Raw genomic sequence first — 49747 nt, forward strand, 5'->3', positions numbered from 1 at the left:
CCTCGTGCTGGTGCAGCATCTTCACCCCCGCCGCCCCGCTACGCGCGAGGCTCTCGGCGAACGCCCCGCGCGCCACCACATCCCCGTTCAGGTCCGCCACGCCCCACAACGAGGCGTAGCCCTGGATGAGGAGTGGCGAGTGATCAGTGGCGAGTGACGAGCCCGCCCGGGACGCCGCCGACGTCATGTCTTGAATGGTCATGCCCGTCCCTCTCTCCGAACCCCTCGCCACTCGCCACTGATCACTCGCCACTCACCTTCGCCTCGATCCGCTCCAGCGTCGCCCGCGTCGCCACAGCCTGCTCCTCCAGCCGCGCCAACCGCTCGGCCACCAGCCGCTGTTCCGCCACCCGGCTCTCCAGCGTCTCGATCCGCGCCGCCGCGCCCCCGGCCCAGATCAGCGCCGCCGCCGTCTGCACCGCCACCGCCACGATCACCGCCCAGGGGATTTTTCGTTCGCTCATCTCGTCCTCCAGACGAGGTTCTGGGTGCTAGGGACCAGGTTCTAGGGAACGAAGCCGCCCCCCTCCCTGGCCCCTAACCCCTAGACCCTCGAACCTACCCCAGCCATCTCCCGCCGCTCCGCCTCGCTCAGAAAGCTGGCCGCCTCCAGACGCGCCCACAGGGCGTCGCGCTCCGGCTGCAGCGCGGGCACATGGTCCAGATCCGCCTCGATGCGGCAGTCCGCGAACCGGGGGGCCAGCCAGGCCGTCATGGCCCCCGCCGTCTTGGTCACCAGCGGAACCACCGTCCCGCGCCAGAACGCCGCGTTGGCCTCGCGATAGTTGGAATAGGTGGCGTCCCCGGGGATCCCCAGCAGCTGCGGCGGCACGCCGAACGCCAGGGCGATCTCCCGCGCCGCCGCATGTTTCCCGGCGATGAAGTCCATGTCCGCCGGCGTCCAGGCCATGGGCTTCCACTCCAGCCCGCCTTCCAGCAGCAGCGGCCGCCCGGCGTTCATCGCACCCTGGTGCCGGTCGCCCAGCTCCGCCCTCAGCGTCTCGAACTGTTCGCTGGTCAGCCGCTCGCCGTCCTTCGCGCCGTAGACCAGCGCGCCCGACGGCCGCGCCCCGTTGTCCAGCAGCGCCTTGTTCCAGGCGCCCGAGGCGTTGTGCACGTCGATGGCGGAGGCCGCCGCCTCCAGCGGCGAAAACCCGTACCAGTCGTCCACCGGATTATGCAGCTTCAGGTGCAGCACCGGCGAGAACCCGTCCGCCGCCCGGCCCAGCCGCACGGTCCGCCCCGCCACGGTGTAGTCATAGGCCGCCGGCCATCCGCTCGGCCCCGGAACCACTTTCACCCGGTCCGGGCGCAGGCCGTACACCTCCTCCAGCCCCTCGCCCGCCGCCTCCAGATAGGCGTTGCCGGCCGTCTGCAGGTTCGCATAAAGCGCCTCGAACAACTCGGCCCGCCCCTGCTCCGGATTGGGCCGCGCCAGCACGCGCGCCAGCGGGTGATCCGCCCCCGCCCGCTCGCCGCCCTGAAACACCGCCAGCGGCACCGACGCCGCCGCCTCGGCGATCATCCGCACGCAGCGATAGGCCACCGGGTTCTTGCCGAACCCCTCTCGCGTCAGGCTCTCATAGTCCCGCGGCGTCCACACCGCCCGTCCCTGCTGCGTCCAGGCGATCACCCGCCCCACCGCCGAGTCCTTCACCTCCGGCGCCCGCCGTTTCAGAAATTCAAACATCATTCTCCTTTCGCCTTTCCCCTTGTGGGATAGGCCTGAGTCGCAGCGGACTGCGCAGCAGGCCGCTCCTGGCGACCAGGGTGAGGGGGCTTTGCTCACTTGGTCCAACTTAGATTTCCAGTTGGCCAACCCCCATCCCGTGCTATTCTCCCGGCATGACCACGCAGGTGAACATCGCCGAGGCCAAGGCTCGCCTTTCCGAGCTGGTCGCCCGCGCAGAGGCTGGCGAGGACATCGTCTTGGCCCGCGCCGGAAAGCCGGCTATCCGGCTCGTGCCCACGGGCGTCTCCGAACGGCCCCGGCATTTCCGCATCGGCGCCTTCGCCCACCACGGGCCGGTTTCCGAAGAGTTCCTGGACCTGTTCCTCGAGCCCGATCCGGAATTCGACCCGGACAAGGACATCTTCCCGAGTGAATAGGGTTCTGATCGACACCCACGTCCTGGTATGGAGCCTGTTCGAGCGTCGCCTTTCGGCCGCCGCGCATGCCTTGATTGATGAGGCGGAACAGTCCCTGGTCAGCGCCGTCAGCATCTATGAGATCGATGCCAAGCGCCGGGTCGGCGGACAGCGTCGGGCCACCGCCGCCGACCTGCATTTCCTGCCCACAGATCTGACGTCCGTTCTGCCTGGTCTGGGCTATACGCTGACCGACATCACGCCGCGGCAGGCGTGGATTGCCGCCAACCTCCCCATCGCCCACGGCGACCCGTGGGACCGCATCCTGCTGGCCCAGGCCCGCGACCTCGACGTCCCGCTCATCAGCGCCGACGCCGTGCTGCGTCGCCACGCCGGGGACGTCCCGGTCATCTGGTGATCGCTACAGCGCCCTGATCCTCGGCCCTTCGCCGCGCTTGGCCAGCATCAGATCCGTCACCGCCCACACCAGCGCATCGGCCCGGTCCGGCGAGCGCTTCGGCCCCTCTTCGGACCCCAGCGCCATCAGCTCCTCCTCCAGCTCGGTGAAGGCGCCGCAGTGGATCACCCGGCCCTGTTCGTAGAGCATGGCCACCGGCTCGGCCCGCGCCCGCTTGGCCCGGCTGGCGTGGACCAGATCCACCCGCACCGGACACCCGGCCTGCCTCAGCACGGCCGACACCATCTCCCCGCCCTGGTTGCCCTCGGCCAGCACCCGGTCGGCCCTGAAGGCCCGCGCCGTCTCCGCCACCCGCGCCGCCCAGCCGCCGGGGGTCAGCCCCCGCACCGACCGGTCCGCCAGCACCCAGGCCCGCCCGTCCAGCCGTCCGGCCGCCACGATCCCGCAGGCGTCCCCGCCCGCACTGATCGGCGGATCCACCGCCACCACCACCCGTTCGAACCGCTCCGGGATCTCGCCCGTGAACGCCACGCGCGCCCGGCTCAGGTCCCCGGCCCGGAACAGGGCGCCGTCGCCCTCCGTCACCAGGCCTTCCAGCTCCTGCGCCGCCAGCCGCGTGCCGCCATAGAGCGACGTCAGATGCTCCAGAAATCCGGGCGACAGATTGGCCGCATTGTCCGCCGTGGCCATGCGCGTCACCGTCGTGCCGGGCGCCGTCATCAAGCGCCTCAGGGCCGGGATCGGCCGGGGCGTCGTGGTCACCGTCAGGCGTGGCCGCCGCCCCAGCCTCAGCCCGAACCGAAGGGTGTCGAGCACCCTCTGCGGCTCGCGCCAGGCGCACAGCTCATCGGCCCAGGCTGCATGAAACTGCGGCCCGCGCAGGCTCTCGGGGTCCTCCGCCGACAGGGCGTAGGCGATCGCGCCGCCCTGCCAGACCAGCCGCCGCCGCGCCCCCTCCCACCGGGGCCGGTCGTCGGGTGGCGCCAGCTGCATCACCCCCGACGGCCCCTCGATCATCACCTCGCGCACATCGTGCAGGCTGGGTCCGATCAGGGCGATGCGCTTGCCTTCCCAGGCCCGGTCCAGCACCCATCCGGCCCCGGCGAAGGTCTTGCCCGACCCCCGCCCGCCCAGCATCAGCCACAGGGCCTGCGCCTCGTGCGGGCCCTTCTGGTCCTCACGTGCCCGCAACAGCCAGGACTGCTCCAGGGCGCTCGTCACCTCCGCTCCCAGGGCGTCCCGCTCCGCCGCAGTGAGGCCCTGGAGCCATCGCAGCGAAGCGAGCGTTAATGGCGGCCTGACGCCGTTCGAGATCGTGGTCATTCGCCCGGAACTCGTCCCCCTCCTGTTTAAGGCCCGCGCGAACGGCGCGGCTCACGGCCTGATCGTCCCCGGCGCTCGCGGCCCGCCTCACGGCCTGAACGGCCCGCGCCATGGACGCCTTGGCCACGGCCAGCATCCGCGCCGCCACGATCAGGTCCTTCAGCCTGCGGACGTAGGGGGGCCGCTCTTCGTCGGTTTTCGGCTTCTGGCTTTTCAGCAGCCGGACCTGTTCGGCCAGCATCGCTTCCAGTTCGTCCAGGCACCACGCCGTCACATCGCCCGTCCCGCTCTCTTCGGTTTTTCCCGTCATGCCCCAAGAGTACGGGACCAGCGTCCACGGTCGGAAAAACGGACGAAATTAACCGCCCGACCCTTGTGCGCCTTGGCATTGGCTCCGAAAAATGCGGGATCAAACTGCGGTTTCCGCCCGCATCTGCTCCTCCCCCGCTCGCGGGGAGGGGGACCATCCGAAGGATGGTGGAGGGGGCGGAACCGCGCGATAACGGCGCCATGCGAGCGCCGGTCCTCACCCTAAAACGCGCGCGAGACCTTCGTCGGTCCATGACCCCGCCCGAGACGGCGCTGTGGGCCTCTCTGCGTTCGCGCCAGCCGGGCCGCCCGGCCTTTCGGCGCCAACACCCGGTCGGCCCCTACATCCTGGACTTCTATTGCGCGAAGGCGCGCCTGGCGGTGGAGGTGGACGGCTTCGTCCACGAGACCAGCGGTCGGCCCGAGCACGACATCCGCCGGACCGCCTGGCTCGCATCACAGGAAATCGACGTCATGCGGATTCCGGCCGCCGAGGTTTTCAGCAACCGGGACGAGGTCATCGCCCGCATCTGGGATCAGGTCTGGCTAAGGCTCCGCGCCGTCGGCCTCTAGACAATATCCTCCCCCGCAAAGCGGGGGAGGGGGACCGCCGTCAGGCGGTGGAGGGGGCAAGCTTCAAGCACGCTGGATGGAGTCACCCCCTCCACCACTTCGTGGTCCCCCTCCCCCGTGAAGAACGGGGGAGGATACAAGGCGCAACGAAAGGCCCCTACCCCACCGCCAGGCGGGCCTCGTCGGCGTTCAGCCAGTCCGACAGGGTCCGGGCCATCTGGTTCACATCGATGGGCTTGGCGAGGTGGCCGTTCATCCCGGCTTCCAGACAGGTCTGCACCTGTTCGCGACCCACATTGGCGGTCAGGGCGATGATCGGAATCCGCCCGATCCCGCCGCCCAGCCCGCGAATGGCCCGCGTGGCGTCCAGCCCGTCCATGACCGGCATGTGCACGTCCATCAGCACCAGGTCATAGGCGTCCTGGCGCACCGCCTCCACGGCCTCGGCGCCGTTCTCCACCGTGTCCACCGTCAGCCCCATGCCGCCCAGCAGCACGCTGACCAGCTCCCGGTTCGCCGGGGCGTCGTCAGCCATCAGGATGCGCGCCGCGCCGATGGCGCGCACCGCCTCGCCCTCGGCCTGATCCTCCGCCCCGTCCGCCATGGGCAGCGGAACCTGGAACCAGAAGGTCGAACCCTCGCCCGGCGTCCCGAAGGCGCTGATCTCGCCGCCCATCATCTCCACCAGCTGGCGCGAGATGGCCAGGCCCAGCCCGGTCCCGCCGAAGGTCCGCGTGGTCGAGGCGTCCGCCTGGGTGAAGCGGTCGAACAGCTGCTCCACCTGGGCGTCGGACACCCCCACGCCGGTGTCCTTCACCGACAGCGACAGCCACACCCGCCCGTCCGTCCCCGGCTCGCAGGATGCGGTCACCGTCACCCCGCCCTCGGTCGTGAATTTCACGGCGTTGGACAACAAATTCAGCAGAACCTGCCGCAACCGCCCCGAATCCCCGATCAGGCCCGGGGGCAGGTCCGGGTCGGTCTCCAGCTTCAGGTACAGGCCCTTGGCCCGGCACTGGCCCTCCATCAGCTCCACGCCCGCCTGGGCCAGGGCCAGCGGGTCGAACCTGTGCGGGTCCAGCTCCACCGCCCCCGCCTCCAGCTTGGAGTAGTCCAGAATGTCGTTGATGACCGCCAGCAGGGCCTCGCTGCCCGCCGCGATCCGCTCCACATAGCGCCGCTCCTCGTCGCCCAGCGACCGGCTCTGGCCCAGCAGTCCGGCGAAGCCGACCACGCTGGTCAGGGGCGTCCTCAGTTCGTGGCTCATGTTGGCCAGGAACTCGCTCTTGGCCTTGGCCGCCGCCTCGGCCCGATCCTTCGCCGCCGTCAGCTCGGCCTCCAGCACCTTGCGCGGGCCGATCTCGCGGATCACCGCGATCAGTTCGCCTTCCGGGTCGTCCTCCGCCACCTTGCGGAAGCTGCCCTCCACCCACACCGGCTCACCGCCCTTGGGCTGCACCCGGTACTCCAGAGTCGCGCTCTTGCCGGTCCGGTGCACCTCGGCCAGCACGCGCAACAGCCTGGGCCGGTCCGCCTCGACCAGGAAGTCCTGGGCCTTGCGCCCGATCATCTCCTCGCGGCTCAGGCCCAGGATCTGCTCGCCGGCCGGCGACAGATAGGGGCACGTCCCGTCCGGCCGCACCCGGCAGATCACGTCCGCCATGTTCTCGGCCAGGAGACGATAGCGGCTGCCCTGCCGACGACTCTTCTCCAGCGTCTGGACCAGTTCGTCCTCCAGGGCCTTGCGGTCGTCGATGGTGCGGATGCAGCACACCACCTCATGCTCGCCCCGGCTGTTCTGCACCCGCTGCATGTTGTTCTCGGCCCAGCGGATCTCGCCGTTCCGGTGCTGGGCCCGGTACTGCACCCGGCGCGGCTCGCCGGTCTTCAGCACCTCGGCCAGGGCGTTCAGGAAGATCGGCCGGTCTTCCTCCAGCAGGAAGTCCTGGGCCTTCTTCCCGGCCATCTCCATCGGTGACCAGCCGATCACCCGCTCCACCGCCGGCGAGATGTAGTTGCTGCTGCCGTCCGCCTTCACCCGGGTGATGACGTCGCTGATGTTGTCGGCCAGCAGGCGGTAACGGTTCTCGTTCCTGCGGGCCCGGTTCAGGGCCTCCTCCCGGTCGGTGATGTCCTGATAGACGCCGAACAGGGCGGTCACCCGCCCCTGTGCGTCCGACTGGGTCACCGCCTGCGACTGCACCAGGCGCACCTCCCCGTCCGGCCGCACGATCCTCAGCTTGAAGGCGTAGGGCTCGCCTGTCTCCAGACTGCCGCGAACCTTGGCCTCCGCCTCGGCCCGGTCATCGGGGTGATAGAGGGCCAGGGCGTTCGCCACGGTCAGCTCGAAGCTGTCCGGGTCCACCCCGTGCACGTGATAGACCTGCTCCGACCATTTCAGTTCGCCGGTCAGCGCATCCACGCGCCAGTGGCCGACCCCTGACACGGCCTCGGCCATGTCCAGCATCTCCAGGCTCTCGCGCGCCGACAGGGCTTCCTCGCGCTTCTCCAGCATGTCGGCGGCCAGCTGCGCCATGCTCCTCAGCGCCTTCAGCTTCGCCTCATCCGGCCGGGGCCTCGGCTTGTCGTCCAGCACGCACAGCGCGCCAACGTTGCGCCCGTCCCGCGTGGTGATGACCGCACCGGCGTAGAACCGCACACAGCCATCGCCGGCCACATGGGGGCTGTTCTCGAACCGGGGATCCAGGCTGGCGTCCTCGACCACCAGCACGCCGCCCTGCCCCAGCTCCACCGCATGGGGCGTAAAGGCGGTCTCGCGGTCCACCTCCGCCACGTCGATGCCCAGACGCGACCGGAACCGCAGACGATGCCCGTCGGTGATCGACACCAGCGCGGCGGGCGCCTCGAACAGGGTCGCCGCCAGACTGGTCAGCCGGTCGAACGGCGACGCCTCGCCGGTCTCCGCCTGTTTGGTGTGCGAGTCTCCGTCCGACAAACACCGTCCTCCCTGGCGCGGGAGATTGGCGCCATAAGACAAAGGCTTTCTTAGCGAGCGCGGTTTTTTCTACCGGGCAGGCCCCGCTCCGCCATCCATTCGGGCGCCTCGAAGTCCAGGGCGTCCTCGGGCTCGTTCAGGGTCATTTCGTTGATGGTCTGGCCCCGGATCGACACCCCGGCCCGGTGCACGCTCTCCGGATCGCCCGAGATCAGCGGATGCCAGTCCGCCAGCCCCCGCCCCTCATGCAGCCGGCGATAGGCGCACGACTTCGGGATCCAATTCAGACCCCCGATATTGGCGGGGCTCAACTTCACACAGTCCGGCACCTGGGCCTGCCGCCCGGCGTAGTCCGAACAGGCGCAGGCCGTGGAATCGAACAGCTTGCAGTGCACCCGCGTGGGGATCACCTCGCCGGTGTCCTCATCCTCGAACCGCACCAGACAGCACAGCCCGCACCCGTCGCACAGGCTCTCCCACTCGGCGGCGGTCATCTCCTGCAGCGACTTGGTCTCCCAGAACGCGCTCACGTCCGCGCCCCCCGGGCGCCTACACGCCCGACCGTCCTGCAACCCACCGAAAACGAAACCAATTCCATCGCGCCCCCCCATATCCGTAATCACCGCCGATGTCGCGGGGGGATGGACGAGCGGGGAAAGAAGGGCGGACCCGCCTCCGGCGCGGATCAGGCCGCCAGCACAGAGGCGTCGGCCCCGTCCTGCATGGCCCGGTTCGCCGACACCTGGAACCGCCGGATCAGCCGATGCAGCTCGGCGGCGTCGCGCAGCAGATTGTGGCTGGCGGCCGTGGACTGCTCCACCATGGCGGCGTTCTGCTGGGTCGTCTGGTCCATCTGATTGACGGCCACATTGACCTCGGCCAGGGCGCTGGACTGCTCCTGCGCGGAGGCCACGATCTCAGCCACCATCTCGTGCAGCGCGCCGACCTGCCCGACGATGGTGACGAGCGACTGTCCCGTCTGGTCGACGAGGCCCACGCCCTCACGCACCTGGCTCGATGAGGTCGAGATCAGGGCGTTGATCTCCTTGGCGGCCGTGGCGGATCGCTGGGCCAGCGCCCGGACCTCGGTGGCCACCACCGCGAAGCCCCGGCCGGACTCGCCTGCGCGCGCCGCCTCGACACCCGCGTTGAGGGCCAGCAGATTGGTCTGGAAGGCGATTTCGTCGATCACCCCGATGATCTGGCTGATCTCGTCGGATGATTTCTGGATCTCGCCCATGGCGGCCACGGCCCGTTCGACCAGTTGGCCGCTGGCCTCCGCATCGCGCTGGGCCGCGCCGGCCCGGGCGCCCACGTCCTGCGCCCGTTGGGACGTGCGCGAGACGGTGGCCGTGATCTGGTCGAGGGCGGCGGCGGTTTGCTCCAGGGCGGCGGCCTGCTGCTCGGTGCGCCGGGACAGGTCGTCTGCGGCCGCCGAGATCTGGGTCGCGCCCTCGTGGATGGTGTCGGCGTTGGCGTCGATGTGGGTCACCGCCTCGTCCAGGTCCTGGATCGCGGCGTTGTAGTCGCTCTGCAGCACGCGATAGGCCTCCGGGAAGGCGCTTGTGATGCGGTAGCTCAGGTCGCCCTGCTTCAGGGCGGACAATCCCGCCGCCGTCGCCTGAACCACCTCGAGCTGCTCGGCCTGGACCTGGGCCTCACGGTCGGCGGTCTCGGCGCGCAGGTCATCGGCGGCGGTCCGGCTCGCCGCTGCGGAGGCCAGCGCCTCGTTGGCGCGGTCGGCGGCGGCGGTGGCCTCGGCGGTCCGTTCCGAGGTCACCCGGAACATGGTGACGACGCTGGCGGCCACCCACGCGAGGACGCCGGCCTCCACCAGCAGGATGACGGCGTGGAAGATGACCCGCTCCAGACTGGCCGAGCCGGGAAACACCAGGCTGGGCAGCAGGAAGCTCAGGGTCAGATGGTGGATCGCCACGGCGGCGGTCCCGGCGGCGATGGCGCGCCAGTCGCAATAGATGATCGTGACCGCCAGGGCCGCGAAATAGGCCATGTGCATGTCGATCTGGTACTCGTGCCCCTTCAGGGCGGACACCATAAGCGACACCTGACCCACCAGCAGGATGACCGACAGGATGCGCCCGGCCTGGTTCACGCCCAGCAGCCAGAACACCGCCGTATGGGCGGCGGCCAGGCCGACCATGCTCATCACGGCGGCCGAAAGGACGAACTCGCCCCCTAGCAGGCTTGCCGCCGCACTGATGGCCGTCAGGACCCAGCTCAGGCCCAGAAGGATGAGTCCGCCCCCGTGCCGCTGGGCGGCGAGGTCTTTCGGTTGCCAGATCATGATGTCCAGTTTCCAGGTGTGAGGCATCCGGCGACGGCCGGATCAACAATCAGCCAGGCCCCCGCCGCTTTCAGCTCGTCCATCAGGTGCGGGCCGCCGTAGACCACTCTCACGAGTTCGGAGCTGTCCTGCGGGCTCACGACGCCGATGGCCGAGACCACGGCGTCCGACCGCGCGGCCGTCCACCAGGGCGGGAACACGACGGCGACGATGTGGGGGTCTCGGGGCTGGGCCGCGACGCCAGCGGCCGGCGCCAGGGAGATCAGGATGGCGGCGCCCACCAGCAGGGTCGCCGCAAAGGGGCGGCGACGTTGTGCTGAAACAGTAATTCTCGACGCGACGCCCATTCTCGCACTTGGCCTTCAGGCCTTTAAAATTCTCATAATCCCCAAGGGGAGTCAGCCATCCACAGAATGTGGAACATAGGGCGAACATTCGCTCGACCAGGACGGATCGGCGTCGTACCAAGGGCTCGGGTCGGCGGCTTCCAGACGGAGACCGCCGTGAGCGAAACCATCACCATCATCCGCCGCATGGCCGAGGCCGCGAACGGCGACCTGGGCGCCGACTTCCGCGCCGGCCTGTCCGTGGGCCTCGCCGAGGCCGAACGCCAGCACCCGGGGTTTCTGGACGGGTTGCGGCGGACGGAGGGCGAGCGACCGCTGGCGAGCATCGCCCGACGCGCGGCGCTGCTGCGAAGGGAGGGCTAGGGGCAGGGAAAACGGCGCTTCATACGGCCCGTCACTGCCCCCTCAGCCCCTCGCCCCCGGAATTGCACCAATTGCACCAATTGCACCGTGCACTTCCCCGACGTCCGCCCTTGCCCCCGGCCCCCGTTCCGCTAAGCCTGTCCCCGTAACCCGGGGGCCGTTTCATGATCCGTCTGCTGTCTGTCGTCGCGCTGGTCTGCGGCCTGTTTCTGGCGCCTGCCGCCCAGGCCCAGGCACAGGCGCAGGACCTGTTTCCGGGGGCCAATCTGGACACGGCCATCCCCGCCCCCGAAGGCGTCATCGGCCATCCGGTGGGCGAGCGGCTGACGCCGGTGGCCGACATTCATCGCTATCTGGAGACCCTGGCCGAAGCGGCGCCGGACCGCATGGTCACCGGCGAGTACGGCCGCACCTGGCAGGGGCGGCGGCTGATCTGGGCGGCCATCTCCTCGCCCGAGAACATCGCCCGGCTGGACCAGATCCGCGCCGCCTCCCGCGCCCTGGCCGACCCGCGCACGACCGATGCGGCCACGGCCCAGCGGCTGATCGCCGAGACCCCCGCCATCGTCTGGCTGGCCTATTCGGTGCACGGCAACGAGGTCGGCCCCGCGGAGGCCTCCATGGCCGTGGCCCGCCACCTGCTGGCCGCCCGGGGCGATCCCCGCATCCAGCGCATGCTGCAGGATACCGTGGTGGTCCTGATCCCCACGCAGAACCCCGACGGCCGCGACCGCTTCATCAACGGCTACCGCGCCGGCCAGGGGCTGGAGTCCGATCCCGACGTCCAGTCGGTGCAGGGCCGCGAGCCCTGGCCCAGCGGGCGCTTCAACCACTATCTGTTCGACCTGAACCGCGACTGGTTCGCCCAGACCCAGCCCGAAACCCGGGGCCATGCCGCCCTGCAGATGCAGTGGAAGCCCCAGGTGGTGGCCGACATCCACGAGATGGGCACCGACCAGACCTATTTCTTCCCGCCCGAGGCGGACCCCTTCAACCCCCTGTTCACCCCCAGCCAGCTGGCCATGCGCGAGGTCATCGGCCGGGCCCACGGCCAGGTCTTCGATCAGGCGGGCATCGCCTATTTCACCCGCGAGTATTTCGACGCCTTCTACCCCGGCTACGGCGACAACTGGCCCGGCTATTCCGGCGCCATCGCCATGACCTACGAGCAGGGCTCGGCCCGGGGCGACGTGCGCCGCCGCTCGGACGGCAGCCTGCTGACCCTGTTCGAGACGGTGCGCAGCCAGTTCCTGATCTCGCTGTCCACCATCGACGCCGCCGCCGTGAACCGGCAGCGGCTGATATCCGACTTCCACGCCTATCACGCCTCGGCCATCGACGAGGGGCGCCGCCTGGGGGCCATCCTGCTGCCGCGCACCGGCTTCGACCCCGCCGCCGCCGACCGCCTGGCCCGGTCCCTGGCCTCGCAGGGCGTCGAGGTGGGCGTGGCCGGAGCGGGCTTCTCCGCCTGCGGCTCCCACGCCGCCGGGACCTATGTGATCGACCTGGCCCAGCCCGCCGGGCGACTGGCCCGGGTGCTGCTGGACCCCTCGGTCAGCCTGCCCGCCGACTTCACCGCCGAGCAGGAGCGCCGCCGCGCCCAGGGGCTGGACCACCAGCTCTATGACATCGCCGCCTGGGCCCTGCCGCTGGCCTACAACACCCCGGCGATCCAGTGCCGCAGCCGCCCCGGCGTGGCCGTCACGCCCCTGTCCGGCGACGCGCCCCTGACCGGCGGCGTCATCGACGGCCGGAGCGCTGCCGCCTGGATCGTGCGTCCCGGCCTGTCGGGCATGCGCTTCCTGACCGCCGCCCTGCGGGACGGCCTGAACGTGCGCGCGCTGGAAGCCGGCTTCACCCTGGACGGCCGCGACTGGCCCGCCGGCTCGCTGGTCCTGACCCGGGGCGCCAACCCGGATGACGCCCCCGCCCGAATCGCCCGCATCGCCACGGACACCGGCGCCGTCGTCGAGGGTGTCGCCGACACCTGGGTCACCGCGGGCCCCAGCCTCGGCTCGGACCGCGCCTCGGTGGCCCGCGCCCCGCGCATCGCCATGGCCTGGGAGACGCCCACCGGCCCCACCTCGGCGGGCGGCCTGCGCTGGATGATCGAGCGCGAATACGGCTATCCGGTCACCATCATCCGCACCGCCCAGATAGCGGGTTCGGACCTCAGCCAGTACGACGTCATCATCCTGCCCGACGGCGGCGGCTACGCCGCTGCGCTGGGCGAGCGGGGCGTGGCCGGTCTGCGCGACTGGGCCCGTCAGGGCGGGGTTCTGATCGGCGTCGGCGGCGGCATGGGCTTCATGTCCGAGCCCGGCTCACAGATGCTGGCCACCCGGCTGGAGAGCCGGGTCGCCGACGAGGACGCCGAGGCCCCCGCTCCCGCCGACGAGGCCACCGTGCCCGGCGTGATCCTGACCAGCCCGGACCAGCTGCGAAACGTCGTCCGCCCGGCCGAGGGCAGCCCGGACTCCATCCCCGGCATCCTGCTGCGCGCCACGACCGACCCTGACCACTGGCTGGCGGCCGGGGTGGCGCCGGAGCTGAACATCCTGGCCTCGGGCTCGGAGATCTACGCCCCCCTGCGGCTGGATCAGGGGGCCAATGTGGTGCGCTTCGCCGGTCCCGACGACCTGCTCGCGGCAGGCTACATCTGGGACGAGAACCGCGCCCAGCTGGCCTACAAGCCCGCCGTGGTGGCCCAGTCTCTGGGCTCAGGCCAGCTGATCGGCTTCGCCCACGACCCCTCGGCGCGGGGCTTCATGCGCGGGCTGGACGTGCTGTTCCTCAACGCCGTGTTCCGGGGGCCGTCGCACACCCGGTGATGCCTGGGCTCAATGGCTGACGGTCTTCGAGAAGACGTTGATGACGATGACGCCGCCGATGATCATGGCCAGGCCGAGGATGGCCGGGGCGTCCAGCCGCTGCTTGAACACCACCCAGCCGATCATGGCGATCAGCACCACGCCCATGCCGCTCCAGATGGCGTAGGCGAGGCCAACGGGGATCTCCCGAAGCGCCACCGACAGCAGATAGAAGGCGGTCAGATAGCAGCCCGCCATGCCGACGGTCGGCACGGGCCGGGTGAACTGCTGGGAGGCCTGCAGCAGGCTGGTGCCCACCACCTCCAGCAGGATCGCGGCCCCCAGCGCCAGCCAGGTGATCGGGCTCACTTCGCCGGGCCGGTCAGAAGCGCGCCGATGGCCCGGCGCTGGTCCGGGGTCACGTCGAACAGGCCGAACAGGTCCGACATCCACAACCCATTGGCCAGAAGCCGCAGCATCAGGGCGTCGTCCCGCCCCGCCGGATCGACCGGGTCATCCTCGGCCAGTACGTCCGTGCCCGCCCGCCACCGCCGCGCCAGCGCCGGGTCGATGGCGCAGGCCACCAGCGCCGCGCGGCCCAGCACCAGATCCTGCTCGTCGCCCGGATTGTCCACGCTGACCCGCATGGCGGCCCGGGCGTTGCGGTTATAGGCCTCCGGATCCTTCGCAGCCTCGGCCCGCACCTCCTCCACGTGCTGGCGGGCCAGCTCGTCGATCATGCCTTCCAGCAGCGCGGCCTTGGTGGGGAAGTGATGCAGCAGGGCGCCCTTGCTGACCGGCAGGCGCTCGACCACCGCGTCCAGGGTCAGGGCCAGCGACCCGCCCTCGGCGGCCACGGCGATGGCGGTGTCCAGGATCAGCTGGCGGGTCTGTTCGGCGGTGCGGCGGGGGACGGGGATCATGGACGTCCATACCGACTGGACGGTTGGACCTCAAGCCGCCGAGACGGTGGCCATGGCCGCCCCGGATGACGTATAGGGCGCGCCTCCCCATCTGACGGAACATCATGGCCGCCAAGAACGCCTCAAGACCGCCCCTCATCGCGCTCAAGGACATCCGCCTGCAGGACGGACCCCGCCCCCTGTTCGAGGGGGTCGATCTGGCCATCGAGCCGCGCATGCGCGGCTGTCTGGTGGGCCGCAACGGCGCCGGCAAGTCCACCCTGATGCGGCTGGTCATGGGCATGATCGAGCCGGACTCCGGTGACCGCACGGTCCAGACCGGCACCCGCTTCGCCTATGTGCCGCAGGAGCCGGTGATCACCGGCGAGACCCTTCTGGACTACGCCGTCTCCGGCGGGGCCGAGCCCTGGACCGCCGAAAGCTGGCTCGAGACCTTCGGCCTGTCGCCCGCCAAGGCCGCCACCGGCCTGTCGGGCGGCGAGATCCGCCGCGCCGCCCTGGCCAAGGCCTTCGCCGAGGAGCCCGACGTCCTGCTGCTGGACGAGCCCACCAACCACCTGGACATCCTGGCCATCGAGCGGCTGGAGCAGGAGCTGGCCGCGTCCCGCATGGCCGTGCTGACCGTCAGCCACGACCGCGCCTTTCTGAACAAGGTCACCAACACCTGCTACTGGCTGGAGGGGCGCCAGGTGCGCACCCTGAACCGGGGCTTCGAGCATTTCGACGCCTGGGCGGATCAGGTCACGGCCGAGGAGGCCGAATCCCTGCGCCGCCTGTCCAAGGCCATCGAGGCCGAGACCCACGCCTTCTACCGCTCCATCACCGGCCGCCGCACCCGCAACGAGGGCCGCGCCCGCCAGCTGCGCGCCATGCGCGCCGACCGCTCCGAGCGTCTGCGCGACCAGCCCCGCGAACTGTCCCTGGACGTGGATTCCGGCGGCCAGTCCGGCAAGCGGGTGGCCGAACTGCGCGGGGTGACCAAGGCGTTCGGCGATCGGGTCATCCTGCCGCCCTTCACCACCCGCATCCTGCGCGGCGACCGCATCGCCATCGTCGGGCCCAACGGCGCCGGCAAGACCACCCTGGTCAAGCTGATGCTGGGCGAGCTGGAGCCCGACTCCGGGTCGGTCAAGCTGGGCGTGGGTCTGGAGCCGGTCTATCTGGATCAGGCCCGGGCCGAGCTGACCGGCGACATGACCCTGCGCGACGCCCTGACGCCGGGCGGCGGCGACTCCATCATGGTGCGCGGCACGCCCAAGCATGTGGCCGCCTACGCCAAGGACTTCCTGTTCACCGACGGCCAGCTGCGCCAGCCGGTCTCGACCCTGTCCGGCGGCGAGCGCAACCGGCTGCTGCTGGCCCGCGCCCTGGCCCAGCCCGCCAATCTGCTGATCCTCGATGAGCCCACCAACGACCTGGATATGGACACGCTCGACCGGCTCGAGGAGCTGCTGGCGGACTATGACGGGACCCTGATCCTCGTCAGCCACGACCGGGATTTCGTCGACCGCCTGGCCACCTCCACCATCGCCCTGAACGGCCGGGGCGGGGTTGTGGAGACCCCCGGCGGCTGGACAGATTTCGTGCGCCAGAACCCGGGGTTCCTGAGCGAAGACAAGGCGTCCACCGCCGCGCCCGCCGCTCCTGCGAAGCCGGCGGCCGCCAAACCGGCCCCCGCCGCGCCCACCCGCAAGCTGTCCTACAAGGACGCCCGTCGGCTGGAGGAGATCGAGCGGCTGATGGCCGAGGCGCCCGCCGCCATCGCCGCGAAAGAGGCGAAACTGGCCGACCCGGACCTCTACGCCCGCGACCCCGCCGCCTTCCAGCGCCTGACCGACGAACTGCAGGCCCTGCGCGACCAGATCGACGCCGCCGAGACCGAATGGCTGGAGCTGGAGGAGAAGAAGGCCGCGCTCGCGGGGTGAACCAGGCCTTCCTCCCCCGCCTGCGGGGGAGGGGGACCATCCGAAGGATGGTGGAGGGGGCGACCCGGACGCCGGCGCTTGAATTTGCCCCCCTCCACCGCTTGCGGTCCCCCTCCCCCGTTCGCTGCGCTCCGGGGCAGGAGATGGCCCACGAAAAAGGCCGCCGGGGTTTCCCCCGACGGCCAGCACGTCCGTCCGGCCCGATCCCCGCGGGGTCGGCGGCGGGTCGCGAGGACCAGCCGGACGGAGTGTCTCTTGAGGCCCCGGCGCGGGACGAGGCTGGCTGATCGTGGTGATCAACCGGACCTCATCCCCCGCGCCAGAACCGGATCGCTGCGCGGTCCGGTGCGCGGGGTCCCCTTCTCCCATCGAGAGAAGGGATCAGTCGTCCTGGCCTTCCTCGGGCTCAGGGGCGCCCAGCATCTCCTCGGCGATCTGGCCCGAATGGGCGCGGACGGCCTTTTCGATGGAGGCGGCGATGTCGGGGTTCTGCTTCAGGAACTCGCGCACGTTCTCGCGGCCCTGACCGATGCGCTGGCTGTCATAGCTGAACCATGAGCCGGACTTCTCGATCACCTCGGCCTTGACGCCCAGATCGATGATCTCGCCGATCTTGGAGATGCCCTCGCCGTACATGATGTCGAAGATCACCTCGCGGAACGGCGGGGCCACCTTGTTCTTGACCACCTTCACGCGGGTGGTGTTGCCCACCACCTCGTCGCGGTTCTTGATGGCGCCGGTGCGGCGGATATCCAGACGCACCGAGGCGTAGAACTTCAGGGCGTTGCCGCCGGTGGTGGTTTCGGGCGAGCCGTACATCACCCCGATCTTGTGCCGGATCTGGTTGATGAAGATGACGATGCAGTTGGTGCGCGAGATGGAGGCGGTCAGCTTGCGCAGCGCCTGGCTCATGAGGCGCGCCTGAAGGCCCGGCAGGCTGTCGCCCATCTCGCCCTCGATCTCGGCGCGCGGCGTCAGGGCGGCGACGGAGTCCACCACCACGATGTCCACGGCGCCCGAACGCACCAGGGTGTCGGTGATCTCCAGCGCCTGCTCGCCGTTGTCCGGCTGGCTGACCAGCAGGTCGTCCAGGTTGACGCCCAGCTTCTGGGCGTAGCTGGGGTCCAGGGCGTGCTCGGCGTCCACGAAGGCCGCGGTGCCGCCCGCCTTCTGGATCTCGGCCACGGTGTGCAGGGCCAGGGTCGTCTTGCCCGAGGATTCCGGGCCGAAGATCTCGATCACCCGTCCATAGGGCAGGCCGCCGATGCCCAGGGCCATGTCCAGGCCCAGCGAGCCGGTCGAGACGCTGGCGATCTCCGCCACAACCCCGCCCTTGCCGAGCTTCATCACCGAGCCCTTGCCGAACGCCCGGTCAATCTGAGCCAGCGCCGCTTCCAGCGCCTTGGCCTTGTCGCCGTCTTCCTTGCCCACGAGTTTCAATGCCGCCTGCGCCATTACTTTCGGTCCTTTTGCCACGATTCCCCGTCTGTCGTTCCGGAAGAGGCCCGCTACCGACCCGCCCCTGCGACTGACGCCATATGTGCATGGTTTGTTCTCGTTCGCAATATGTTCTTTTTTGCAGGTACGTCCGATTTTGACAGAGATGGAGCAGGCCGTTCAAACCGCCTGGGTTTGTCTCGCCTCGTCGTATCCGGCCAGGGCTTCACCCATGGCCTCGAACAGGCCCGCGAAGGTGATGGGCTTGGCCAGGTGGCCGTCGGCGCCCGCCTCGCGCCCGGCCTGGACATGCTCGTCCAGGGCGTTGGCGGTCAGCATCAGGATCGGCGTGCGCGGGCGGGCGCGCTCGATCTCCAGGGTGCGGATTTCGCGGGTGGCGGTCAGGCCGTCCATGACCGGCATCTGCATGTCCATCAGCACCAGGTCCCAGTCGGCCTCGCCATAGGCCCGCACCGCCTCGGCGCCGTCCGCCACCGCCGTCAGGTCCATGGCCGTCTGGGACAGCATCACCTCGATCACCTTGCGGTTGGCGGGATGGTCGTCGGCCAGCAGCACCCTCAGCGGCATGGCCGTCAGGTCGGCGCGGTCCACCGGGGCGGCGGCCGGGACCGTTTCAGCCTCGGCGGCCGGCAGGGGAATCGCGAACCAGAAGGTGGAGCCTGCGCCCGGCGTGCTGTCGCAGTCCAGTGTCCCGCCCATCAGCCGGGCCAGATCGCGGGAGATGGCCAGGCCCAGGCCGGTGCCGCCGAAGCGACGGGTGATGGAGCCGTCAGCCTGCTGGAAGCGGCCGAAGATGCGCGCCTTCTGTTCCGCGTCGAAGCCGATGCCGGTGTCCCTGACCGAGAACCGCACACAGTCGCCTTCGCCGGGCTCCACCGTCAGGGTGATCTGGCCCTGGCTGGTGAACTTCAGGGCGTTGGAGACCAGATTGGCCAGGATCTGGCGCACCCGCACCGCGTCGCCGTTCACCACCCGGTCCACGGCTGGATCGATGTGGGCGGTCAGCAGCACGTCCTTCTCCTCGGCGCGCAGCCCCCACAGGGTGGTGATGTCGTGCACCGCCTCGCCCAGATGGAACGGCGCCCGCTCCACGGTGATCTGGCCGGACTCGATCTTGGCGCTGTCCAGGATGTCGGACAGCAGGCGCTCCAGGGTCTTGCCGGAGGAGCGGATGACCTCGGCCATTTCGTGCTCGCGCGGGGTCAGGTCCGCCCGCGCCAGGGCGTCGGCCATGGCCACGACCCCGTTCAGCGGCGTCCTGATCTCGTGGCTCATATTGGCCAGGAAGGCGGACTTGGCGTCGTTGGCCTGGTGGGCCCTGAGGCGGGACTCGCGCAAATGCCGGCTCTGGCGCAGCTGCCAGATGAGGACGCCCGTCGCGCACAGCAGGAACACGATGGCGATGCCGACGATCCAGCGCTGGGACTGGATCACGTCCTGCTGGAGCCCGGCGTTGGTCTGGGTCATCTCGAGCTGGCGGCGGCGCTCCTCCAGCTGGGCCTGCATGTCGCCGGTGACCTGATTGATGCCGGCGCTGAAGCGGCGCGCGGTGGCCACCTCATTGTCCACGAAATGGTCGCGCAGCACGCGGTAGGCTTCGGCGTTGCGGCCCTGGGCGAACAGCAGCTCGGCCCGGGCCAGGGGCACGCGGGAGACGCCCTCCTCGCGGAACTCGCCGGCCGCCTGCAAGGCCTCGATGCGCGCCATGTCCCGCGCCGCCGCCTCGGCCATGCCCAGCCGCGCCCGGGCGATGGCCCGACGCGGCAGCATCTGGGGCGCCAGGAAATCGGCCGCGCCCAGGTTTTCGCCATAGGGTTCGAGGCACGCCAGCACATCGCGCCAGGCCCGCCGCGCCTCGGCCGTCATGGCGCAGAGATTGGCGTCATAGACGATCAGGCTCTCCAGCCCGGTGCGCTGCGCCAGGCGGCGATGGGCCAGAAAGAGGGCGTGGGCCGTCTCCGTGTCGCCGATCTGGGTCGACAGGCGCGCCAGGTTGTAGAGGCTGTCGAAATCGGGACGGGGGTACTCGGGCTTGTTGTAGTCGATCTCGTACCGGCCGAAGGCGGCGGTGGCCCCGGCCACGTCGTTCAGCTTCATCAGTCCGATGCCGGTCATCTCCCACAGGCCGGCGTGGGCCGTGCGGGAATAGGGACGATCATCGGGAATGCGGCTGTCCATCTCGGCCAGACGCTCCAGCCCCTCGCCGATCCGGTCCTGATCCATCAGGGCCAGGGCGTGGATGCGCACCGCGTGGGCCCGGACGAACCAGTCGTCCGTGGTGTCCGCGATGCGCGCCATCTCGGCGGCCGCGGTGGTGTCGCCCTGATCATAGAGGATGGTCAGATCGTTCAGAGCGGCGATGGCGATGTAGCGGTCGTCGCCCTGCCGCGCCGCCGCCTCGGCCAGCCGCCCGTTCCACAGCCGCGCCTGCTCGAACTCGCCCTGGTTCAGGCTGATCCACGCGACATGATAGAGCCGGTTCAGCCCTTCGCGGTCATCGCGCGTCAGGGCCTCGCGGCCGAAGGCGTAGAGATCGGCGAAACTGGTCGCCCCCGCCCGGGCCTCGACAGCCTCGGCCAGCTCCATGGCCGTGCGATGCGGCGTCTCGGCCCTGGCCGGGGATGCGCCCGTGACGATCAGGATGAGGGCCGCGAGAAACGCGGCGCGTACGACATGCATGCTACTAACCGTCGAGGGACGGCCGTCATGGTGAACGTCAATCCTTGATCAAGCCTTAGCGGACTTGGCTTTTACGCGCCGAACGCCTCTTCCAGCGCCTTGAACATGGGCTTGGGGCGGCCCAGCCAGTCGAACATCAGGGGCTCGTCGCGGCCGTCGTCCCAGTCGCCGCGCCGCAGCACGCTGTCCCGGTCGCGCAGACCCCACACCGTAAAGGCGAAGCGCTGACGCTCGGGCAGGGCCATGAAGGCGTCAGCGATCTCGCGCACCCGCTCGGTCTGCAGTTCGCGACGGCGCGGGGTGCGGGTCAGGTCGGTGCGTGAGCGGCCCATGGACATGTCCAGTTCCGAGACATGGATGGGCAGGCCGAACTGGGCCATCTCGTTGATGAAGGCCGCCGTGCGCCCGGGCTCGATGTCATAGTCGATGTGCGACTGGGTCCCCAGCCCGCCGATGGGCGCCCCCTGCCCCAGCAGCCGCTCCACCATGCGCAGGAAGGTCGCGCCCTTCCGGGGATTATGCTCCAGATTGTAGTCGTTGATGAACAGCACCGCGTCCGGGTCCGCCTCGGCCGCCACCTCGAAGGCCCGGCGGATGTAGCCGTCCTGTCCGAAGCGCGCGGACCAGTGACAGTCGCGCAGGCCGTTGCCGTCTTCGGCCACGGCTTCGTTGACCACGTCCCAGCCGGTCACCCGGCCCCGGTAGCGGCCCATGACCTCGCGGATGTAGCGGTCGTGCTCGGCGGCGAAGCGGGTCTCGTCCAGACCCTCGAAATAGGCCCGGCCCTGCGAGTACCAGATCAGGGCGTGGCCGAAGAGGCTCATGCCGTGCTGGGCAGCGAAGTCGGCGATGGCGTCCGGCGCGGCGAAGCGGAGGCGTCCGCCCGGCCCCAGGATGTACTCCATCTTCATCTCCCACTCGGGCGTGAGCTGGGAGAAGTGAGTGGACGCCAGCTCGACCCACTGGGGATCGCGGAAATGGTCGGTCATGGCGGCCACCCCGACGGGGAAGGACGCCACGTCCCGCAGCGGCCGGATCGGTCCCTCGACCACTTGGGACGCCGCAGGCCGTCCGTCACAGGCGGCCAGCGCCAGGGTGGAGGCCAGAAGCGCGCGACGGCTGAACAGGGGCTGGGTCATGGGACGGGCGGTGCAAGGAGGGCGCCAGCTTCTCCTCCCCAAAGCGAAGCGCATGGGGGGAGAAGGATCAGCTCGCCCGTTTCCGCAGTCCCAGCTCGTCGAAGGCCGCCGTTTCGCGCCTGGCGGCGGCGATCAGGCGGTTGAGGCGGGTGGTCTCGGCCACCTGTTCGAACTTCTTCAGCTCCTCGAAGGCGGAGGTCAGGGCGTCGCGGGCGCCGGCTTCCTCGGCGTCCAGTTCGGCCAGATCGGTTTCAGCAGCGGCCTTGCGGGCCTTCCAGCCGGCCAGATAGGCGCTCAGCATCATGCCGGCCTGGGTGTCGTGGCGGCTGCGTTCGCGCTCTACCTCGGCCTCGGCGTCCAGCACCGCCAGCCGCATCTCGGTGGACGCCCGCCGCGCGGTGATCTCGGCGAGGCGCTTCTGCAGCGTCTCCACCTCATAGTTGGAGATGCGGATCAACGAGTGAGCCCAGCTGGTCATTGGCTATCCTCCGGAGGGATCATGCCCTGGTTCAGGATGGTTTGAAGACGATCGAATGAGTCGGCCATGCGCGTCACCTCGTCCTTGTCCTGGCCCAGAAACGCTTCAAGCGCGGGGTTCAGGGCGATGGCGCGGTCGACGATGGGGTCGGCCCCGGCGCGGTAGGCGCCGATGCGGATCAGCTCCTCCATGTCCGAATAGGCGCTCAGGCACTGGCGGGCCCTGCGGTTCAGGTCGCGCTCGGGCAGGGTCTGGCAGTCCGGCAGGGTCCGGCTGACCGACTTCAGCACGTCGATGGCGGGGAAGCGTCCGCGCTCGGCGATCTTGCGGTCCATGACGATGTGGCCGTCCAGAATGCCGCGCACGGCGTCCGCGATGGGCTCGTCATGGTCGCCGCCGTCCACCAGCACGGTGAACATGGCGGTGATGGGCGCAGCCTGGGTGCCGTCCGGCCGGATCGGTCCCGGCCCGGCGCGTTCCAGAAGCTTGGGCAGTTCGGAGAAGACCGTGGGGGTGTAGCCCTTGGTGGTCGGCGGCTCGCCAGCGGCCAGGCCGATCTCGCGCTGGGCCATGGCGAAGCGGGTGACGGAGTCCATCAGGCACAGGACCTCCAGATCCTGGTCCCGGAAATATTCGGCCATGGCCATGGTCATATAGGCGGCCTGACGGCGCTTGAGGGCCGGCTCGTCGCTGGTGGCGACCACCACCACGGCGCGCTTCAGCCCCTCCTCGCCCAGGGTCTCCTCGATGAACTCGCGGACCTCCCGACCCCGTTCGCCGATCAGACCCACCACCACCACGTCGCAGGTGGCCTGCCGCGCCAGCATGGACAGCAGCACCGACTTGCCCACGCCCGAGCCGGCGAAGATGCCCAGACGCTGGCCGCGGCAGGTGGTGGTGAACACGTCCATGGAGCGCACGCCCAGGTCCAGCCGCTCGCCCACCCGGCCGCGCGAATGGGCAGGCGGGGGCGCGGCGCGCAGAGGATAGGGGGCGGGTCCGGGCGGCAGCGGCCCCTTGCCGTCGATGGGATCGCCGAAGGCGTCGATGATGCGGCCCAGCCAGGCCGTGGTCGGCCGCACGCTGGCGGCCACGTCGAGAATGCGGATGTCGGCGCCGGGCGCCACGCCCTCCACCGGGCCATAGGGCATCAGCAGGGCCTTGGAGTCGCGGAAGCCCACCACCTCCGCGGGCAGGCCCTGATGGCCCCGGCGCACGATCTCGGCCCGCGCGCCCACGGCCAGCCGGCTCATGCCGCCCCGCGCCTCGATCAGCAGGCCGGACACGCCCGCGACCTTCCCGGTCACGACCAGCGGATCCACAGCCTCAACAGCGGCGACGAGATTGCGCAAGAATGCCCCTCAGCGGAGACAGCCCCCAAGGCCGTCTTCCCGTTAAGAATTGCTGCGAAACGGTTAAGCGGGGGTGAAGGAAACCTTGACCGCGCCACGCTCTTTGAGCCGCTCTGGCGGGCCGCCGCAGCATTTCTGACTTTGCCACGGCGTGAGAAGGCCTATCTATCCCCTACGCCACGACGACAGACAGGAGCCTTTCCATGACCGACACCCCCTACGACGCCTCGCGGCACGCCAAGACCGGACGGGGCAAGGTCTATGACTCCATCGTCGACACCATCGGCGACACGCCGCTGATCCGGCTGCCGCGCCTGTCGGCGGAGATGAAGCCCAAGGCCACCATCCTGGCCAAGCTGGAGTTCTTCAACCCCATCGCCTCGGTCAAGGACCGCATCGGGGTGGCCATGATCGAGGCGCTGGAGCAGGCCGGAAAGCTGAAGCCCGGCGACATCATCATCGAGCCCACCAGCGGCAACACCGGCATCGCCCTGGCCTTCGTGGCCGCCGCCAAGGGCTACAAGCTGATCCTGGTCATGCCCGAGAGCATGTCCATCGAGCGCCGCAAGATGCTGGCCCTGCTGGGCGCCGAGCTGGTGCTGACCCCGGCCGAGAAGGGCATGAAGGGCGCCATCGCCACGGCTAACGAGCTGCTCGCCGCCACCCCCGGCGCGGTGCAGCCGCAGCAGTTCGACAACCTGGCCAATCCCGCCATCCACCGCGCCACCACGGCCGAGGAAATCTGGAACGACACGGCGGGGGCCGTGGACATCGTCATCGCGGGCGTGGGCACCGGCGGCACCATCACCGGCGTGGGCCAGGTGCTGAAGGCGCGCAAACCCTCGGTGCGCATGATCGCGGTGGAGCCCACCGCCTCGCCGGTGCTGTCCGGCGGCGCGCCCGGCCCGCACAAGATCCAGGGCATCGGGGCGGGCTTCATTCCCTCCATCGTCGACCCGTCCATGATCGACGGGGTCGAGCAGGTCTCCAACGAGGACGCCTTCGACATGGCGCGCCGCGCCGCCCGCGTCGAGGGCCTGCCGGTGGGCATCTCCTCCGGCGCCGCCCTGACCGCCGCCTTCCGCCAGGGGGCCCTGGACGAGAACGCCGACAAGACCATTGTGGCCATCATTCCCAGCTTCGCCGAGCGCTATCTGTCCACGGCCCTGTTCGAGGGGCTGTAGGGCGGGCTTCATCACCCCTGATTAACCGCTTCGGGTCTAAGCTCGCGCCGACATGTCCGAGCCTGCGGCCACATCCGCCGACGGCGCGCCCTCGCCGGGGCCGCGCGCGCGCCATGCGCTGCTGAAGCGCCTGGCCGATGTGGTGTCGTTGCCCGCCAGCCGGGTGAACGCCTTCGAGCGCTCCGTGGTGGGCGACCTGCTGGTGGAGATGCTGCGCCTGGCAGCACCCGAAGATCGCCGCCGGGTCGCCGTGCGCCTGGCGCCCCTGGGCGAAGTCCCCGACAGCCTGGCGCGCCTGCTGCTGCGCGACGAGCCCGAGATCGCGGGCGTGCTGATCGAACAGTGCGCCGCCCTGTCGGATTCCGATCTGGTGGCCTGCGCCGCCGAGGCCGGCCTGGAGCACCGCTTCCTGCTGGCCGCGCGCCGCAACCTGTCCGAGGTGGTGACCGACGCCCTGCTGGCCCACCACGAACCGGCGGTGATCGAGGCGGTGCTGCGCAACACCACCGCTCGCCTGTCGCAACCGGGCATCGAGGCCATGGTCAGCCTCAGCCGCACCCATCCCCAGCTGTGCGAACACCTGCTGCGCCGCCCCGAGATGCGGCCGTCGGGCGCCTATGTGATGTTCTGGTGGTGCGGCCCGGACGAGCGGCGCACCATCCTTCAGCGCTTCGCCGTCTCGCGCGAGGTGATGCAGGAGGTGGTGGAGGACATCTTCGCCATGGCGGCCCAGGAGGGCTGGCAGGACCCGGTCTCGCGCAAGGCCCTGCAGTTCATCGAGCGGCGCCAGCGCAACCGCGCGGCCATCGAGAAGAGTCCCTACGACAGCCTTGAACATGCCGTGGCCGTCGCCGCCTCGGGAGGGCTGAACCGCGAACTGGCCGCCGAGATATCCTATCTGTCAGGCATCAAACCCCTGACCGGGGCCAAGATCCTGGGCGACGAGGGCGGCGAGCCCCTGGCCATCCTGTGCAAGGCCACCGGCCTGTCCAAGAACAATCTTCAGGGTCTTTGGCGCTCCATGCGCCGGCCGGAGACCACGCCGGACGGGAACGGGCACCCGGTCTGGGAGCGGGTGATGATCACCTATGACATGTTCGCCGTGGACCGGGCCCAGACGGTGCTGCGCTACTGGAACTGGTCCCTGTCCTCGGCCCTGACGCCGCAACTGATGCAGGCGATCCGAGAAGGCGACGAAGAGGCGCTGGATGAATACTCGGCCCCCGAACGCGCCGCCATGCTGGCCCTGGCTGAAAACTTCGGACGATGAACTGATCTGCAACTCTAAAGATAAGGCTGCCGATTAGAGTCGCTTCGGCCCCGGTTCCTGTTGATAAACCGCCGAAACAACTTTATTGCCGACTCCCATGGGGAGCGGCGATCCGCTTCTGACCCGTAAAGTCAACAGAACTCCGGAAGCGTGATCATGGACGAAACGTCTGAACTTCTCGAAATGACCGCCGATATCGTGTCGGCCTATGTGAGCAACAACAACGTCGACGCCGAGGCCCTGCCGGGCGTCATCCAGAGCGTCCATTCCGCCCTGGTGGTGGTCAAGGCGGGCGGCGCCCAGCCCGAGCCCGAGCCGCAGGAGCCGGCGGTTTCGGTGCGCAAGTCCATCACTCCGGACTTCCTGATCTGCCTCGAGGACGGCCGCAAGTTCAAGTCGCTGAAGCGCCATCTGCGCACCAAGTACGACATGAGCCCGGAAGAGTATCGGGCCAAGTGGGGCCTGCCCAAGGACTATCCCATGGTCGCCCCGAACTACGCCAAGGCGCGTTCGGAACTGGCCAAGCAGATGGGCCTGGGCCAGGGCGGCCGCAAACCCGCCCGCCGCGCTCGCGCCGCCAAGTAAGACGTCCTGCCTGTCAGGATCTGAAACGCCCGCCCCGGTCGCCGGGGCGGGCGTTTTTACGTGGCTCGCCCATCCTCCCCCGCGAGCGAAGCGACACGGGGGAGGATTGGAACAGAGTTCAGGCTACAGGTTCGTCTGTGACGGGCGGGGCCAGCTCCACCACCGGCATGCGCACGGTGAAGGCCGAGCCTTCGCCCAGGGTGCTGTCCACCATCAGCCGCCCCCCGTGCAGTTCGGTCAGGGACCGCACGAGCGCCAGGCCCAGGCCGGTGCCCATCTTCTTCTGGCCCGCGTCGCCCGCCTGTTCGAAGGGGCGGCCCAGCCGGCCCAGATCCTCGGCGGCGATGCCCACCCCGGTGTCAGCCACCACGATCTCCAGATAGGGCCCGACCCCGTCGGCGGTCAGGGTCACCGAGCCCCCGGCCGGGGTGAACTTCACCGCATTGGCCAGCAGGTTCAGGGTGATCTGCTTCAGGGCGCGGCGGTCGGCCATGATCGTCAGGGCCTCGGGCGGCAGGACGCTGTTCAGAACCACGCCCTTCTCGTCAGCGTTCAGCCGGACCATGGCCACGGCCTCCGACACGGCGTCGCGTGCGTCGAACCGCTCCAGCGCCAGCTCGTACCGGTCCGCCTCGATCTTGGACACATCCAGCACGTCGTTGATAACCGCCAGCAGGTGCCCGCCCGCCTCATGGATGGAGACGGCGTAGTCCGCGTATTTCGGGGGCAGCGGCCCGAACAGGGCCTGGCGCATGATGTCCGAGAAGCCGACCACGGCGTTCAGGGGCGTGCGCAGTTCATGGCTCATGGAGGCCAGGAAGCGGGTCTTGCCCTTGTCGCGGGCCTCGGCCTCGCCCCGGGCGGCGTCGAGGGCGGCCTCGCGCGCATACTGGGCGGTGGCGTCGTGCATCTGGCCGATCAGACGGCCGTCCTCCAGCCCTTTCAGCGCCAGCATGACCCGGCGGTCCAGCGCCTCGCGCGGGGCGAAGCGGGTCTGGGCGTCCAGGCCGTTCAGGGCCTTGTCCAGACCCGACAGGACGGCGGGCCGGTCCGGGCCATGGACGGCGGCGATCAGACCCTGGTCGAACAGGATTTCGGCGGTCAGCCCCGGCGGCGACGCGCCATAGGCCGCCAGCACCCGGCCCGACGGCGCCAGCACCAGAGTCAGGCCCGGCTGGCCGGTCAGGATGGCCTCGCTGCGCGCCATGGCCGCCTCGGCCCGGTGCAGCCGCGTCTGTCGGGCGGCGAAGGACAGTCTCAGCGCAAGGGATGCGGCCAGGGCGCTCATCACCCCGGTCAGGGCCGCCAGCACGGCGTTGTCGACGGCGGGGGCGCCGATCAGGGCCGCGGCCAGACCGCCCGCCGCCGCCAGTCCCGTCCCCAGCGTCCCCATCTGGGCCAGACGCACCCCGCCCAGGGCCAGACCCGCGATCATGGGCATGAAGACGAAGGCCGCCAGCGGGCCGTTCAGCCCGCCGCTGAGCACCGCCGCCAGAATGGCCGCCGCGCTCCAGCCGGTCAGCAGGGCCAGACGCGGACGAAAGCCGTCGCGGCGCAGCAGCAGCAGCCCGCCCAGCCCCGGCGCCACCATGGCCATCAGGGCCAGGGCGGCTGGCCCCTCGACCCCCGCCCCCACGAACCGTCCGCCCAGCGCCAGCACCGCGCAGGCGGTGGCCCACCCCGCGTGCCACATGGCCAGCGGCGGCGGCGCCCCGGTCACGGCGGCGCCGGCGTCAGGCTCGGACGAAGAGGCGGCGGAGGAGGTCAAGCGCGGCGGGGTCCGTTGCGATTTCGAGTCGGCGCGGCGTTCGGCGCGACAGACCAGACTAAAGGCCCGGACGGAACCCGGCGAGATCGCTCGCGCCACAGGCGACCAGATTCCGGTGGACCATCCTTGCGGGGTTGGGGACGGGCATGGTTGTGGCCCGCCGCCGGGGCGTCTATCTGCGGCCCATGACCGACGCCGCCCTGACCCCGCCCGACCAGAGCATCGACGAGACCCTGGCCGAACTGGCCGAGGAGTTCGACCTGCTGGGCGACTGGGAGCCGCGCATCGAATACGTCATCGAACTGGGCAAGGGCCTGGCCCCCCTGCCCGACCATGCGCGGGTCGAGGCCAACAAGGTGCCCGGCTGCGCGGCCCAGGTGTGGCTGCACGTGATCCGCGACGGGGGACGGCTGTATTTCCTGGCCGATTCCGACAGCCATCTGTCCAAGGGCAACATCGCCTTGCTGCTGCGCCTGTATTCCGGCCGCGAGCCCGACCAGATCCTGGCCTTCGACGCCCGCGCCGCCATGGACCGCCTGGGCCTGCCCCAGGCCCTCACCATGCAGCGCGCCAACGGCCTGAACGCCATGATCGGGCGGATCCGTCAGGAAGCGGCGGCGGGCGCCTGAACACGCGCCGTTGCACGGTGCAATCAGTGCAATTGGTGCAATTCGACGCCGGTCGATGACCCGTCGGGTCTAGCGCTTCAAGGGAGAGCGCTCGACGCGGACGCGGAGAATCTTCAGGCCCCGCACATCCTCGGCGATGAAGCGGACGCCCTTGAAGTTCAGGATGTCTCCGCGCTTGGGCAGCACCCCGGTCTTGGCGAGAAACAGGCCGGCGACCGTCGAGACTTCGGGGTGGGACACGTCCAGATCGTGGTCCTCTTCCAGCTCGGCCAGGGTCACCTCGCCGTCGAGCAGCATCGCGCCGTCGGGAAGGACGGTGATCCAGTCCGACCCGGCGCCCTCCTCCTCGTCGATAAGGTCCGTCACCAGATCGTCCATGGTGACGAAGCCCAGGGTGCCGCCGAACTCGTCGACCACCAGGGCGCCGTGAACGCGCTGCTTCTTGAACAGGGCCATCAGGTCATAGGCGGACATGCCCGCGGCCACGCGCGGCGCGGGGCGCACCAGGGTCTTCAGGTCGATCTCGGCGTGGACCACCCGGGCGCGGATGAAATCCTTGACGTGCAGCACGCCCACCACCTCGTCCAGGGAGGCGCCGAACACCGGATAGCGGGCCAGCTTCTGACTGGAGATGGTGGTGGCGACCTCGTCCACGCTGGCGGACACGGGGATGGCCGCCATGCGGGCGCGGGAGGTCATCAGCTCCTGGGCCGTGCGATCCTCCATCTCGAAGATGTTCTCGATCAGCTTGGCCTGGGCGGCGTTCATCTGGCCGCCGGACATCATCTCTTCCGTGGCGATTTCCAGCTCCTGATAGCTGTAGAGCATGGCCCCCTTGCCCGGGTCGGGAATGCCCAGCAGACGCATCAGGCCGAAGGCGATCTTGTTCAGCAGCATGACCATGGGCCGGAACAGGATCGCGAACAGGCGCATCACCGGATTGAGGGAGATGCTGACCTTCTCGGGCGACTGCAGCGCCAGCGCCTTGGGGATCATTTCCCCGAACACCACGTGCAGGAAGGTGATCCCGCTCAGGGCGATGACGAAGCCCACGGCGTGGGACTGGTCATAGCTGAGCCCGAGGGTTTCGAGCGGGCCGTAGAGCCAGCGGGCGACCGCGGGCTCGCCGTACATGCCCAGGCCGATGCTGGCCAGGGTGATGCCCAGCTGGGCGATGGCGATATAGGAATCCTTTCCGGCCTCGCGGTCAAAAATGCGCAGCAGCCATTGGGCCGCGCGGTTGCCGTCCTGCGCCAGGGTCTCGAAGCGGCTGCGCCGGGCGCCCACGAGGGCGAACTCGGCCGCGACGAACACGCCGTTGACGATCACGAGGGCCAGGATGGCGGCGATGGGAAGCAGGACGTCGATCATCCCTCGGCCTCCGTTCCGCGCTGGATGCGGACGCGGCGCACCGCGTGGCCCTCCATGGCCTCGACCACCAGCCGGACGGAGGAGTCCTCCACCACCACGAGGTCGCCGACCACGGGCAGCCGGCCGAGCTCGTGCCAGACCAGGCCGCTGATGGTGTCGGCCCGATCCTCGGGCAGGACGACGCCGTGGCGATCGGCCAGCATGGTCAGACGGACGTCGCCGCGCACGCTCAGGTCCGGGCCGTTGGCGACGAACAGCTCGTCCTCGTTGTCGAACTCGTCCTGAACCTCGCCGAAGACCTCCTCCAGAGCGTCTTCGAGGGTCACCAGGCCGGTGAAGCTGCCGTACTCATTGATGACCATGGCGCTGCGACGGCCGCGCTCGCGCAGGGTCTGCCACAGGCTGGGCACACTCATCACGTCGGCGACGATCAGGGGGTCGCGCTTGATGGAGCCGACCAGGGCGTCGGGGGTCTTTTCAAAGGTGGCGAACAGGGTCCGCAAGTGGATGATGCCCACCACGTCGTCGGTGGTGTCGCCGGTGACGGGAAAGCGCGAATAGGGCGTCTCGGCGACGCGCTTCAGCGCCTCTTCGACCGTTTCCTTCGCGTTGACCCGCACCATGCGGGTGCGCGGCGTCATGATCTCGCGCACCAGCCGCCCGTGGACGCTCAGCGCGCCGGACAGCATGTCCCGCTCGTCCGCGTCGATCAGGCCACCGGCGGCGCTGGCCTTGAACAGGCCCTCCAGTTCATCGGGAGAGTGCACATGGGTGTGGCTGTGATCGGCGCTGAGCCGGAACAGCCGCATGATGGCGAAGGCGGTTCCGTTGAAGATGAAGATCAGCGGCCGGAACAGCAGCAGGCTGACGCGCATGGGCGCCAGGGTGGCCATGGACAGCCGCTCGGGATAGCGCAGGGCGATGGTCTTGGGCAGCAGCTCACCCAGCACCACCTGAACCATGGTGACGGCCAGCAGGACGATGATGATCGCCGTCACCTGTCCGCCCACGGCGCCCAGAACCGGGGCCAGCAAGGGAGTCAGCTGGGCCTGGCCATAGGCGCCCGCCACCAGGCTGGAGATGGTGATGCCGACCTGGCAGCCCGCCACATAGTCGTCGAGCTTCGCCGGGTCGCGCAGGATGCCGAGCAGCTTGCCCGCAGGACGACTGCCCGCCTCGGCGCTCTCCTGCACCCGCGACTTGCGCGCGCCGACGGTGGCGAACTCCGCCGCCACGTACAGCGCGTTGGCCGCGACCATGAGGAGGATGACGCCTAGGGGGATCAGGAAGCTGAGAATGGTGTGGGCGCCTTGAGGGTGGGATCACCGGGCCATACCAGCGCGTTGGGGGAACAACAATCGCAAGGGCGGGACCGGACGACGAATGCGCCTTGAACGCAAAACGCCCGTCATCCGATCCCGTAATGGGCCGCCAGATCGGTCAGGGCCTGTTTCAGGACCGTCTTGCCCTGACGACGGCGCAGGCCCAGCCCCTGTTCCGCCAGCTGCAGCGACGAGCCGTGGATGCAGATGCGCTCCAGCATGACGCGGCGCCCGGGCGCGACGGCGTCCAGGGCGGCCTGAACCCGCCGGCGGGCCAGCAGCGTGCGCTCGCCGGGCCCCGAGGGCGTCCCCTGCCCGGCCCCGGCGCGCGGCAGGGCGTCCCAGCGCATGGTCAGGGACGGGCCCAGACTGGCCAGCTCGGCGTCTGTGCGCAGCCTTTCGCCCGCCGCCACCTCGGCGGGGGACAGCCAGGGACGGCCGCTGGGATCCTTGCGCCGCGCCAGCCAGAGAATGGGCGACTCCCCCAGATTGACGGCGCGGGGCTTCACCGTCCCGTCCGGGGTCGTCACCGGCCGCGTCCCCGCCATGAAGCCGGGACGGCCGCCATCGGAGAGACGGGGCGGGACCGCGCCCGCCCGCGCCCGCCACCCGCCGCCCTCGCGCACCGCCAGGCCGGGCTCGCGCGCCAGCTCCCGGAACGCCGCCTCGTCCAGGGTCAGGGCCGGGCGACGGCGGCGGTCGGGGCTGAGCCTCAGCCGATAGCGGCCGGACTCATCGGCCGCCTCGATCCAGGCGCCCGGACGGGCCAGCAGGGTGCGCAGGCGTTCGCTCATGCCGCCTCCGCTTGGCCGGTGATCTCGGCAAGCCCGCGCCCGACCCGGTCCAGCAGACCGTCCAGGGCGGGATCGTCGCGCATGTCCTCCACCTCGCGGCACGCCTTGGCCACGGTGGTGCGGTCGCGGTCGAAGGCGGCCCCCACCCGATACAGCGGCCAGCCGTATTCCGTGTGGCTGAGGTACCAGGCCAGCGAGCGCGCCCGCCGCACCTCGCGGTTCAGCAGGCGGCGCGACTGCATGGCCGCGGCGGGCACCCCCGTCACGCTGGCCACCGCCTGCATGGCCAGCAGGGCGCGGGCGCGGTCCGCGCGGACCCGCTCCACCCTGTGCTCCAGTGTTTCGTCGTGTTCGAACATCTCCCTCTCCGGTTCCGGCGTCCCAGCGACGCGACGCCATGCTGGACCCGCCCGGAAGCAGTGAGGATTATATTCCTATTTTATGCGCCATTTCCGGACGTATCCCGTTAAGGAGTGCGGCATTGGTGAGGCGGAGATGCGGGATTAAGGAACGTTGGCGGCGCCGTCGGCAGGGCTGCGGGGACCGGACCGAAGGGCCCGCGATCCCAAGGCGGGCAAAGAAATTTCGAATCGTTGACTCGTTCCACTGGACGCCGATTCGCAAATCAGACTATCGATTCGGCATTAACCGTTCTTAAGGTTTTTGCGGCCTTAACTGGTCGGAAAGGTTACCCGCTCCTGTGCGAGCGGCCTTATGGTCAAGGTTCGCCTGGAGGGGCATCAATGCGTGTTCTGCTGATTGAAGACGACAGCGCGACCGCGCAGAGCATCGAGTTGATGCTCAAGTCGGAAGGCTTCAACGTCTATACGACGGATCTGGGAGAGGAAGGCGTCGATCTGGGCAAGATCTACGACTACGACCTCATTCTTCTGGACCTGAACCTGCCCGACATGAACGGCCTTGAGGTCCTGCGCCAGCTGCGCGTGGGCAAGATCAACACCCCCGTCATGATCCTGTCGGGCTCCACCGAGGTGGAGACCAAGGTCAAGACCTTCGGCGGCGGCGCCGACGACTATCTGACCAAGCCGTTCCACAAGGACGAGCTGGTGGCGCGCGTCCACGCCGTGGTGCGCCGCTCCAAGGGTCACGCCCAGGCCATCATCACCACCGGCGAGATCGCGGTGAACCTGGACGCCAAGACGGTGGAGGTGGACGGCCACCGGGTCCACCTGACCGGCAAGGAATACCAGATGCTGGAGCTGCTCTCGCTCCGCAAGGGCACCACCCTGACCAAGGAAATGTTCCTGAACCACCTGTACGGCGGCATGGACGAGCCCGAGCTGAAGATCATCGACGTCTTCATCTGCAAGCTGCGCAAGAAGCTGGCTACGGCCGCCGGCGGCAAGCACTACATCGAGACCGTCTGGGGCCGGGGCTATGTGCTGCGCGACCCGCACGAGAACGCCACGGCCAACGCCGCCTGATCCTCTCGATCATCGAATGAAGAAAGGCCCGCCGGATCGCTCCGGCGGGCCTTTTGCCGTTTGGCGGCGCCTAGCGAGCCGTCCAGATCGCCTCGCCCGCCTTGTGCACGGCGGTGACCGGCAGCGGCTGGGTCATGGCGGCCAGCGGATCGGCCGACAGCACCACGAAGTTCGCCTCGTATCCCGGATCCAGCCGGCCGATCATGCGGTCCGGGAAGATCGAGACGCGCGGCGTGTCGATCCACAGGCGCAGCAGCTCGGGGCCGGTGAAGGCGCCGATATCCAGCAGGTTCTGGGCCTCCAACGCCGCCGTGGCCTGGTAGTTGTCCGAGCCGATGGCGATGGAGACGCCCGCGTCATGCAGGCGGCGCAGGTTCTCCACCTGCAGAGTCTGGACCGCCTGGAGCGCGTCCGGACTGCGGGCGAAGCCGTTGGCCACAACTGTGGTGGTGACCACCACGACCCCCGCCTCGGCCGCCGCGCGGGCGTCGGCCTCGGTCAGGCGATAGGTCTCGGCCGTGGCGCCGGTCTCCCACATGTAGCCGGGCAGGTGGTTGATCTCGTCCACCCCGGCGGCGACCGCGGCGCGGAAGTCGGCGGCGGTCTCCACATGGACGCTGACCCGCAGGTCGCGGGCATGGGCCTCGCGCACGAAGGCGGGCGCCAGGGCCGGATCGACCCCGCGCATGCCGTAATAGACCGGATCCTCCGCCCGCTCGTGATGGTGTTCGGACCCCAGCAGATACAGCTTCACGAAGTCCGCGCCCTCCGCCTTCAGCCGGTCCAGCACCGGGGCGATGTCGCCCTCGGCCGTCACCAGATGAAAGGCGTCGCCCTCGAAGGCCTCGCCCTCGCGGACCTCGCCGTAGAAGCGGGACAGGAAGCCGTACAGCCGCACCGGGTGGCCTCCGGGCGCCGTGACGCCGCCCAGGGAGAAGACCGCGTCCACCGTGTCCGGCTGATTGACCACGGCGCGGGTCGCTTCGGTCCATTCCAGACGCGAGTTGGGGTTCTTCACATAAAGAATGCCCGCCGAGAGGTAGGTGGTGCTCATGGCGCGGGCCATGACCGGATTGTCCAGATTGTGGTTGTGCGCCTCGCCCAGGGCTGGAATGACCCAGGCGCCGCCCAGGTCGATGCGCGCGGCGTCCGGTGTCGCGGCGGCGAAGCGCCCCTGGGCCACGCAGCGCTCGCCGCTGATGAAACCCTCCGGCGTCCACCATTGAGCGCCGCCGTAACAGGTGGTCTGGGCCGTCGCGGCCCCGGCCGAAAGGACCAGGGCCGCCGCGCCGAGAAGCGCGCTCCTCATTGGGCGGGCCGCATGTAGAACATGGTCTCGGTCAGGGTCGCCCCGTCCTCGCCCACGGTGAATTTGTGCACCTCGAAGGTTGGCATGCCCTGCATGGCCCCGCCGTTGGAGAAGGTGAAGCCCTCGTCCGGCATGCCCATGGGCGACATGTCGAACTGACCGTTGCCGTTCTCGTCATGCATCACCATCAGGGCGTAGTCCCCCGGCGCCACGTCCTCGAACGTCAGGGTGATGGTCCCCGCCTCGTCGCCGGAGGCGATGACGCCATATTCGCCCTCTCCCCGCATGAAGGTGGCCTCGGTGTTCAGGGAGGCGAGAATCTCTCCGCCCCGGGCCTCCACGCCGTTCAGGGTGACAACGACATCGCCGGCCACGGCGGGCGCGGCGATCAGGCAGGCGAGAGCAGCGGTGACGAACAGTTTCATGGCAACCTCCAGTGCTGATGAAGTACTTTGTATATCAAAGTGAATGGTCAGGCAAGAGCGATGAGCGAACGTCGCTCAATAAGGATACCCATCTGAAATCAAATAGCTTTTAGGTGTTATCCGCCCAGGGCCACGAAGCCGGGGTTGAGATAGTTCGGCTTGGCGTAGGACAGGGGCTGGCCCTGCTCCAGGGTGATGACCCGGCCGCCGGCGGCCTCAAGGATCGCCTGGCCCGCGCCGGTGTCCCACTCGCAGGTGGGGCCGGTGCGCGGATAGACGTCATAGCGGCCCTCGGCGATCAGGCAGAACTTGACCGACGAATCCAGCGCCTGCCATTCGGCGCAGCCGAAGCGGCTGGCGATGCGCTCGGCCTCGTCCTCGCCCAGGGAATGGCTGATCAGGGCGAAACCGCGATCGGGCTTCTGGCGCACCCGCACCTGACGCCAGGCCGTCTCGCCGAAGCGGCGGCTGAAGGCGCCGGCCTTGTCGCCGCTTCCCCCCGTGCGCCAGGTCTGGGCCATGGCCGGGGCCGAGATGACGCCCGCCAGCACACGCTCGCCGTGGGCCAGGGCGATGTTGACGGTGAAGGCCTCGCGCTCGCCCACAAAGGCCTTGGTGCCGTCCAGCGGGTCGATCAGGAAGAAGGCGTTCTCCGCGTCGGGCGTTCCGTCCGCGGCGCAGGCTTCCTCGGCCACGGTCTGGACGCCGGGATAGAGGGCTGTCAGGCGCTCGAGGATCAGGGCCTCGGCCTTCTGATCGGCTTCGGTCACCGGGCTGTCGTCAGCCTTTGTGGTGACGGCGGCGCCCGCGCGCCAGTAGGGCAGGATCAGGGCGGAGGCCTCTTCGGCGATCTCGGCCAGCTGTTCGGTCAGGCGGCCTGATTCCAGGTCGCGGCTCAGGGATTCGGGAAGGGCACTCATCAGGGGGCGGTCCTTAGACCATGCGGGGCGTTTGAAGAACCGGCAAATCAGGGCAGCTTGTCGCGGCTTTGACAAATGTGGGCTGCGGGACACGATGACCACCGACTCTGACGCCATGATGGACGGCGCCGACCTGGCCACCTTCCTGACCGGCAAGCTTTGCCATGACTTCATCAGCCCGGCGGGCGCCATCGCCTCGGGCCTGGACCTGATGAAGGACCCCTCCGCGCAGGACATGCGCGACGAAGCCATGGGCCTGATCGAGGCCAGTTCGGAAAAACTGATCGCCCTGATCAATTTCGCCCGCGTGGCCTACGGCGCCGCCACGACCGCCGAACGGTTCCGGTCCGACGACCTCAAGCCGCTGGCCGAAAGCGTGTTCAAGGGCGCGCGGGCGTCGCTGGACTGGCGGGTTGATCCACAGGAATTCTCCAAGCCCCAGGCCCGGGCGTTCCTGAACCTGGTGCAGCTGACCGGCGCGGCCCTGCCCGGCGGCGGCGTGGCCGCGGTGACCGCGCGCGAGGACGACGGCTGGCTGACCCTGCGCGGCGAGGCCGACGGCCCGCGCGCCCGGCTCAAGCCCGAGGCGGCCACGGGCCTGGCCGGCGAGCGCCTGACCGAGGGTCTGGCGGGCCAGTGGATCCAGTCCTACTGGCTGTGGCGCACCGTGAATGACCACGGCGGCACGCTGGGCTTCACCGTCGGCGAGGACCGCGTCACCCTGACCGCGCGCATGCCGGTGTGAGATCGTGCTGAACGCCGCTTAAGGGTGTCCGCCAACAGCTCGTTAACCGCAAAGGACCATAAGACGTAGGGGCGCAGTTCTGCGCCCGAAGCGTCCGGATTTCACACCGTGCACCCCCCTGTCGAGGCCAGAACCTGTCTGATCGTCGATGACAGCCGCATCATCCGCAAGGTGGCGCGCCGCATCGTCGAGGAGCTGGGATTCGAGGTGGATGAGGCGGGCGACGGGGCCGAGGCCCTGGCCTACTGCGCCACCGCCATGCCGGAGGTGATCCTGCTGGACTGGAACATGCCGGTGATGGACGGCCTGACCTTCCTTCGCCGTCTGCGGAGCCAGCCCGGCGGCGACCAGCCCAAGGTGCTGTTCTGCACCATCGAGACCGAGGTGGACCGCATCAAGGAAGCGCTGGACGCCGGCGCCGACGAATACGTCATGAAGCCCTTCGACGGCGAGATCCTGGAATCCAAGCTGGCCGAGGCGGGGGTGGTCTGACCCTCATGACGCCCGAGAACCTGCACCATCTGCAATCCCTGCTGGTCAGCCGCACCGGCTTCCTGCTGGCCGCGGACCGGGCGCATCTGGCTGAACACCGGCTGGCGCCGGTGGCCCGCCGCGAGGGCTATGCCGGGGTCGACGCCCTGATGGACGCCGTGCGCGCCGAGCCGCCCGCCGCCCTGGCCTGGAGCGCCATGGAGGCCGTGCTGAACCCGGAGACCTGGTTCCGCCGCGACCGCGCACCCTTCACCACCTTCGCAAGCGAGGTCCTGCCCGCCATCGCCGGCGTGCGGCCGGAAGGCCGGGTGCGCATCTGGTCGGCCGGCTGTGCGGCGGGACAGGAAGCCTATTCCCTGGCCATGCCGGCGCTGGAGGACCAGACCAATGTGGAGATCGTCGCCACCGACCTGTCCCAGCGCGCGCTGGAGAAGGCCCGGACCGGCATCTTCACCCAGTTCGAAGTGCAGCGCGGCCTGTCGGCCCGGCGGCTGCTGAACTGGTTCGACCAGAGCGAGGACATGTGGGAGGCCAAGCCCCGCCTGCGCTCCGCCATCACCTTCTCGCGCGCCAACCTGCTGGATGAGCCCCCTCCGGGCGGCCGGTTCGACGTGATCTTCTGCCGCTATGTGCTGAGCGACATGGCGCCCGAGCGCCGCGCCCGCGCCCTGGATGTGCTGGAACAGGCCCTGGCCGACGACGGCTGCCTGTTCCTGGGCCTCGACGAGACGGCGGGCGAGCGGCCCGACTCCTTCCGCCCCGTCCCCGGCCGCCCCGGCGTCTTCGTCAAGTCGCCCGCCGCCCTGAGACGCGCGGCCTGATCCTCCCCGCTCGACGCCCGCCGTTCGGGCGCCTACTAATGGCCCCATGACACCCGGGGCTTTCATGAATCGCATCGTGCTGCTGGTGGCGGCGCTTGGACTGGCGCTGGCGGTGGCGGTGGCGGCGTCGCACACGCCCGATCCCGCGCCGGACACCGCGCCCGACACCGCCTTCTCGGCCGCCCGGGCGATGGTGGACATCGAAGAGATCGCGCAGGCGCCCCACCCCACGGGATCGGAAGAGAACGGGCGGGTGCGCGCCTATCTGACCGGCCGCATGGCGGAACTGGGCCTGAACCCGTCCGAGCAAGCCGGCGCCCTGTCCGAAAGATCGGTCGAGCGCCTCGCTCGCTGGGGCGACGAACAAGCTGCGGAACGCCAGATCACCAATCTGATCGGCGTCCTGCCCGGCCGCGACCGGGACGGGCCGGCGGTGCTGCTGATGGCCCACCACGACACGGTGTGGGATTCGCCCGGCGCGGCGGACGACTCCACCGGGGTGGCCGCGATCCTCGAAGCCGTGCGCGCCATCCAAGCGCGGGGTCCGGCCGAACGGGACCTGATCGTCCTGTTCACCGACGCCGAGGAGCTGGGTCTGGACGGCATGCGCCTGTTTCTGGATGAGCATCCGCTGGCGCAGCGGGTCGGCATGGTGGTGAACCTTGAGGCCCGCGGCGGCGGCGGCCGGGCGTCCATGTTCGAGACCGGACCCGGCAACGCCCAGACCGTGCGCGCCTTCACCCGCGCCATGGACCGGGTCGAGGGCGGCGCCAACAGCAACTCCCTGGCGGTGCTCGTCTACGAGAACATGCCCAACGGCACCGACTACACCCTGGCCCGCGAGCGCGGCATCGCCGGGGTCAATCTGGCCTTCATCGGACGGGCCCATCAGTACCACGACCCCGCCTCCACCCCCGAGGCCCTGGACCGGGGCAGCGTCCAGCACATCGGTGAAAAGGCGCTGGAGGCCGCAGACCATTTCATCCGCGCCGACGCCCTGCCCGCGGCCACGAACAATGCGGTCTATTCGGACCTGCTGGGCCTGGTCTTCATCCAGTATGCGCCCTGGGTCGGCTGGCTGGTGCTGGCGGCTGCGGCCGGGCTGCTGATCGTCGCGGTGTGGCGCGGCCGCAAGGTCGGGGCCGTGACCTTTGCGGGCATGGGGCTGGGCGCGCTGGGCGGGCTGTGGCTGGCCATCTCGGGCGTGGTGCTGGCCACCGCCATGCGTGGGCTGGCGGGCCCGTCCATGAGCCGCGCCGGATCGCCCGAGCTCTACTACGCCATGCTGCGCCGCCTGCCCTGGCTCGAGGCCGGGGTGGTGCTGAGCCTGCTGGCGGCGGCCCTGATCCTGTTCGGTTCGGCCCAGGGCCGGCGGCGGCTGGTGGCGGGCGCCCTGATCCTGGCCACCATCGCCGTCCTGACGCTCTATGAATTCAGCTGGGTCATCCTCGTCCTCGGCCTGGTCGCCGTGGGCGGCGCCCTCTACAGCGGCTGGATGAAGGCCGCGCGCTTCTCGGCCTGGACCGGACTGATCGCCCTGATGCTGGTGCTGGGCGTGGTCGTTCAGATTCTGGCGCCCACCGCCGCCTTCCTGATCGCCTGGCCGGTGCTGGGCGCCGCGCTGGCCGCCGCCGTCGGCGGGCTGATCGACCCGCGGCTGGAGCGGCACGTCTCCCTGTGGCCCGCGGTCATCGTCACCGCCGTGCTGGGCGGCTGGCTGTTCGCCCTGGGGCACTGGACCTTCCTGGGCGTGGGCATGGATCTGCCGGGCGTGCTGGCCCTGATCGCCCTGATGGCCGCCATGCTGGCCCGGCCGCTGGCGCCCACCTCGCGGCGCGGGCTGGAGATACTGGCCGTTCTGGCCGCCGTCGCCCTCATCGCCGGGGCCGGTCTGGCGCTGGGCGCCCGCATCATCGAACCCGTCCCGACAGAAGGACACGCCACATGAGCGTCACCGTCTTCCACAATCCGAAATGCGGCACCTCGCGCAAGCTGCTGGCCATGCTTGCCGAGCGGGGCATCGAGCCCACGGTGGTGGAGTATCTGAAGGCCGGCTGGACCGAGGATCAGCTGACGGCCCTGCTGGCCAAGATGGGCGGGGCGAAGCCGAGGGACATCCTGCGCCGCCGCGAGACCCTGGCCCAGGACATGGGCCTGCTGCCCGAGGACACGCCCGACGACCTGATCCTGCACGCCATGGTCCAGCACCCCATACTGGTGGAGCGTCCGATCCTGGAGACGGACAAGGCCGCCGTGGTGGCCCGGCCCATCACCCGGGCCGATCCGCTTCTCTAGGTCTTAGGTGCTAGGTACTAGGTTCTAGGGGAAGCCCCGCGTCGAACGCCTTCTTCCCCTAATCCCTGAAACCTAGAACCTGAAACCTAGAGCGGGCCGAGAGACAGGAAGGCGCGGGCGGCGGCGAAGTCGCCGGCCTCGAAATGCACCCGCATGACGCTGTCGTCGCGGAACAGAAATTCCACCGTGAACCGCTCGCGCGGGTCCAGTCCGGCGATGGCGTCGCCCGCCGCCTCCGGGAAGCGCCAGATCTCGCCCTGACGACGGTCTTCAAGCAGCAGATCCTCGGGCGCGGCGGCGCTGGACGAGGCCCAGAAGGCGCGGCGTGTATTGGCGGGCGGCAGCGGACCCAGGCTGGCCTGAACAATCCACGGACGCTGGGCCCGCGCCGGATCACGCATCACGATGCGGGCGCCGTAGGGACGCGGACGTCCCGGGAAGGACACAACCGCCGCCAGACCCTCTTCGCCGCCCGCGTCCGTCACCCGGCCGAAGGTCACCGGCGCCGACCGGAACCGTCCGGTCTGGGACAGGCGCCAGGCGTCGCGGCCGTAGCGGGTGCGGTCCGCACTCCAGTCCTGACGCTCGCCGGGGAAGGTCATGCGCGCGGTGCGGCGCCAGCCCGCGAAGCCATCACGCACGCGGGCCGCGGCGGTGGTCAAATCGTCGGAGTCGCAGTCCGCCGTTCGGGCCCGCGACATCGCGCGCGCGCCTGTGCGGGTCAGATCGTCGGTGGTCGCGCCGGCCCGCAGCGCGGCGCCGCGCGCCTGATGCGCCGACACGTCCAGGGCCGCGCGCACCTGGGGCTCGAACAGCCCGCAACGGGCGTCGGCGGCCAGCATCAGGCTGCGCTCGTAATAGAGGCGGTCGGCGCCGGCGTGCGCGACCCCCGCAGAGAGGGCGGCCACCGCCAGGCCTGTCGCCAGACGTTCTGTCAGGCCTTTGATCATGGGGCCAGACTAGGCCATACCCCTTCCGGTCCCGTTTCCTTTCAGGGTTAGCGAATTGCTTATCGCCAGCGATGTCTGGGTCGGCGCCCTGATCCGCCGCGCCGAACTGTCCGGGGCCTTCGCCACGGTGGTGCGCAAGGGCGACGCCCGGGCCGGAAGCGTCATCGTCAAGGCCTATGACTCCTCGGAACGAAAGGCGCGGCTCTACACCGAAGCCTTCGGTCCGGACGGCGAGCGTCTGTGGATCCAGCCCGTCTCCAGCGACCAGGAAAGCGAACTGGACGCCTATATACAAAGGCAGGTGGGCTATGATCCGGACCTGTGGGTGGTGGAGGTCGAGGACCGCCAGGGCCGCCACTTCATCACCGAGACGGTGCAGGGCGAGCGGTCGTAAATCCTTAACCGCGTTCGTGAACCGGGCTGAAAGCGCGCCCGGTTAGTCTCACCATCAACGGGCGAAAAATGCGCCCGACACAGATGGTGATGGTGCGGTGCTCTTTCTGCTGAACGATGTGGTGTTCGACCTCGACGCGGCCTGCCCGGTCACGGCGGCCGACGCGCGCCGGTTCGACCGGCTGGATCTGGACTATGTGATCGAACTGGCGTGCGAGCTGTTCGCCGAGGATCCCATGCTGCACCACAACGACCCCGAGCGGGCCCTGCGTCTGGCCTGGCTGATCGCCGACCGCGCGCCCGAGCTGAACGCGGCCATGTTCGCGGCCCCCGAAAAGAACTGCGCGCCCGAGCTGGTGGAGCCGCGCTTCTGCGCCCTGCCCGCCCCGGTCATGCACCAGCTTCACGCCCGCGCCTCCAAGGGCGCGCTGGACGCCGTCGCCGCCGACAAGGCGGTCTGGGGCCGCATGGCGGCCTGACTACAGGATCACGCGGAACAGCGCATTCACCGCGAAGGCCGCGCCCACCAGCAGGGCGAACCCGATGACAAGATAGAGACCGGGGTGAAGCTCTCCGGGCTTGTGGAAAGCGGGGGGCGCGTCCTCGCGCGACTGCGGGGTCATGGTCATGTGGTTTCCTCCTTCAGCGGCGGCGGGCTGCATGGCCCGACCGTCTCGCCTTACGGATCGGTAATGTACCCCCAAAAGCCCTGTCCGACGAGGGGTTATTGATGAGGAGCCGTGAGCGGGCGGCGACCTGACCAGCCAAGGTTGCGTGTCGGCGGCCCGCCGGTCTAGCCTTGGCCGAACAGCTGCGCGGGGGCGCGATAATGATTTCCTGGCTCAACCTCGGTCGTCTGCACAGCCTGGCGGTGGTCGGACTGGTTCTCGGCCTGATCCTCGCGGCGACACCCGTCCGGGCGGACTGGCTGCGCGCCGAGAGCGAGCATTTCATCGTCTATTCGGACACCCGCGAGGGCGAGCTTCGCAGCTATGTGCGAAAGCTGGAACGGTTCGACGCCCTGTTGCGCCTGCATTTTCCTGTCGCCGATCAGCGCGTTCCGACGCCGCTGACCGTCTATGTGGTCAACGGCGCCAGTGAGTTGCGCCGCGCGCGTCCCGGAATCGGATCCTCCGTAGCGGGCTTCTACCTGCCGAGTGACCAGGGCGTTTTCGCCATCTTCGACCGGCGCCGCAACGAAAGCGACACGACGCTTTTCCACGAGTACGCCCACCACTTCATGCTGGCCAACTTCCCCGCCGCCTATCCGGGTTGGTTCGTCGAGGGCTTCGCCGAATATTTCATGACCGCAGACGTCACGCCGGGCCGCATCCAGGTGGGCGGACATTCGCCCGGGCGCGTGAGCTCCCTGGCCCAGAGCAACGCCTGGGCGCCGATGGAGGCCGTGCTGGCGTCCGACCCGGCGCCGTCGCAGGTTCACGCCTTCTACGCTCAGTCCTGGTTGCTGACCCACTACTACTTCGGCTCTGACGAGCGCCGGCCGCAGCTCAGCGCCTATCTGGCGGGCGTGGCGCAAGGCGCCGATCCGGTCGCCTCGGCGGCGGAGACCCTGGGTCACGAGGCGGCGGATTTGACGGGCGTTCTGCGGGGCTACATGGCCGGCGCCATCCCGTACCGGACACTGCTGGTCGAGCTGCCCGAGGCGGATGTGGAGATCGCCCGCATGCCGGACAGCGCGGAGGACATGCTGCTGATGGACCTGCGGCTGCGCCGGTCGGTGGAAGAGGAAGACCGTCCCGCGCTGATGGAGGACGTGCGCCGCCTGGCCGCGCGCCATCCCGACGACCGGCTGGCGGCCCTGACCCTGGCCTACGCCGAGACCCGCTTCGGCGACACCGGCGAGGCGCGGCGGTTGCTGGCGCCCTATGTGGGGGAGGGTCAGGAAGACCCCCTGGCGTTGCTGCGCCTGGCCCAGGCGGCTCTGGCCGAGGCCGAAGGCCCGGATGACGAGCCGCTCGACGAGGATCAGCGAACAACCCTCATGAATGAGGCGCGGGGCTATCTGGCGCGGGCCTATCAGGCGGACCCGGCGGATTTCCGGATTTACCTGGCGATCGCCGACACCCGCGACGGCCAGCCCGGCTATCCCAATGACAACGACATCCAGACGATGCGCATGGCCGCCCTGCTGGCGCCGCAGGTGATGTCCGTGCGCTATCGCACCGCCCAGATCCTCATGACGCGTGGCCATCATGCCGAGGCCATGATGCAATTGGGTCCTGTGGCCAACAGCCCCCATGGCGGCGACATGCGTGACGCGGCCCGGACCATGCTGGAGGAAGCGCGAGCGGCTCTCTATGCCGAGGTGGCCGCCGAGGACGACTGACCGCCGCGCCGGCAACGCCGTGAGTGACTTTTCCGGCCGTCCGCGCTATCGGCGCGGCCATGTCGAAAAGAACACTGCCTGAGGAGGCGGCGCGCAGGCGCACCTTCGCCATCATCGCGCACCCTGACGCGGGCAAGACCACCCTGACCGAGCACATCCTGCTGGCCGGCGGCGCCATTCGCGCGGCGGGCGCGGTGCGGGCGCGCGGCGAGAACCGGCGCACCCGTTCGGACTGGATGAAGATCGAGAAGGAGCGGGGCATCTCCGTCTCGGCGTCGGTGATGACGTTCGAGCACGACGACAAGATGTTCAACCTGCTGGACACCCCGGGCCACGAGGACTTCTCCGAGGACACCTACCGCACCCTGACCGCGGCGGACTGCGCCATCATGGTGCTGGACGCGGCCAAGGGCATCGAGCCCCAGACCCTGAAGCTGTTCGAGGTCTGCCGCCTGCGCGACATCCCGATCATCACCTTCATCAACAAGCTGGACCGTGAGGCCCAGGACCCCATGGCCCTGCTGGACGAGATCGCGTCCCGCCTGCAGCTGGACCCCTCCCCCATCTGGTGGCCGGCCCAGAGCGGCAACCGGCTGCGCGGCATGGTGGAGATGGGCACCGGCCGCTTCCAGCCCTACGCCCGCAAGGAAGCCGGCGCGGCCGAGGATCCGGACCATCCCCCCGCCCTGCCCCTGTCCGACGCCGCCGAATATTTCGAGCAAGGCGAGCAGGAGGCCTTGATCGAGGCCGCCGAGCTGGTGGAGGGCGGCTACAAGCCGTTCGACGTCCAGGCCTTCCTGGAAGGCCACATGACGCCGGTGCTGTGGGGCTCGGCCCTGCGCCACTTCGGCATCGACGAACTGCTCAAGGCCATCGGCGACTGGGCTCCCGCGCCCAAGGTCATGAAGGCGAAGAAGGAAGCCCCGCCCGAGACCCGCAATGCGCCGGAGCCCGAGGACATCATCGTCCAGCCCGGCGCCGACGAGGTCACCGGCTTCGTCTTCAAGGTCCAGGCCAACATGGACCCCAACCACCGCGACCGCATCGCCATGTTCCGCATGGCGAGCGGCCGGTTCCAGCGGGGCATGAAGCTGAAGGTCCAGAACACCGGCAAGGCTCTGTCGGTCAATGCGCCCATCATGTTCTTCGCCTCGGACCGCGAGCTGGCCGACGACGCCTTCGCGGGCGACGTGATCGGCATTCCCAACCACGGCGTGCTGCGGGTGGGCGACAGCCTGTCCGAGAGCGGCATGGTGCGCTTCGCCGGCCTGCCGAACTTCGCACCGGAAATCCTGCAGCGGGTGCGGGTCAGGGATCCGCTCAAGGCCAAGCACCTGAAGAAGGCGCTGGAGGGTCTGGCCGAGGAGGGCGTGACCCAGCTGTTCCGCCCCGAACTGGGCGCGGACTTCATCGTCGGCGCGGTGGGCCAGCTGCAATTCGAGGTCATGGCCGACCGGCTGAACAGCGAATACGGCCTGGACTCCATGTTCGAGCCCAGCCCCTGGGCCGAGGCCCGCTGGGTGTCCGGCGAAAAAGCCGACCTGGACGACTTCATGGGCAAGTACCGCCCCCAGATGGCCGCCGACATCGACGGCGCGCCAGTGTTCCTGGCCAAGTCGTCGTGGGAGACGGGCTATGTGGGCGAACGCTTCCCGAAGGTGGCGTTCTCCAGGACGAAAGAGCGGGGATAAGCCGGGGCGGCCGCCTTCCGGACGCCCTGATTCCGTGCTCTCATTCGACTTCGACGCTGGGGGCGTCACGGGAAATCCTTCATGATCGTCGCGGTCGCCATGGCGGTGCTGACAGGCCTTTCGGGGCAGACGCCGGTGCTGACGGGCTATGACTCGGCCGTGCGCTGCGCGGGCCTGACCCAGGCCGCGTCAGAGCTTGAGGGCGGCGAGACGCCGCGCGGGCGCATGCTGTTCGACGCGGCGCTCTACTGGTCCCTGGCCGTGGGCCAGGCCGCCGACGCGTCGGGCCGAGCCCCGGAAGTCAGCGACAATGACCAGACCCGCGCCCGCATCCGGGCCGTACGTGAATTGACCGCTGGAGAGGGCGGCGCGCGAGACGCCCTGTCCCGATGTCTGGACCGGACGCCGGATCTGGGCTGAGGGATTCAAGCTTGGCGCTGAACCGCCGGCGCGGCGCTGCGTTTGCTTGTCTGTGGGCGGATGAGGTCAGACGGTCCCGATGCGGGACAAAGGAGCGGTCACCATGTTCGGGTTCGGACGAGATCTGAGACGGCTGTTCGCCCAGGCGCGGGACGGAAGCGACCGCACCTGGATCGAGCTGATCGGCGCTGACCTGCTGGAGGCCGAGGCCCGCGGTCAGGCCACCGACGCCCATCGCACCGGATGCCGCGAGCCTGTCGTCACCGGACTGAAGGCCTCGACCCTCTGGCGCGAGCACGCGCGCCGCACCGGCCGCCGCGCCAGTCTGGCCCGCGCCCTGTCCGCCGCCTCCGATGCGGACCGCGCCGCCACCACCCCGGACCAGCACGCCGAGGCGGCCATGGAGAGCGCCCTGTGCCTGATGCTGCAGTATGAACAGCGAGGCGGCACGGATCTTCTGGATCAGATCGACCTGATCCTGGACGGCCATGAGCCCGGGCGGTCCGCCCCCCTCGCCGCCCGCCTCGCCGTCGCCCACGCCCGGCTCGAGGCGCTGAAGGCCCGCCGCAACGGCGAGGCGGCCGCCATGCTGGACGCCTCGGCCCTGATGGATTCCGCCCTGCACGACGTGTCCCGCCGTCCCGACCTGGCCGCGGAGGCCGCAGAGGTCCAGCTGGACCGGGCCTCGCTTGCGCTGGAGGCCGGTCTGCTGCGCGGCGACACGCGCCTGCTGGACCAGGCCGGACGCGATCTGCGCGCCGTGGTGGCGTCCGCCTCGCCCGAATACCGGCCGGTGACGCGGGCGCGGGCCCTGTCCCTGTGCGCGGCCGGGCTGTCCGCCCTGGCCGCCATGGCGGGCGACGACGCGGCGCGCACCAAGGCGCACGAGCTGTTCGACGCCGCCGCCGACACCTTCACCCCCGATCACAGCCCGCTGGACTGGGCCGCCATGGAGCTGGCCCGCGCCGCCAGGGATCCGAACCCCGACCTGAACCGCCTGATCGAGATCGAGGCCGTCACCGCGGGCGAGGGCCTGATCCTGGGCGCCCTGGCCCGGGAGCGGCGCGTGGCCGTGGAGGCGCAGCAGGCCGAAGGCGACCGGAACGCCGCCCAGCTGGCCCGCATGGAGACGCGCCTGCGCCGCCGCCTGACCACGGGCGAACCGGGCGACAATCCGCTGGATTGGGCCGTGGACCAGATCAATCTGGCCCAGGTCCAGCTGACGCGCATGCGCCTGACCGGACGCGGCGAGGCCGGGCATCTGGGTCTGGTTCTGGTGGAAGCGGCCGAGACCGCGCGCGAACTGGGCGCCGGGCTGATCGCGGACCGGGCCGACCAGTTGCTGGCGGCGGTGCGTCAGACCTTTCCCAGCAGCCCGGCCTGAGTCCTCAGGCGGCCTGACGGCGCAGACGCCAGAACCGAAGCGTCCTGAGCGCCGTCTCACGCGGCAGGTCGGCATAGTGGCGGGCGTATTCGCGCGCCTTGCCCATGGCGTTGTCCTCGCGGTTCAGCAGCACCACGGCATAGGTCAGGAACAGGGCCCGATCCAGATCCGCTGACTTGCAGACCACCGCCAGGGCGTCCATCTCGCGGCGCTCCACGATGGTGCGGGCGGTGTGGAAATCGATGTCCGACAGTTCGGCCAGGGCGATCAGGAAGGCCGTGCGGCCGCCCGAGCGCAGGAACCGCGCCAGCACCTCCGGCGTCAGCTGATTGGCGGCCTTGAGCTCCTGCACATAGGCCAGTTGCTCCTTGTAGTCCGGCGGCAGCACCCCGTCGGCGGCGGCCACGCGCGCGCGGCCCGCCTCCAGCGCATTCTCCAGCAGGGCCGGGTCCAGCTTGGCGTTCTGCTCCAGGATCTGCTGGCGCAGCCGGGCCTCGACCACGAAATACATCTCGTTCAGCAGGTCCGGCGGCAGGCTGGCGCGATTGACCACCGCCTCATGCAGCGCCGGATTGGCACGCGCCCGGTCCACCGCCGCCTCGCTGGAGGCGCGCGACAGGCGGGCGCCGTCGTTGCGCAGCAGGGCGCCGAGGGTCTCGTCGTCGCCCCGCTCTACAATGACGGAGGACAGGGCCTCCGACACCGACGAGCGGCTGGACACGGCGCGCAGGCGATCCTGTCCACCCTCACGCACCGCCTTCATCAGATCGGCCTGGTCCAGCACGGGAGAGGCGGCGAGAACCGGTGCGGCCACCGCGTCCGACCCATCCTCGGCCAGAAGCCGGATCAGACGGCGCGGGGCGTCGGCCTGGGAGGCGAAGCGTTCGGCCAGTTCGGCGCGAACGGCCTCCTCCATGTCATCGGCCAGGTGCGCCAGCACCACGCCATAGTGCTCGGTCTCCGCCTCGGACCGCGCCGTGGCGCCGAAGAAATGATCGGTCAGGTCACGCAGCAGGGCGCGGCGCTTCTCGCTGGAGCCCTCGCGCGCCATGTCGATCAGCTCGGGCAGGCGCGAGCCCGTCTCCACCGATTCGGTCATGGCCTCGCTCACAGGTCGTCGCCCGCCACGGACGGCGCCAGGCCGCCCTGATTGCGCATCAGGGCCGGGGGCGGCGGCGGCTCGGCCAGATCCACCGGCGCGCTGTCAAGGAAGAAGGGCGCAGGCAGGGTCGTGGCGTCCGGTGTGCGGCCGGCCTCGCGGTGAACCGAATAATAGCGGGCGCCGTCGCGGCTGTTCGTGCTCGCCCGGGGTTGCGGCGCGGGCTGGGTCGAAGGCTGGGAAGACGGCTGGGGCGCGGGCTGGGCCGCGCCGGCGGACGCTGTGCGCCAGACCGGCGCATCGGCGCGGGGTGCCATGGGATCATGCTGCTGATCGGGCGCCTCGGTGCGCGGCGAGCGGACGGGGGTCTGGGCCACCGGGGTCTGGGCCACCGGCGTCTGGGCGACCGGGGTCTGGGGAGGCGGGGCAACCGGCGTGGGCGCGGCCTCGACCGTGCGCGGCGCGACCTGGCTGTAGGGAACCGGCGCCGATGCATAGGCCTGTCCGCCGGCGGACACCGGGGTCGAGCCGAAGGCGTTGGCGGGCGTCAGGCTCTGGGGAAAGGTTCGGGCGGAAGCGGTGTAGTCGGGCAGCACGCTGGGCTGGATCTGCAGCGGCGCCGGCGGGCCCACGTCGCTTGTC

49 protein-coding genes and 1 pseudogene (1 of these 50 only partly in view) are annotated in these 49747 nt (G+C 69.8%); 22 read left to right on the forward strand and 28 right to left on the reverse strand.

Features of this window, described 5'->3' with window-relative positions:
- From IWC96_RS12060 to IWC96_RS12070, 3 genes are all read right to left on the reverse strand, one after another.
- Positions 1-187, reverse strand: partial view of an HK97 family phage prohead protease gene (locus IWC96_RS12060; RefSeq protein WP_196839018.1) — the 5' end (the start) only. The gene continues 299 nt to the left of window position 1, outside the view; the window shows 187 of its 486 coding nt (coding positions 1-187); it begins with the start codon at positions 185-187; its stop codon lies beyond the left edge, outside the window.
- 55 nt (positions 188-242) lie between these two features.
- Positions 243-464 carry a hypothetical protein gene (locus tag IWC96_RS12065; protein ID WP_021698744.1) on the reverse strand — a complete coding sequence of 74 codons (222 nt, stop codon included), beginning with the start codon at positions 462-464 and terminating at the stop codon, positions 243-245.
- 80 nt (positions 465-544) lie between these two features.
- A complete protein-coding gene (locus IWC96_RS12070; RefSeq protein ID WP_021698745.1) occupies positions 545-1693 on the reverse strand; it encodes a phage portal protein in 1149 nt (382 codons plus the stop codon).
- Positions 1694-1845: 152 nt separating this feature from the next.
- Between IWC96_RS12070 and IWC96_RS12075 the strand changes: the two genes are divergently transcribed.
- Positions 1846-2109, forward strand: coding sequence for a type II toxin-antitoxin system Phd/YefM family antitoxin (locus IWC96_RS12075; protein WP_021698746.1), 264 nt, complete (start codon positions 1846-1848; stop codon positions 2107-2109).
- Positions 2102-2506: a type II toxin-antitoxin system VapC family toxin gene (locus tag IWC96_RS12080; protein ID WP_021698747.1), complete on the forward strand. Its 405-nt coding sequence runs from the start codon at positions 2102-2104 to the stop codon at positions 2504-2506. Before IWC96_RS12075 ends, IWC96_RS12080 begins: the two co-directional genes overlap by 8 nt.
- 3 nt (positions 2507-2509) lie before the next feature.
- Here the strand turns inward: IWC96_RS12080 and IWC96_RS12085 are convergent, their stop codons facing one another.
- Together IWC96_RS12085 and IWC96_RS12090 are read right to left on the reverse strand one after the other, a co-directional pair.
- Positions 2510-3727, reverse strand: coding sequence for a DNA-packaging protein (locus tag IWC96_RS12085; RefSeq protein ID WP_021698748.1), 1218 nt, complete (start codon positions 3725-3727; stop codon positions 2510-2512).
- Positions 3684-4139: a hypothetical protein gene (locus IWC96_RS12090; RefSeq protein ID WP_021698749.1), complete on the reverse strand. Its 456-nt coding sequence runs from the start codon at positions 4137-4139 to the stop codon at positions 3684-3686. The genes IWC96_RS12085 and IWC96_RS12090 overlap by 44 nt, the downstream gene beginning before the upstream one ends.
- 251 nt (positions 4140-4390) lie before the next feature.
- Between IWC96_RS12090 and IWC96_RS12095 the strand changes: the two genes are divergently transcribed.
- Positions 4391-4711, forward strand: a complete 321-nt coding sequence (locus IWC96_RS12095; protein ID WP_231379050.1) for an endonuclease domain-containing protein — start codon at positions 4391-4393, stop codon at positions 4709-4711.
- Positions 4712-4868: 157 nt separating this feature from the next.
- Here the strand turns inward: IWC96_RS12095 and IWC96_RS12100 are convergent, their stop codons facing one another.
- From IWC96_RS12100 to IWC96_RS12115, 4 genes are all read right to left on the reverse strand, one after another.
- The gene (locus IWC96_RS12100; protein WP_196839008.1) at positions 4869-7667 is read right to left on the reverse strand and encodes a PAS domain-containing protein; all 2799 of its coding nucleotides are present in this window, start codon (positions 7665-7667) and stop codon (positions 4869-4871) included.
- 50 nt (positions 7668-7717) lie between these two features.
- Positions 7718-8197: a YcgN family cysteine cluster protein gene (locus IWC96_RS12105; RefSeq protein ID WP_021698518.1), complete on the reverse strand. Its 480-nt coding sequence runs from the start codon at positions 8195-8197 to the stop codon at positions 7718-7720.
- 155 nt (positions 8198-8352) lie between these two features.
- Entirely contained in the window at positions 8353-9972 is a 1620-nt protein-coding gene (locus IWC96_RS12110) for a methyl-accepting chemotaxis protein (RefSeq protein WP_021698519.1), read from the reverse strand.
- Positions 9969-10319 (reverse strand): hypothetical protein, encoded by a 351-nt coding sequence (locus IWC96_RS12115; protein ID WP_045319383.1) that lies wholly within the window; start codon positions 10317-10319, stop codon positions 9969-9971. Before IWC96_RS12115 ends, IWC96_RS12110 begins: the two co-directional genes overlap by 4 nt.
- A gap of 156 nt (positions 10320-10475) precedes the next feature.
- On the opposite strand from IWC96_RS12115, the gene IWC96_RS12120 reads away from it, so the two are divergent.
- Both IWC96_RS12120 and IWC96_RS12125 read left to right on the forward strand, forming a co-directional pair.
- A complete protein-coding gene (locus IWC96_RS12120) occupies positions 10476-10682 on the forward strand; it encodes a hypothetical protein (RefSeq protein WP_021698521.1) in 207 nt (68 codons plus the stop codon).
- Between the two features lie 164 nt (positions 10683-10846).
- Complete coding sequence (locus IWC96_RS12125) at positions 10847-13513, forward strand: M14 metallopeptidase family protein (RefSeq protein ID WP_196839009.1); 2667 nt, start codon at positions 10847-10849, stop codon at positions 13511-13513.
- A gap of 9 nt (positions 13514-13522) precedes the next feature.
- Here IWC96_RS12125 and IWC96_RS12130 read toward each other — a convergent pair whose 3' ends face one another.
- Positions 13523-13861, reverse strand: a complete 339-nt coding sequence (locus tag IWC96_RS12130) for a multidrug efflux SMR transporter (RefSeq protein WP_021698523.1) — start codon at positions 13859-13861, stop codon at positions 13523-13525.
- Positions 13858-14415, reverse strand: a complete 558-nt coding sequence (locus IWC96_RS12135; RefSeq protein ID WP_196839010.1) for a TetR/AcrR family transcriptional regulator — start codon at positions 14413-14415, stop codon at positions 13858-13860. Before IWC96_RS12135 ends, IWC96_RS12130 begins: the two co-directional genes overlap by 4 nt.
- A 104-nt stretch (positions 14416-14519) precedes the next feature.
- Here IWC96_RS12135 and IWC96_RS12140 point away from each other — a divergent pair, with 104 nt between their 5' ends.
- Positions 14520-16340 carry an ABC-F family ATP-binding cassette domain-containing protein gene (locus IWC96_RS12140; RefSeq protein WP_021698525.1) on the forward strand — a complete coding sequence of 607 codons (1821 nt, stop codon included), beginning with the start codon at positions 14520-14522 and terminating at the stop codon, positions 16338-16340.
- 381 nt (positions 16341-16721) lie between these two features.
- Here the strand turns inward: IWC96_RS12140 and recA are convergent, their stop codons facing one another.
- The 5 genes from recA to fliI all read right to left on the reverse strand — a co-directional run bounded on the left by recA (position 16722) and on the right by fliI (position 23446).
- Positions 16722-17795, reverse strand: a complete 1074-nt coding sequence (gene recA, locus IWC96_RS12145; protein WP_045319201.1) for a recombinase RecA — start codon at positions 17793-17795, stop codon at positions 16722-16724.
- 162 nt (positions 17796-17957) lie between these two features.
- Positions 17958-20477 (reverse strand): ATP-binding protein, encoded by a 2520-nt coding sequence (locus IWC96_RS12150; RefSeq protein ID WP_021697987.1) that lies wholly within the window; start codon positions 20475-20477, stop codon positions 17958-17960.
- Between the two features lie 71 nt (positions 20478-20548).
- Complete coding sequence (locus IWC96_RS12155; protein ID WP_196839011.1) at positions 20549-21616, reverse strand: endo-1,4-beta-xylanase; 1068 nt, start codon at positions 21614-21616, stop codon at positions 20549-20551.
- Positions 21617-21683: 67 nt separating this feature from the next.
- Positions 21684-22094 carry a flagellar FliJ family protein gene (locus tag IWC96_RS12160; protein ID WP_021697990.1) on the reverse strand — a complete coding sequence of 137 codons (411 nt, stop codon included), beginning with the start codon at positions 22092-22094 and terminating at the stop codon, positions 21684-21686.
- On the reverse strand, positions 22091-23446 hold the full coding sequence (gene fliI / locus IWC96_RS12165; protein ID WP_021697991.1) for a flagellar protein export ATPase FliI: 1356 nt from the start codon (positions 23444-23446) through the stop codon (positions 22091-22093). Before fliI ends, IWC96_RS12160 begins: the two co-directional genes overlap by 4 nt.
- A gap of 203 nt (positions 23447-23649) precedes the next feature.
- On the opposite strand from fliI, the gene cysK reads away from it, so the two are divergent.
- From cysK to IWC96_RS12180, 3 genes are all read left to right on the forward strand, one after another.
- Entirely contained in the window at positions 23650-24630 is a 981-nt protein-coding gene (gene cysK, locus IWC96_RS12170) for a cysteine synthase A (RefSeq protein ID WP_021697992.1), read from the forward strand.
- Positions 24631-24682: 52 nt separating this feature from the next.
- On the forward strand, positions 24683-25900 hold the full coding sequence (locus tag IWC96_RS12175; RefSeq protein ID WP_021697993.1) for a DUF2336 domain-containing protein: 1218 nt from the start codon (positions 24683-24685) through the stop codon (positions 25898-25900).
- Positions 25901-26056: 156 nt separating this feature from the next.
- Entirely contained in the window at positions 26057-26485 is a 429-nt protein-coding gene (locus IWC96_RS12180) for a MucR family transcriptional regulator (protein ID WP_021697994.1), read from the forward strand.
- A gap of 118 nt (positions 26486-26603) precedes the next feature.
- On the opposite strand, the gene IWC96_RS12185 is transcribed toward IWC96_RS12180, so the two are convergent.
- The gene (locus tag IWC96_RS12185; protein WP_021697995.1) at positions 26604-28253 is read right to left on the reverse strand and encodes a HAMP domain-containing sensor histidine kinase; all 1650 of its coding nucleotides are present in this window, start codon (positions 28251-28253) and stop codon (positions 26604-26606) included.
- A 185-nt stretch (positions 28254-28438) separates the two neighbouring features.
- Here IWC96_RS12185 and IWC96_RS12190 point away from each other — a divergent pair, with 185 nt between their 5' ends.
- Positions 28439-28882 (forward strand): SufE family protein, encoded by a 444-nt coding sequence (locus IWC96_RS12190; protein ID WP_148291508.1) that lies wholly within the window; start codon positions 28439-28441, stop codon positions 28880-28882.
- A 69-nt stretch (positions 28883-28951) separates the two neighbouring features.
- Here the strand turns inward: IWC96_RS12190 and IWC96_RS12195 are convergent, their stop codons facing one another.
- From IWC96_RS12195 to IWC96_RS12210, 4 genes are all read right to left on the reverse strand, one after another.
- Positions 28952-30253 carry a hemolysin family protein gene (locus tag IWC96_RS12195; RefSeq protein ID WP_021697997.1) on the reverse strand — a complete coding sequence of 434 codons (1302 nt, stop codon included), beginning with the start codon at positions 30251-30253 and terminating at the stop codon, positions 28952-28954.
- Positions 30250-31512, reverse strand: coding sequence for a hemolysin family protein (locus IWC96_RS12200; RefSeq protein ID WP_021697998.1), 1263 nt, complete (start codon positions 31510-31512; stop codon positions 30250-30252). Before IWC96_RS12200 ends, IWC96_RS12195 begins: the two co-directional genes overlap by 4 nt.
- A 149-nt stretch (positions 31513-31661) precedes the next feature.
- Positions 31662-32369, reverse strand: a complete 708-nt coding sequence (locus tag IWC96_RS12205; RefSeq protein ID WP_021697999.1) for a DUF6456 domain-containing protein — start codon at positions 32367-32369, stop codon at positions 31662-31664.
- Positions 32366-32728, reverse strand: coding sequence for a helix-turn-helix domain-containing protein (locus tag IWC96_RS12210; RefSeq protein WP_196839012.1), 363 nt, complete (start codon positions 32726-32728; stop codon positions 32366-32368). The genes IWC96_RS12205 and IWC96_RS12210 overlap by 4 nt, the downstream gene beginning before the upstream one ends.
- 384 nt (positions 32729-33112) lie before the next feature.
- Between IWC96_RS12210 and ctrA the strand changes: the two genes are divergently transcribed.
- The gene (gene ctrA / locus IWC96_RS12215) at positions 33113-33814 is read left to right on the forward strand and encodes a response regulator transcription factor CtrA (RefSeq protein ID WP_021698001.1); all 702 of its coding nucleotides are present in this window, start codon (positions 33113-33115) and stop codon (positions 33812-33814) included.
- Positions 33815-33884: 70 nt separating this feature from the next.
- Here ctrA and IWC96_RS12220 read toward each other — a convergent pair whose 3' ends face one another.
- The 3 genes from IWC96_RS12220 to cysQ all read right to left on the reverse strand — a co-directional run bounded on the left by IWC96_RS12220 (position 33885) and on the right by cysQ (position 36468).
- Positions 33885-35123, reverse strand: coding sequence for an amidohydrolase family protein (locus tag IWC96_RS12220; protein WP_021698002.1), 1239 nt, complete (start codon positions 35121-35123; stop codon positions 33885-33887).
- Complete coding sequence (locus IWC96_RS12225; RefSeq protein WP_021698003.1) at positions 35120-35548, reverse strand: DUF2141 domain-containing protein; 429 nt, start codon at positions 35546-35548, stop codon at positions 35120-35122. Before IWC96_RS12225 ends, IWC96_RS12220 begins: the two co-directional genes overlap by 4 nt.
- A gap of 116 nt (positions 35549-35664) precedes the next feature.
- Positions 35665-36468 (reverse strand): 3'(2'),5'-bisphosphate nucleotidase CysQ, encoded by an 804-nt coding sequence (cysQ, locus tag IWC96_RS12230; RefSeq protein WP_021698004.1) that lies wholly within the window; start codon positions 36466-36468, stop codon positions 35665-35667.
- Positions 36469-36562: 94 nt separating this feature from the next.
- Here cysQ and chpT point away from each other — a divergent pair, with 94 nt between their 5' ends.
- From chpT to arsC, 5 genes are all read left to right on the forward strand, one after another.
- On the forward strand, positions 36563-37213 hold the full coding sequence (gene chpT / locus IWC96_RS12235) for a histidine phosphotransferase ChpT (RefSeq protein WP_021698005.1): 651 nt from the start codon (positions 36563-36565) through the stop codon (positions 37211-37213).
- A gap of 108 nt (positions 37214-37321) precedes the next feature.
- Positions 37322-37705, forward strand: a complete 384-nt coding sequence (locus IWC96_RS12240) for a response regulator (protein ID WP_021698006.1) — start codon at positions 37322-37324, stop codon at positions 37703-37705.
- Between the two features lie 5 nt (positions 37706-37710).
- Positions 37711-38526, forward strand: a complete 816-nt coding sequence (locus IWC96_RS12245) for a protein-glutamate O-methyltransferase CheR (protein ID WP_021698007.1) — start codon at positions 37711-37713, stop codon at positions 38524-38526.
- Between the two features lie 64 nt (positions 38527-38590).
- A complete protein-coding gene (locus IWC96_RS12250) occupies positions 38591-40474 on the forward strand; it encodes a M20/M25/M40 family metallo-hydrolase (protein ID WP_196839013.1) in 1884 nt (627 codons plus the stop codon).
- Entirely contained in the window at positions 40471-40821 is a 351-nt protein-coding gene (gene arsC / locus IWC96_RS12255; protein WP_021698009.1) for an arsenate reductase (glutaredoxin), read from the forward strand. The genes IWC96_RS12250 and arsC overlap by 4 nt, the downstream gene beginning before the upstream one ends.
- 86 nt (positions 40822-40907) lie before the next feature.
- Here arsC and IWC96_RS12260 read toward each other — a convergent pair whose 3' ends face one another.
- Positions 40908-41771: a hypothetical protein gene (locus IWC96_RS12260; protein WP_196839014.1), complete on the reverse strand. Its 864-nt coding sequence runs from the start codon at positions 41769-41771 to the stop codon at positions 40908-40910.
- Between the two features lie 55 nt (positions 41772-41826).
- On the opposite strand from IWC96_RS12260, the gene IWC96_RS12265 reads away from it, so the two are divergent.
- Both IWC96_RS12265 and IWC96_RS12270 read left to right on the forward strand, forming a co-directional pair.
- Positions 41827-42165: a DUF1491 family protein gene (locus IWC96_RS12265; RefSeq protein WP_021698711.1), complete on the forward strand. Its 339-nt coding sequence runs from the start codon at positions 41827-41829 to the stop codon at positions 42163-42165.
- 97 nt (positions 42166-42262) lie between these two features.
- Positions 42263-42643, forward strand: coding sequence for a hypothetical protein (locus tag IWC96_RS12270; RefSeq protein WP_021698710.1), 381 nt, complete (start codon positions 42263-42265; stop codon positions 42641-42643).
- On the opposite strand, the gene IWC96_RS12275 is transcribed toward IWC96_RS12270, so the two are convergent.
- Complete coding sequence (locus IWC96_RS12275; RefSeq protein ID WP_021698709.1) at positions 42644-42793, reverse strand: hypothetical protein; 150 nt, start codon at positions 42791-42793, stop codon at positions 42644-42646. It abuts the gene before it with no gap.
- A gap of 200 nt (positions 42794-42993) precedes the next feature.
- On the opposite strand from IWC96_RS12275, the gene IWC96_RS12280 reads away from it, so the two are divergent.
- From IWC96_RS12280 to IWC96_RS12295, 4 genes are all read left to right on the forward strand, one after another.
- Positions 42994-44511 (forward strand): hypothetical protein, encoded by a 1518-nt coding sequence (locus IWC96_RS12280; protein ID WP_021698708.1) that lies wholly within the window; start codon positions 42994-42996, stop codon positions 44509-44511.
- A gap of 59 nt (positions 44512-44570) precedes the next feature.
- Complete coding sequence (locus IWC96_RS12285; RefSeq protein ID WP_045319449.1) at positions 44571-46202, forward strand: peptide chain release factor 3; 1632 nt, start codon at positions 44571-44573, stop codon at positions 46200-46202.
- A gap of 81 nt (positions 46203-46283) precedes the next feature.
- The gene (locus IWC96_RS12290; protein WP_021698706.1) at positions 46284-46622 is read left to right on the forward strand and encodes a hypothetical protein; all 339 of its coding nucleotides are present in this window, start codon (positions 46284-46286) and stop codon (positions 46620-46622) included.
- Positions 46623-46725: 103 nt separating this feature from the next.
- The gene (locus IWC96_RS12295) at positions 46726-48006 is read left to right on the forward strand and encodes a hypothetical protein (protein WP_196839015.1); all 1281 of its coding nucleotides are present in this window, start codon (positions 46726-46728) and stop codon (positions 48004-48006) included.
- A 4-nt stretch (positions 48007-48010) separates the two neighbouring features.
- On the opposite strand, the gene IWC96_RS12300 is transcribed toward IWC96_RS12295, so the two are convergent.
- Together IWC96_RS12300 and IWC96_RS12305 are read right to left on the reverse strand one after the other, a co-directional pair.
- Complete coding sequence (locus IWC96_RS12300; RefSeq protein ID WP_196839016.1) at positions 48011-49105, reverse strand: DUF2336 domain-containing protein; 1095 nt, start codon at positions 49103-49105, stop codon at positions 48011-48013.
- A gap of 8 nt (positions 49106-49113) precedes the next feature.
- Positions 49114-49747 (reverse strand): annotated as a pseudogene (locus tag IWC96_RS12305) (hypothetical protein); the annotation flags it as partial.

The organism is Brevundimonas sp. BAL450 (genome assembly GCF_015767455.1).
Classification (GTDB): domain Bacteria; phylum Pseudomonadota; class Alphaproteobacteria; order Caulobacterales; family Caulobacteraceae; genus Brevundimonas; species Brevundimonas abyssalis.

What these genes read in the sequence shown, in the direction of transcription:
- IWC96_RS12135 (WP_196839010.1), bottom strand. Translation starts at nt 14,415, where the DNA reads ATGATCCCCGTCCCCCGCCGCACCGCCGAACAGACCCGCCAGCTGATC.
- IWC96_RS12290 (WP_021698706.1), top strand. Translation starts at nt 46,284, where the DNA reads ATGATCGTCGCGGTCGCCATGGCGGTGCTGACAGGCCTTTCGGGGCAG.
- IWC96_RS12110 (WP_021698519.1), bottom strand. Translation starts at nt 9,972, where the DNA reads ATGATCTGGCAACCGAAAGACCTCGCCGCCCAGCGGCACGGGGGCGGA.
- IWC96_RS12095 (WP_231379050.1), top strand. Translation starts at nt 4,391, where the DNA reads ATGACCCCGCCCGAGACGGCGCTGTGGGCCTCTCTGCGTTCGCGCCAG.
- ctrA (WP_021698001.1), top strand. Translation starts at nt 33,113, where the DNA reads ATGCGTGTTCTGCTGATTGAAGACGACAGCGCGACCGCGCAGAGCATC.
- IWC96_RS12285 (WP_045319449.1), top strand. Translation starts at nt 44,571, where the DNA reads ATGTCGAAAAGAACACTGCCTGAGGAGGCGGCGCGCAGGCGCACCTTC.
- IWC96_RS12195 (WP_021697997.1), bottom strand. Translation starts at nt 30,253, where the DNA reads ATGATCGACGTCCTGCTTCCCATCGCCGCCATCCTGGCCCTCGTGATC.
- cysK (WP_021697992.1), top strand. Translation starts at nt 23,650, where the DNA reads ATGACCGACACCCCCTACGACGCCTCGCGGCACGCCAAGACCGGACGG.
- IWC96_RS12245 (WP_021698007.1), top strand. Translation starts at nt 37,711, where the DNA reads ATGACGCCCGAGAACCTGCACCATCTGCAATCCCTGCTGGTCAGCCGC.
- IWC96_RS12300 (WP_196839016.1), bottom strand. Translation starts at nt 49,105, where the DNA reads ATGACCGAATCGGTGGAGACGGGCTCGCGCCTGCCCGAGCTGATCGAC.
- IWC96_RS12155 (WP_196839011.1), bottom strand. Translation starts at nt 21,616, where the DNA reads ATGACCCAGCCCCTGTTCAGCCGTCGCGCGCTTCTGGCCTCCACCCTG.
- IWC96_RS12125 (WP_196839009.1), top strand. Translation starts at nt 10,847, where the DNA reads ATGATCCGTCTGCTGTCTGTCGTCGCGCTGGTCTGCGGCCTGTTTCTG.
- IWC96_RS12250 (WP_196839013.1), top strand. Translation starts at nt 38,591, where the DNA reads ATGAATCGCATCGTGCTGCTGGTGGCGGCGCTTGGACTGGCGCTGGCG.
- IWC96_RS12190 (WP_148291508.1), top strand. Translation starts at nt 28,439, where the DNA reads ATGACCGACGCCGCCCTGACCCCGCCCGACCAGAGCATCGACGAGACC.
- IWC96_RS12295 (WP_196839015.1), top strand. Translation starts at nt 46,726, where the DNA reads ATGTTCGGGTTCGGACGAGATCTGAGACGGCTGTTCGCCCAGGCGCGG.
- IWC96_RS12065 (WP_021698744.1), bottom strand. Translation starts at nt 464, where the DNA reads ATGAGCGAACGAAAAATCCCCTGGGCGGTGATCGTGGCGGTGGCGGTG.
- IWC96_RS12150 (WP_021697987.1), bottom strand. Translation starts at nt 20,477, where the DNA reads ATGCATGTCGTACGCGCCGCGTTTCTCGCGGCCCTCATCCTGATCGTC.
- IWC96_RS12160 (WP_021697990.1), bottom strand. Translation starts at nt 22,094, where the DNA reads ATGACCAGCTGGGCTCACTCGTTGATCCGCATCTCCAACTATGAGGTG.
- IWC96_RS12220 (WP_021698002.1), bottom strand. Translation starts at nt 35,123, where the DNA reads ATGAGGAGCGCGCTTCTCGGCGCGGCGGCCCTGGTCCTTTCGGCCGGG.
- chpT (WP_021698005.1), top strand. Translation starts at nt 36,563, where the DNA reads ATGACCACCGACTCTGACGCCATGATGGACGGCGCCGACCTGGCCACC.
- recA (WP_045319201.1), bottom strand. Translation starts at nt 17,795, where the DNA reads ATGGCGCAGGCGGCATTGAAACTCGTGGGCAAGGAAGACGGCGACAAG.
- IWC96_RS12075 (WP_021698746.1), top strand. Translation starts at nt 1,846, where the DNA reads ATGACCACGCAGGTGAACATCGCCGAGGCCAAGGCTCGCCTTTCCGAG.
- IWC96_RS12175 (WP_021697993.1), top strand. Translation starts at nt 24,683, where the DNA reads ATGTCCGAGCCTGCGGCCACATCCGCCGACGGCGCGCCCTCGCCGGGG.
- IWC96_RS12180 (WP_021697994.1), top strand. Translation starts at nt 26,057, where the DNA reads ATGGACGAAACGTCTGAACTTCTCGAAATGACCGCCGATATCGTGTCG.
- cysQ (WP_021698004.1), bottom strand. Translation starts at nt 36,468, where the DNA reads ATGAGTGCCCTTCCCGAATCCCTGAGCCGCGACCTGGAATCAGGCCGC.
- IWC96_RS12140 (WP_021698525.1), top strand. Translation starts at nt 14,520, where the DNA reads ATGGCCGCCAAGAACGCCTCAAGACCGCCCCTCATCGCGCTCAAGGAC.
- IWC96_RS12260 (WP_196839014.1), bottom strand. Translation starts at nt 41,771, where the DNA reads ATGATCAAAGGCCTGACAGAACGTCTGGCGACAGGCCTGGCGGTGGCC.
- IWC96_RS12275 (WP_021698709.1), bottom strand. Translation starts at nt 42,793, where the DNA reads ATGACCATGACCCCGCAGTCGCGCGAGGACGCGCCCCCCGCTTTCCAC.
- IWC96_RS12210 (WP_196839012.1), bottom strand. Translation starts at nt 32,728, where the DNA reads ATGTTCGAACACGACGAAACACTGGAGCACAGGGTGGAGCGGGTCCGC.
- IWC96_RS12280 (WP_021698708.1), top strand. Translation starts at nt 42,994, where the DNA reads ATGATTTCCTGGCTCAACCTCGGTCGTCTGCACAGCCTGGCGGTGGTC.
- IWC96_RS12070 (WP_021698745.1), bottom strand. Translation starts at nt 1,693, where the DNA reads ATGATGTTTGAATTTCTGAAACGGCGGGCGCCGGAGGTGAAGGACTCG.
- IWC96_RS12090 (WP_021698749.1), bottom strand. Translation starts at nt 4,139, where the DNA reads ATGACGGGAAAAACCGAAGAGAGCGGGACGGGCGATGTGACGGCGTGG.
- arsC (WP_021698009.1), top strand. Translation starts at nt 40,471, where the DNA reads ATGAGCGTCACCGTCTTCCACAATCCGAAATGCGGCACCTCGCGCAAG.
- IWC96_RS12200 (WP_021697998.1), bottom strand. Translation starts at nt 31,512, where the DNA reads ATGGTCGCGGCCAACGCGCTGTACGTGGCGGCGGAGTTCGCCACCGTC.
- IWC96_RS12115 (WP_045319383.1), bottom strand. Translation starts at nt 10,319, where the DNA reads ATGGGCGTCGCGTCGAGAATTACTGTTTCAGCACAACGTCGCCGCCCC.
- IWC96_RS12225 (WP_021698003.1), bottom strand. Translation starts at nt 35,548, where the DNA reads ATGAAACTGTTCGTCACCGCTGCTCTCGCCTGCCTGATCGCCGCGCCC.
- IWC96_RS12205 (WP_021697999.1), bottom strand. Translation starts at nt 32,369, where the DNA reads ATGAGCGAACGCCTGCGCACCCTGCTGGCCCGTCCGGGCGCCTGGATC.